At 35.9% G+C, this 57,671-nt stretch carries 44 protein-coding genes (2 of these 44 cut by a window edge); 19 read left to right on the plus strand and 25 right to left on the minus strand.

Translation table 11 applies throughout. The features are described from left to right. From MQX03_RS17240 to MQX03_RS17270, 7 genes are all read right to left on the minus strand, one after another. Positions 1-555: the 5' portion of a DUF2157 domain-containing protein gene (locus tag MQX03_RS17240; RefSeq protein ID WP_242804505.1), read on the minus strand. Its footprint begins 402 nt before the window's first position; the window shows 555 of its 957 coding nt (coding positions 1-555); it begins with the start codon at positions 553-555; its stop codon lies beyond the left edge, outside the window. A 32-nt stretch (positions 556-587) separates the two neighbouring features. After that, positions 588-1,457: a hypothetical protein gene (locus tag MQX03_RS17245; protein WP_242804506.1), complete on the minus strand. Its 870-nt coding sequence runs from the start codon at positions 1,455-1,457 to the stop codon at positions 588-590. A 66-nt stretch (positions 1,458-1,523) separates the two neighbouring features. Next, a complete protein-coding gene (locus MQX03_RS17250; RefSeq protein WP_242804507.1) occupies positions 1,524-1,820 on the minus strand; it encodes a DUF2695 domain-containing protein in 297 nt (98 codons plus the stop codon). Between the two features lie 5 nt (positions 1,821-1,825). Next, positions 1,826-2,548, minus strand: a complete 723-nt coding sequence (locus MQX03_RS17255) for a hypothetical protein (RefSeq protein WP_242804508.1) — start codon at positions 2,546-2,548, stop codon at positions 1,826-1,828. Between the two features lie 324 nt (positions 2,549-2,872). Then, the gene (locus MQX03_RS17260) at positions 2,873-3,277 is read right to left on the minus strand and encodes a hypothetical protein (RefSeq protein ID WP_242804509.1); all 405 of its coding nucleotides are present in this window, start codon (positions 3,275-3,277) and stop codon (positions 2,873-2,875) included. Positions 3,278-3,472: 195 nt separating this feature from the next. Further along, positions 3,473-3,898 (minus strand): hypothetical protein, encoded by a 426-nt coding sequence (locus tag MQX03_RS17265; RefSeq protein WP_242804510.1) that lies wholly within the window; start codon positions 3,896-3,898, stop codon positions 3,473-3,475. 57 nt (positions 3,899-3,955) lie between these two features. After that, the gene (locus MQX03_RS17270) at positions 3,956-9,649 is read right to left on the minus strand and encodes a DUF3320 domain-containing protein (RefSeq protein WP_242804511.1); all 5,694 of its coding nucleotides are present in this window, start codon (positions 9,647-9,649) and stop codon (positions 3,956-3,958) included. A gap of 142 nt (positions 9,650-9,791) precedes the next feature. Between MQX03_RS17270 and MQX03_RS17275 the strand changes: the two genes are divergently transcribed. Further along, on the plus strand, positions 9,792-10,232 hold the full coding sequence (locus MQX03_RS17275; RefSeq protein WP_242804512.1) for a cupin domain-containing protein: 441 nt from the start codon (positions 9,792-9,794) through the stop codon (positions 10,230-10,232). 78 nt (positions 10,233-10,310) lie between these two features. Here MQX03_RS17275 and MQX03_RS17280 read toward each other — a convergent pair whose 3' ends face one another. Beyond that, the gene (locus MQX03_RS17280; RefSeq protein ID WP_242804513.1) at positions 10,311-11,099 is read right to left on the minus strand and encodes a hypothetical protein; all 789 of its coding nucleotides are present in this window, start codon (positions 11,097-11,099) and stop codon (positions 10,311-10,313) included. Between the two features lie 224 nt (positions 11,100-11,323). Here MQX03_RS17280 and MQX03_RS17285 point away from each other — a divergent pair, with 224 nt between their 5' ends. Together MQX03_RS17285 and pelA are read left to right on the plus strand one after the other, a co-directional pair. Continuing rightward, positions 11,324-12,508: a DUF4861 family protein gene (locus MQX03_RS17285; RefSeq protein ID WP_242804515.1), complete on the plus strand. Its 1,185-nt coding sequence runs from the start codon at positions 11,324-11,326 to the stop codon at positions 12,506-12,508. Positions 12,509-12,518: 10 nt separating this feature from the next. Further along, positions 12,519-13,541: a pectate lyase gene (gene pelA, locus MQX03_RS17290; RefSeq protein ID WP_242804517.1), complete on the plus strand. Its 1,023-nt coding sequence runs from the start codon at positions 12,519-12,521 to the stop codon at positions 13,539-13,541. Positions 13,542-13,635: 94 nt separating this feature from the next. On the opposite strand, the gene MQX03_RS17295 is transcribed toward pelA, so the two are convergent. From MQX03_RS17295 to MQX03_RS17365, 15 genes are all read right to left on the minus strand, one after another. Continuing rightward, the gene (locus tag MQX03_RS17295; protein ID WP_242804518.1) at positions 13,636-16,110 is read right to left on the minus strand and encodes a glycoside hydrolase family 95 protein; all 2,475 of its coding nucleotides are present in this window, start codon (positions 16,108-16,110) and stop codon (positions 13,636-13,638) included. A 394-nt stretch (positions 16,111-16,504) separates the two neighbouring features. Beyond that, entirely contained in the window at positions 16,505-17,410 is a 906-nt protein-coding gene (locus tag MQX03_RS17300) for an alpha/beta hydrolase (protein WP_242804519.1), read from the minus strand. 42 nt (positions 17,411-17,452) lie between these two features. Further along, entirely contained in the window at positions 17,453-18,349 is an 897-nt protein-coding gene (locus tag MQX03_RS17305; protein WP_242804520.1) for an alpha/beta hydrolase, read from the minus strand. 59 nt (positions 18,350-18,408) lie between these two features. Further along, positions 18,409-18,750 (minus strand): cupin domain-containing protein, encoded by a 342-nt coding sequence (locus tag MQX03_RS17310; protein ID WP_242804521.1) that lies wholly within the window; start codon positions 18,748-18,750, stop codon positions 18,409-18,411. Between the two features lie 232 nt (positions 18,751-18,982). Further along, a complete protein-coding gene (locus tag MQX03_RS17315; RefSeq protein ID WP_242804522.1) occupies positions 18,983-19,720 on the minus strand; it encodes a rhamnogalacturonan acetylesterase in 738 nt (245 codons plus the stop codon). Positions 19,721-19,825: 105 nt separating this feature from the next. Beyond that, on the minus strand, positions 19,826-20,806 hold the full coding sequence (locus tag MQX03_RS17320; protein ID WP_242804523.1) for a pectinesterase family protein: 981 nt from the start codon (positions 20,804-20,806) through the stop codon (positions 19,826-19,828). A gap of 5 nt (positions 20,807-20,811) precedes the next feature. Continuing rightward, positions 20,812-21,714: an alpha/beta hydrolase gene (locus tag MQX03_RS17325; RefSeq protein ID WP_242804524.1), complete on the minus strand. Its 903-nt coding sequence runs from the start codon at positions 21,712-21,714 to the stop codon at positions 20,812-20,814. Positions 21,715-21,888: 174 nt separating this feature from the next. Further along, on the minus strand, positions 21,889-23,589 hold the full coding sequence (locus MQX03_RS17330) for a glycoside hydrolase family 28 protein (RefSeq protein ID WP_242804525.1): 1,701 nt from the start codon (positions 23,587-23,589) through the stop codon (positions 21,889-21,891). A gap of 91 nt (positions 23,590-23,680) precedes the next feature. Beyond that, entirely contained in the window at positions 23,681-25,321 is a 1,641-nt protein-coding gene (locus MQX03_RS17335) for a glycoside hydrolase family 43 protein (RefSeq protein ID WP_242804526.1), read from the minus strand. Positions 25,322-25,527: 206 nt separating this feature from the next. Beyond that, positions 25,528-26,787, minus strand: a complete 1,260-nt coding sequence (locus MQX03_RS17340) for a glycoside hydrolase family 88/105 protein (protein WP_242804527.1) — start codon at positions 26,785-26,787, stop codon at positions 25,528-25,530. A gap of 12 nt (positions 26,788-26,799) precedes the next feature. Further along, positions 26,800-27,810 (minus strand): DUF4861 family protein, encoded by a 1,011-nt coding sequence (locus MQX03_RS17345; RefSeq protein ID WP_242804528.1) that lies wholly within the window; start codon positions 27,808-27,810, stop codon positions 26,800-26,802. A gap of 42 nt (positions 27,811-27,852) precedes the next feature. Continuing rightward, positions 27,853-29,301, minus strand: coding sequence for a pectate lyase family protein (locus MQX03_RS17350; RefSeq protein ID WP_242804529.1), 1,449 nt, complete (start codon positions 29,299-29,301; stop codon positions 27,853-27,855). A gap of 20 nt (positions 29,302-29,321) precedes the next feature. Further along, on the minus strand, positions 29,322-30,347 hold the full coding sequence (locus tag MQX03_RS17355; protein ID WP_242804531.1) for a pectinesterase family protein: 1,026 nt from the start codon (positions 30,345-30,347) through the stop codon (positions 29,322-29,324). 87 nt (positions 30,348-30,434) lie between these two features. Then, positions 30,435-32,258, minus strand: a complete 1,824-nt coding sequence (locus tag MQX03_RS17360; RefSeq protein WP_242804533.1) for a RagB/SusD family nutrient uptake outer membrane protein — start codon at positions 32,256-32,258, stop codon at positions 30,435-30,437. A gap of 11 nt (positions 32,259-32,269) precedes the next feature. Beyond that, positions 32,270-35,278 (minus strand): SusC/RagA family TonB-linked outer membrane protein, encoded by a 3,009-nt coding sequence (locus MQX03_RS17365; RefSeq protein WP_242804535.1) that lies wholly within the window; start codon positions 35,276-35,278, stop codon positions 32,270-32,272. An 873-nt stretch (positions 35,279-36,151) separates the two neighbouring features. Between MQX03_RS17365 and kduI the strand changes: the two genes are divergently transcribed. From kduI to MQX03_RS17420, 11 genes are all read left to right on the plus strand, one after another. Next, complete coding sequence (gene kduI / locus MQX03_RS17370; protein WP_242804537.1) at positions 36,152-36,988, plus strand: 5-dehydro-4-deoxy-D-glucuronate isomerase; 837 nt, start codon at positions 36,152-36,154, stop codon at positions 36,986-36,988. Between the two features lie 10 nt (positions 36,989-36,998). After that, positions 36,999-37,781: a gluconate 5-dehydrogenase gene (locus MQX03_RS17375; RefSeq protein WP_242804539.1), complete on the plus strand. Its 783-nt coding sequence runs from the start codon at positions 36,999-37,001 to the stop codon at positions 37,779-37,781. An 18-nt stretch (positions 37,782-37,799) separates the two neighbouring features. After that, positions 37,800-39,197, plus strand: coding sequence for a glucuronate isomerase (gene uxaC / locus MQX03_RS17380; protein ID WP_242804541.1), 1,398 nt, complete (start codon positions 37,800-37,802; stop codon positions 39,195-39,197). 314 nt (positions 39,198-39,511) lie between these two features. Further along, positions 39,512-40,519, plus strand: a complete 1,008-nt coding sequence (locus MQX03_RS17385; RefSeq protein ID WP_242804542.1) for a sugar kinase — start codon at positions 39,512-39,514, stop codon at positions 40,517-40,519. Between the two features lie 251 nt (positions 40,520-40,770). Beyond that, positions 40,771-41,430, plus strand: a complete 660-nt coding sequence (locus MQX03_RS17390; protein ID WP_242804543.1) for a beta/alpha barrel domain-containing protein — start codon at positions 40,771-40,773, stop codon at positions 41,428-41,430. Between the two features lie 11 nt (positions 41,431-41,441). After that, positions 41,442-42,971 carry an MFS transporter gene (locus MQX03_RS17395; RefSeq protein WP_242804544.1) on the plus strand — a complete coding sequence of 510 codons (1,530 nt, stop codon included), beginning with the start codon at positions 41,442-41,444 and terminating at the stop codon, positions 42,969-42,971. 161 nt (positions 42,972-43,132) lie between these two features. Then, a complete protein-coding gene (locus MQX03_RS17400) occupies positions 43,133-44,596 on the plus strand; it encodes a tagaturonate reductase (RefSeq protein ID WP_242804545.1) in 1,464 nt (487 codons plus the stop codon). A gap of 6 nt (positions 44,597-44,602) precedes the next feature. Further along, a complete protein-coding gene (locus tag MQX03_RS17405; RefSeq protein WP_242804546.1) occupies positions 44,603-46,216 on the plus strand; it encodes a UxaA family hydrolase in 1,614 nt (537 codons plus the stop codon). Positions 46,217-47,025: 809 nt separating this feature from the next. Further along, complete coding sequence (locus tag MQX03_RS17410) at positions 47,026-48,783, plus strand: hypothetical protein (RefSeq protein ID WP_242804547.1); 1,758 nt, start codon at positions 47,026-47,028, stop codon at positions 48,781-48,783. Positions 48,784-48,850: 67 nt separating this feature from the next. After that, a complete protein-coding gene (locus tag MQX03_RS17415) occupies positions 48,851-49,444 on the plus strand; it encodes a hypothetical protein (protein ID WP_242804548.1) in 594 nt (197 codons plus the stop codon). A gap of 411 nt (positions 49,445-49,855) precedes the next feature. Next, positions 49,856-51,373 (plus strand): tetratricopeptide repeat protein, encoded by a 1,518-nt coding sequence (locus tag MQX03_RS17420; RefSeq protein ID WP_242804550.1) that lies wholly within the window; start codon positions 49,856-49,858, stop codon positions 51,371-51,373. Positions 51,374-51,400: 27 nt separating this feature from the next. Here the strand turns inward: MQX03_RS17420 and MQX03_RS17425 are convergent, their stop codons facing one another. Continuing rightward, positions 51,401-52,429: a LacI family DNA-binding transcriptional regulator gene (locus tag MQX03_RS17425; protein ID WP_129534769.1), complete on the minus strand. Its 1,029-nt coding sequence runs from the start codon at positions 52,427-52,429 to the stop codon at positions 51,401-51,403. 165 nt (positions 52,430-52,594) lie between these two features. Continuing rightward, positions 52,595-53,431 (minus strand): retropepsin-like aspartic protease, encoded by an 837-nt coding sequence (locus MQX03_RS17430; protein WP_242804552.1) that lies wholly within the window; start codon positions 53,429-53,431, stop codon positions 52,595-52,597. A 333-nt stretch (positions 53,432-53,764) separates the two neighbouring features. On the opposite strand from MQX03_RS17430, the gene tssD reads away from it, so the two are divergent. The 5 genes from tssD to MQX03_RS17455 form a co-directional block, all read left to right on the plus strand. Beyond that, positions 53,765-54,169 (plus strand): type VI secretion system tube protein TssD, encoded by a 405-nt coding sequence (tssD, locus tag MQX03_RS17435; RefSeq protein ID WP_185145185.1) that lies wholly within the window; start codon positions 53,765-53,767, stop codon positions 54,167-54,169. A gap of 204 nt (positions 54,170-54,373) precedes the next feature. After that, the gene (locus tag MQX03_RS17440; protein ID WP_242804554.1) at positions 54,374-56,305 is read left to right on the plus strand and encodes a type VI secretion system Vgr family protein; all 1,932 of its coding nucleotides are present in this window, start codon (positions 54,374-54,376) and stop codon (positions 56,303-56,305) included. Positions 56,306-56,307: 2 nt separating this feature from the next. Continuing rightward, complete coding sequence (locus MQX03_RS17445; protein WP_242804556.1) at positions 56,308-56,478, plus strand: hypothetical protein; 171 nt, start codon at positions 56,308-56,310, stop codon at positions 56,476-56,478. Positions 56,479-56,542: 64 nt separating this feature from the next. Beyond that, a complete protein-coding gene (locus MQX03_RS17450) occupies positions 56,543-57,517 on the plus strand; it encodes a DUF2931 family protein (RefSeq protein ID WP_242804558.1) in 975 nt (324 codons plus the stop codon). A 41-nt stretch (positions 57,518-57,558) separates the two neighbouring features. Continuing rightward, positions 57,559-57,671: the 5' end (the start) of a T6SS phospholipase effector Tle1-like catalytic domain-containing protein gene (locus tag MQX03_RS17455; protein ID WP_242804559.1), read on the plus strand. Its footprint extends 1,300 nt past the window's final position; 113 of the gene's 1,413 nt are visible here — the first part of the coding sequence; it begins with the start codon at positions 57,559-57,561; the stop codon falls past the right edge of the window.

The raw sequence follows: 57,671 nt of genomic DNA on the forward strand, positions 1-57,671 counted from the left end.
GAAAGCCAAAAGCAAAGTGGCAATTAGAATTTCATCCCAATCTTTAGCGACCTGTTGTGTGTAGAGAATAAAAGTTGTGTTAACCAAAACAAGAAAAAGCATCCACAATGGCGCAAAATTACTGATGAAAACCCATAAAGCGACGAAAAGAGTCCATGCTAAAAAGAAATCGTAGGCGTTGGCTCCGGTTTGGTAAATCTGTCCGAAGACCGCAAACAAAACTCCTACCAGAACCGAAGCCCCTGTGAGAATAATATTCCGGATATTTTCATTGATTTTCGGAATTAATGCAACAATGGTAGTTGTGACCAAAAGTACTTCCACAATGCCGAGTTTGAAAAATTTGTTCAGGTCTGCCCAGTTATAGGCAAAAAAGAATATAATTCCGGCGGTGGCAAAACCAATTCCGAGGGTAATAAAGAAAAGCCGCAGAAATTTTTTCCACATTTCCTTATCATTATATTCATGATTTTTCAGAAGCCGATTGAGTTCCTGCTCCGTCATGTCGCTGTGACGGCTGAGGATGTGGATGTCTTCTCTTGTTATGTTTTTCATTCGATTGTTTTTAGATCTTTCCCTTTCCCAAACTATTTTTTAACCTCGTAATGACCTTTTGCTGAATTCCATGAAAGTTTGTTTTGATTCTCTTTCCAAAACTTCATCCACCATTCCGCATTTTTTGATTCATCAAAATTTTTATCACCAAAAAGCATTGCCAGATAAGAAAATGTATAAGTGTCTGGATTGCAGTATATAGCAGGATTTCCTTTTTCTTTTGGCATTTCATCTAATTTATAGATTCTTTTCAGGCAGCTTCTTGTAATCTGATCTTTTTGAGCATTAGGTTGTAGTGAAATGATTAATGCCTTCACAGCCGGTAAACTGCTTATTTCAGGAATTTTAGAATTCTCAAGCTTTATCGGTTTAAATTCTTCAACTGGTTTGTTATTTAAATAATCCTGCCATTTACTTTTGAGTTCCTCAAGTTCTTTTTTGCTGGAATCAATGGTGACGAATCCAAAGTTCTTTTTAGTAAGACTCTGCAAAATCTGATTTGCTCTTCCAGCGACGGTAAACAGGTCGTTTTGAAATTCCAATCCTTTTCCTTCAAAAATAATGTCGCCGTTTGAAATTCTATCCCAGATAATTAACCGGCTTGTTCCTTTAAGTTTTGTTTCTGAATTATTGGTGAGTTGAAGAGCTATAGATTTTTGATATTCTGTGTTACTGAGGTGGTGATTCACAGATGCATTTAAAGTCAAAAAAACTTCGCTCCAATATTCATCATGCAAATTTTTTTCAAGAAGCTGAGATGATGAAAGTTTTTGTGCTTCATCGTACATTTCTTTAGTGTAATTCTCAATATTTTGCTGACTCCAAGAAGTTAATAATCTTTGCGAAAAAGATAGATTGAAAGACAGCAAAAGAAGGATATACAGAGTTTTTCTTTTCATCATGGTTAGATTTATTTTATAGTTTATTAAATATACAAATTGTCAGGTTTAGTCAGACTTTAATTTCTACTATTCAAACTTTTCTTCCACATTATAAAGAACTTCACAATCGCAAAAACCACCGTTTTGTTTTAGCCAGTTTTCAACTTCTTCGATATTCGTAATATGATTCGTTTCTAAAAACTGCTTTGACATTTTTAAACTGTCATCACAATCATTCTCTTCAAGTTTTTCATCCAGAAAATCAAATAGACTTTGAAAGATTTTATGCGAAATGGGAAGGCTTTTTTCAAATTCAATTTGCGCTTTTTCTTGTAATTCTTTTTGGATTTGTTTACGTCTTTCTTTTTCGTTTTTGTCAGGCATTTTAATTAAAGATCTTTAAAAGTTGTTTTTAATCTGTAGTTGGTTTGTTCATACAAATAAATACCTTTTATTGGGATAGCAAAGTTATTTTCAACTTTATAAAACTGTGATGGATAATGTATTTTTACACCATCTTTACTTAAATGTGAAATGTCAAATCTCTCGTTTATGAAGTTTATGTTAAAGCCTTTAATATTTTGAATTCCAAATTGAGAATCATCATTTCCATTGAATTTAGGATAGCTAAAATAATTTCCTTTTTTGTCTTTGTAAACATTATCATACTGATATTTTTGATGAAAATAGTGACCTCCATCTTTACTTTTAGATAAATATAGAATAACAGTATCTCTTTCTGCAAATCCCGGAGTTCCATAATGATCATAGGCAACAAATTCTACCGTATCGGTTTCAAGATAATTGAACATTTTTTTTACCACTTTGTATTTGCATTTAAAAGCTCTGTCCATTACATAACTTCTCTTTAATACTTTAAGAGTGTCTCCTGTTTCTTCATCAATTTCATATTCTCCCGTAGGAAAATCTTCTTGATTTTCATTAGGATCAAATTCTGTAACAGATATTTTCTTCCCTACAAAAGCATAGAGATTAATGTTTTTATTTGCTCCGCCGTGTCTGATGCTTTTTGAAGTAACAAGGTAGGCAGATTCACAAGCTGTTAAGATAAATGAAAGTGAAATTAAAAATAGAAATGATTTTATTTTCATAAACTTAAAATGAATTTCATCCTCTTATCTGACTTAAAAGATACAAACTTATCCAAACAACAAAATAGTATAAAATGAGATTGGTGATCAGATAAATTTTCTCAACATCGATTGTCTTTTTTCGGTTGATGGTTTTTATGCTCCCAAAAATCAAAAAAATTAAAGAAAAAAGAACCGTGAAAATCGAAAGAAGAAAAACCGAATTCAATATTTTTTCATAATACAGCCATTCAAAATTTTAATTTTGAAAATAATAATGCTGAATTCCAAAAATAATAATGGAGATGAGTAGAATCAGCTGATATTGATAAACCTTTTCTAATTTCATCTCATTTTAGTTTTATAGATTATAGAATCGTAATTGACAACAACCTTTAAAGAATCAAAATACTTTTTATGCTCAAAACTTGAGTTGAAATCTTTCACGTAGTTTTCAATGTTTTTCAAATCTGGAAAAGAGTCATTTTCTGTATTTAGCATTAACTCAAAATTTTCAAGTTTCGTGATTTTTTTATGCTTTAAATCCCTGAAATACCAAAGTGTATCAGTTACATCACCAATTTCTATTTGATATTTGTATTTTTTATTTAAATCATAAAGCAAACTGTTGGTTTTTCGGGAAGCTTCATAATGAGGAACTCTTCGCATTCCCCAGGTGAAAGGATTTAAATAAAATAGCATGGGTAGAAGAACCAGAATAATGATAACTGTAGTTGTTGCTTTTTTCATGAGATCATTAGTGTTGAATAAATTTTTTCATTTATGTCGTGTATTTCATATTATATCATTGAAAGATAGCACTATTCAAATTTACTTTCAATTTGAATTATTTCAGGATGTTTGATGGAATAAATAATTTTGTATTGATCTCCCTTTTTGAAATAATTTTTATAATTGAAAATCCCTTTTTCGTAAGTTTTATTTTCAGATGTTTTTATATTTAAAAATGGCCCAAATTTTCCAGCCGCCTCTTGTATGTCTGCTTTCAAGATTTATTACTTCTGCAATGGTTTTATCAGTTGGCTCATTATGTAAAATGTTTTGAATTCGGTTATCAGCTAATTTTCCTGAAATGATTACTGATGCGAATAAGCCGATCACTGCAAAACTTATTATTGCAATGTTTTTAAAAGTTTTTCTAATCCATATTAGTTTGTGTGAAGTAAATTTTGGTTTTTGATCAGTATAATATTTTCCAAAAATTGTGAATGTAATAATCATCCAACCGGAAAAAAAGGTTAAGTAACTTATTATTTCCAAAAAATTATTATCCTTAAAACCGAAAAAGAAAATTATTAAAAATCCTACTATAATCAAAAGTATTCCCCAAATAAGAGCTTTATTTTTCAAATCAAATATTTTATTGTTTAACTCTAAAAGTTTTTAAATCAAAAATTAGCAAATCTTTCACCCCAAAATAATCCTCTCATCAACCTCCTCCAGCAATCCTTTCCCAATCAAATCCTCCACACAAAACTTCACCACCGCATCGATTTGAGAACCTACTTTCGCAAATCCAAAAATCTTACAAACCGCACGGATTAATTCCTCTTTATTCAGACTCAAACTCGAATGCATTAATTCCATCATCGCCACCGAAATTTCTTCAGGTGCAATCTCATCAATCAGCCTTTTTTCTGCGGAATTATCTCTATAAAAATCAAGATTTTGAAGATTTGAATTTTCGCTCCAGTAAAATTTCTGATAACTTTCTGTTGTTTGAATATTCGGAATTGAATTCAAAGTTTCCAACAGATAGGTGTTTAGTTTTCCACCGGCTCGCGACGTGTTCCAAAGCTTGAGAATCTTCCTGAACAAAGCATTCTGGCTGATCGGCGATTCTGTATCAATGATGGTTTTGATCTGACTTAAAAGAACCTGTCTGTTTTCAAAATGATAAATCGATTCTGAGTTAGCATTGATTTCCGGACTTAAATTTGCTGCAACATGCGGAATCATCTTCGAAGGTTTTTCCACTTCCGAAACTTCGCTCAGATAGACTTTTTCAGAAGTTTTCAGTTCGATGATTTCTTCCTTTTTTTCTTTGACCTGAGTTTTGATTTTTTCCAGTTCATCCTGAATTTTCTCAACGATTTTTTCTTTATTTTTAATCCAGTCCAGCGTCCAGATTCTGAAAACATTCCATCCCAGACCCTTCAGAACATTAGGAACAAGCAGTTCGCGGTCATTGGTCGTGTGAATGTTAAAATAATTCTCACTGTCCATCAAAATCGCAAGAAGATACTCGCTTTCGTTTTCAGGATCGATGATTCCGATGTCGATTTTATATTCTGAAGTTCCGATGTTGGTTTTAATTTTCAAACCGTTTTCTTCAAGCGTTTTCGCAATTGAATTCACCATCAGTTTCTGCTGATTGACTGTTGGGTTTGAATTTTGATACACCAAACCTTTTTCAGAAAAATTCAGGAAGTTTTTCAATCCCAAAACGCCTTCCGAACTCGTTCTGTTCATGTCGATCTGGTCGCCTTTTAACGAAGAAAATACTTTCATTTCGTAGCGTGCTCTCGTCACGGCAACATTTAATCGTCGCCAGCCTCCATCACGGTTGAGCGGACCGAAATTCATCGATACTTTTCCGTCTTCATCAGGTCCGTAGCCAATTGAAAAAAGAATAATATCTCTTTCGTCACCCTGAACATTTTCAAGATTTTTAATGAAAATTGGTTCTTCAGAGTTGATGACAAACTCTTCCAGATGCGGATTTTCCTGAAATAAATTTTGCAGTAAATCTTCAATCAGGCTTTGCTGGGTTTGGCTGAAAGTCACCACACCAATCGATTTTTTATTCTGATTTTCGAGATGAATTCTGATGTATTCAATAATCGCTTCTGCCTCATTTTTATTGGTTCTCGTTTTTCCTTTGTCGTAAAATCCGTCAATAAATTCAAACGTCACTTTTCTGTTTAAATCGTCCGGAGAAGGGAAGGTAAGAAGTTTATTATCATAAAAATGAGCGTTGGAGAACGAAATCAAGCTTTCATGCTTGCTTCGGTAATGTCTTAAGAGATAATTAGAAGGAATAGAAAGCGCCAGACAGTCATCCAGAATACTTTCCAGATCTTCAAGCTCAAAATTTTCTTCATCCACTTTTTGGGAAGCAAAGAAACTTGTCGGCGGCATCTGTTTCGGGTCGCCTACAATAATCGCCTGTTTTGCCCTCGCCAAAGCACTTACCGCTTCAGAAGTAGGCAACTGTGAAGCCTCATCAAAAATCACTAAATCAAAATGCTCTTCATTCACATCAAAATATTGTGCCACCGAAATCGGACTCATCAGCATACACGGTTTCAGCCTCGGAATTAAAGTTGGAATCTGGTCAAACAGTTTTCTGATGGATAAACCCCGACCTTTATTTCGGATTGCTTTCTGTAAAATCCCTATTTCTGAGCTCTGAACGGCTTCCTGAGAAAAATTCGGAATACGATCGCTGAGCTTCATCGTCAGCTGGTTTTTCGTCAGTTCGGTAAATTCTTTGTGCAGATTTTTATACCGCTGAATCTGCGATTCGTAAATATTGGCATCAAAACCGTTCAAAGTTCCCGAACTGTAAATGGTTTTAATGAATAAATTCAAGTGAATGATTTTTTCAAATTCTAGCTCCAAAGATTCCGTATCGAGCCAGCCTTTTTCAAGAAAATTAATGAACCAGTTTAAATTTAAATCCTGTGCTTTTTCTTTTAGAGCATTAAAATTAATCCAGTCTTCTAACTGATGAATATTCTGTACAACCGTCTTCAAATTGGCATCGCTAGGAATTTCATCCACATATTCCAGAAGATTTTCTTCGGCAGCGTGAAGGTCTTTCAGTTTTTCAACTTGTTCAAAAAGGTTCTGACTGTTGTTTTGTTTTAATGAAAAATCTTTAAGCCATTCCGGAAAATTTCTGATTGATATTTTTTGGGCTAAATCTTTCGCATTTTCAATGGTTTTTGAATCTTTCTCAATCGCAGAAACATCAAAAGAGTTTCCGTTAAAATAAAGATTCGTCACAGATAAAAGTGAGTTATAATGAAGATTTGAAAGTTGATTTTTAAGCTGCTGATAACTTTCAAGCTTTTCAAAAAGTCCGTCAATCTGGACGTCAGATTCAATTCCCGATTTTGCATAACCGTTCAGTTGTTGCTTCACTTTTCTCTGTTTAAACCATTTTGGAATAAACCACGTTTGTTTTGCCTGATTCCACAACAATTTTAATGAAGCAAAATCAATATTTAAGATGGAAGAATTAAAATTGGAAATAATTTGATTTTCAGTTTGTTGAAACTGTGTCTGCTGAGCCATCCAGTTTTTAAATAAATTCAATTGGCTTTCATTAAAAACCAAATCAACCAAACCAGATTTTACTGGATTATCTTTTAAAAATTCAAGAATTTCGACACTGTCAGCATTGGAAACTTCCTCCAGCTGAAACTGTTTTTTAATCTGTTCAGCCGAATTTTTCTTTTCATTAAACTGAGAAATCGCTGACAGAATCAGATTTTTATTTTCAAACTGATGGCTCGACGTTTTGATTGGTCGCAGAGCATGAAGCGAAGGCTGCCCAACCTTTTGTACAATCGATGCAAATGGAATCAACCAGTCTTTCCACTGATTCCAGTTAAACACATCGGCACTTTCGAGAGGAAAATTGATGTGGAAACGTTCGTCAGCTTGTACGTGATTGCTTTCCAGAAAGGCAATCGTATCAAATAAACTCCAGCCAATTGGGAATTTCTGATGCAGATCATTCACATATTTTCCGAGTTCTTTTCGGCGCTCGTCGAGGCGTTTTGCCTCTTCATGATAATCGGCATTAATTTTATATTTCGGAACTTCCAATGTTCTTTCAAACTGTTTCAGAACATCCGACTTCTTCGATTTGTTGGAATGCAGTTCGAGACAGAATGCACCCAAACCGATATTTTCCAGACGGTTGTGAACGACATCTAAAGCGGCTTTTTTTGCAGCCACGAAAAGTACTTTTTTATCATTTGACAAAGCATCGGCGATGATGTTGGTAATCGTCTGCGATTTTCCGGTTCCGGGAGGACCGTGAAGGATAAAACTTTTGTTGAGGTTGGCATTTTTCACCGCATTCAACTGAGAATTGTCGGTCGAAATCGGTAGAACCAATTCAGAAGCTGAAATATTTTCCAAGCTTTCAACATCATTTTCCACGCTTTCCAAAGTTCCGGTCAGTCGTCCGTCAATCAGACTTTTTACAATCGAGCTTTTCTGAATTTCTTCGGAATATTTTGAAATATCCTGCCAAAGAATCAGCTTGTTGAAGGAGAAAATTCCCAAAACCAATTGTTCCAGAACATCCCAACCTTCAAGATTGAGAACGGCATTTCTGATGATCGCCAAAACTTTCGGAACATCAACTCCCGATTCGTCCATCGGAAGATTTTCGAGGCTGTTGATGTTGAGTTTGAATTCCTGTTTTAAATATTCCAGCAACGTAATGTTGATCATGGTTTCCTCCTCACGGCTTCGAAGCGTAAATTTAGAATTTACCGATTTCCTCGACAGCTCCACAGGAATCAATAAGATCGGAGCCAATCGTGGAACGTCTTTATTTTTTGGTTCAAACCATTTCAACAATCCAATTCCCAAATACAGCGTACTTTTTCCGTTTTCTTCTTCGGCGAGTTTTGCGCTTCGGTAAAGGTTCGTGAGAATGTTGTCGAGGTCATCCTGATGATAATACGTTAAAAGTCGGTTGTATTTAAATTCATCTTCCGCCAGTTTAAAAAGAGGTTGTGACTGATGCAAAGGTTCGCCATACAAATTGTATTTTCTAAGAACTGCCTGATTGTTATCGGGAAGAATTGTGAATGATTTTCCATCGGCTAAATTGTCTTCAAGAACATTTGTTTTAATATCAACCAGCTGCAACATACTTTTGGTAAACCGCAGATTGAGAAGATTGTTTCTGAGAGAAAGGTCAAGTAATTTTCTTTCCCAGATTTTTTGTTTGGTTAAATTTGAAAAATCGGTCAGTTCGAGATCGTCGTATTGGGTTCCCAAATCAAAATCCTGATCAAGTTCCGTTGAATGTTGAATTGAATTAAATTCGTGACTCTGAACCGTTTCATTTTTAAGAAGTGGAAGAGGGGAAATTCCAGCCGACCTTGCATTTTTAACGTCTAACGACAACAGAAACTTCGACGAATCCATCAGTTGAGTTTCCGCAGAATTCATGGCGTCTTTGAATGAAATTTGGGTTCCTCTGCACAGACTGGTCGATTCAATCAAAGCAATTTCCTTAATTCCCGATGCAATTCTTTTGGAAATTGCTGCCTGATCAAAATTAACAATTCCGTCGAATCGCTGATCATCGAGCCAGACTCCGATAAAGGCGTGGCCTTCCGTCACAACGATGATCGGATTGAGATCAATTGCTTCCAAACACGCCGCAAAAAGAAGAGAAATATCAATACAATTTCCGAATTTCGTTTCTAAAACGGTGTCCACAAGCCTGATTCTTTGTCCGTTCTTTTCAAAACTTGGCTGCATCGAGCTGTAAATTAAATCCAGATTCTGAATGGCTTTATAAATAGCCGAAACCATCTGCAAAACCCTTTCTTTGCTCTTCTGCTGATAACCTTCAAATGACGGCGTCAGTTTATTTCTCGCCAAAATATCAATGGCATCGCCTTTCAATTTATACAACGAAGTGTTATTTGAAAGAACATACGAAGCCAGAAGTTGCGGATAGGAATGTAATCCGCCGAAATAATCCATCGGCAAAACTTCGATATTGAAACTTTTCTCAAAAATCGATTCTCCGTCCTTAAAAACCTGAATTTTAATCTGATCCAGATCTTTTTCCGTCAGTCTTTTCAACAAAGTGTTATTAAAAACAAAGTTGAAAAGCGAGATTTTGTACAGTGCGTTTGCCTTAATTTTATCGATGTAAATATCATATTTTTCAAACAAACCCAATGAAGAACTGATTTGAATATTCAGATTTTCAAGATCTTCACTCACTTCTCTGAAAGCAATGCTTTGCAGAAAAGGATATTGGTTTAAACAAAAAGTATAGTTGAAATAAGGGCTGTGCTGTATCTGTAAGTCAAACGGAATAATCTGATTCATAAATGTTTTTTGTGATGATCACACTCTTTTTCGAGAGATAATGCAATTTAGAAATAAAACAGATATTGACAAAATAGATTGAGGGAATGGATGTGTTTTTAAGATTTTTAAATTCGATTTTTTTTCATATAATTACTAAAGAATGAAAAGATTAAACAAATTTACAGCAGTCATAGTCATCAGTGTTATGTGTCAACAAATGGGATATGCTCAAAAAGTACATGAAACAAAGCAAGTTTCTAATTACACGATAGAAAACTGCGTGAACGAATTTGATTCATCTAAAGCAAAAAAAACAAATTCAGGTTATCAGTATTGGTTTGCCGACAAGAAGTTCACTGAAGAAAACACGTTGAAGATGAGCATCGTGGAGCCCGGAAAATCTACACACGCTCCACATCGCCATCCCGAAGAAGAATTTTTTTATATTTTGGAAGGGAAAGCTTCTTTTTATCTGAATGGAAAAACTGTGGAAGTTGGACCAAATACGAGTTTATATTGTCCGCCAAATTCAGAGCACGGAATTAGCAATGCGGGAGATAAGGATTTGAAATATCTGGTAATAAAGAAGGATTTGCGTTAGGTTTTATTATAGTAAAATAATTCTTGGAAGATTTTGGAATTCAAAAATAGAAGAGTTTGATTATTATTATTATTATTATTAATTTGCAATATAATAGTAAAATTCATCATTTATATTTACAAAATCCATTATTTCAAAAAGATGATTGTCTTGTTCCATTTTTTTACTTGCTGAAAAATAGTAACCATAAGAATTATCAGTGAAACCATCTTTTAAGAAGAAAATTCCGTAATTGGTTTTTACAATAGAATAAATTTTAACTTCTTCCATAAGCTTCAGAATTTTTTCCTGCTCTTTGCTAAATTTAATTTTTTCCTCAATTTTCGTTTGAGTAGAAATAGGGAATGGAGAATTTTCAGGAATTATATAATTCCAATATTTATTATTTTCTTTATATAAATCATCGACTCGTTGTAACGAATTTTGATTTAAAAAGATGAGATTATCATTTTTGTGAATGGCTAATGCAAGTGCCTTAAACTTGTTAAGATTTTCATTTAAAAATTTTGCATTCGAACTACTTTGTATTTGAGCAGTTGTTAAAAATTGATTAGGCTTAGCTCCACCTTCTTGTTCACTAAATTTGTAGTGCTGAGAAAACCCGCCCCAGAAAAAATTTGGTATTTCACTTGATGTTCTTATCGAATCTAAACTCCATATTTTTTCGTGTTTTACAGGTCTTATATCCCATTTTGAAAATGGTTTTGAAGCTTTAAAAAAATCCTCTAATGAAACATTATTTACTGTTGTTAAACTATCTAAATGCCGAAAAATAATTAGATCAAAGTTTTCTTTTTTATTTAAATATTCCTGACTGAATATTAAAGATGATAGAAATACAAAAAATAGTGTAAAAAATCTTTGCATACAATGTGTTGATAAGTTGATAATCAAATATAGAAACTTTTAAACAAATTCACCATTGAGAAATCTTTGATTTTCTTTGAATGTAGAGATCTTTTGAATAGAGTATTTTATATAAATGAAGTAATTTTGATGCATTGTTTCATTATATTTCTTTTTAAGAAAGATTTAAGGTTTAAAATCCATAAAATATTCAGAATATTTCTACTTTTGAGAAAACAACATTTATGTTCGAACAAAATAAATTAAAACTGAGTTTGAGTTGTGCAATCGTTTGCATTGCTGCAGATTTTATGAATGCGCAGACTTCAATTCAGGTGAAAAATACTCAGGATTTTGCAAGAATTGAAGTCGTTTCTGTTTCAACAAATCAGTTGAAAGCATTTTTAGGGAAAAATAAAGCGGAATATTTAAGAATAAAAGATTCCCAAAACCAATATATTGCCATTCAGTGGATTGATAATGATGGCGACGGGAAAAATGATGAGCTACTTTTTCAGGCGAAATTAGATGCGAAGAAAACGAATTCATACATGATTGTTGCCGATGCAAATGTACCAATTCCAGAAAGTGAGGTAACAACATATTCAAGATTGGTTCCCGAAAGAGTAGATGATTATACTTGGGAAAATGATAAGGTAGCGTTCAGAGTATACGGTCCGAAAGGTCAGGCTGAAGCTTTGGCAAAAGTAAAAGGAAGTACGCTTTCCAGCGGTGTTGATATCTGGTTTAAAAGAACCGAAAAATCTGTCATCAACGAATGGTACAAAGGTTATTTGACCGATCCTATGTTTTATCACAAAGACACAAGAGGCGAAGGCTACGATCCTTATCACGTAGGAGACAGTCGAGGAACCGGAGGAATCGGAATTTGGAAGGACGAAAAACTGCAGGTTTCCCAGAACTTTATAACATCAAAAACAATTGCTGAAGGTCCGTTGAGAACGGTTTTTGAATTGACCTATGCGCCGTGGAGCGAGTTTGGAGTGAAAGAAACCAAAAGAATTTCTCTTGATTTAGGCTCGAATTTTTCTAAGTTCGAATCGACTTTTGAATCTGAAAAACTTGTTCCGAATTACACCATCGGAATTTCTTTGCATAAAAACGAAGGTGAATCTAAGCTGAATGACAAAAACGGATATTACCTGCATTGGGAAAAAATCGATGATGCTTTTGTGGGCGAGGGAATTGTTGTGGATCCGAAAATCGTTCAAAAATCGGTAGCTTTCAAATCTGAAACACCGGATCAGAGTAATCTTTTGGTTATAACGAAACCTCAGAAAAAACTGATGTATTACGCAGGTTTTGCATGGCAGAAAAGCGGACAAATCCAGACGCAGAAAGATTGGGAAAACATTTTACAGAAACAATCTGAAATTATTGCCAATCCTTTAATAATTACTATTAAATAACTAATTCAAAATGATTAATTTAAAACTGACTATAGCTTCATTTTGCTTGGTAACATCGGCATTTTCAGCACAGGTAAAAGATACTTTAGCAGAAAAAATGATGATGTATCAACTTCCGAACGGAGGTTGGGGAAAACATAACAGCGACAAAAAAAATGTCGATTATACTGTAAAAATAGATTCGAAACTTTTAAAAATAATCAAAGCCAACGACAACGATCTTGCAACCATCGACAACAATGCAACGTCAAAAGAAATCAACGGTTTGATAAAGGCTTACAGCACGACAAAAAATCCGGCTTATCTGAAATCAGCAGAAAAAGGAATTGAGTATTTGCTTTCGATGCAGTATGAAAATGGAGGATTTCCACAATATTTCCCCAACAAGTCGATATACAGAAAGCAAGTGACGTACAATGACAATGCAATGATCAACGTTATGACGATTCTGTACAATATTTCTGAAGGGAAAGAAGGTTTTGACGTGGTAAATTCTCAATTGAAAGACAAGTCAAAAGTTGCTTTACAGAAAGGAATTGCTTGTATTTTGAAAACTCAGGTTCTACAAAACGGGAAGTTGTCCATCTGGGCAGACCAGTACAATGAAATTACCTTAGTTCCGGAAAAAGCCAGAGCTTTTGAACCGATGTCATTGGCAACAGGAGAATCGGTGAATATTGTGAAATTTCTCATGATGCAACCTGTCACTCCCGAGATTGAAAAGTCGATCAGATCGGCCATTCAATGGTTTAAAGAAAGTAAAATTGATGGTTATACCTACAATGTTTCGAGAGAAAGTGAGAAGGCCATCCGTACGTTGAGTAAGAAAGAAGGTTCGGCAGTTTGGGCGAGATTTTATGATATTCCGACCAATAAACCGGTTTTCGGGGATCGGGACGGAAGTGTAAAATTCAATTATGAAGACGTTTCTGAAGAGCGCAGAATGGGCTACAGCTGGTACAATGAAGCAGGAACGAAACTGATTGAGAATGAGTTTCCGAAATGGCTAAAACGAAATAAATTGACGCAATAGATTATTAATAACCTAACAAGTTTTCAAATCTCATAGATTACGCAGATTTACACAGATTTCTGTGCTCAATCATCCGTGTAAATCTGTGGGAGGCCTATTTCGCTTCAAAAGTATAAACTCTACCTTTTTCAGTTTTAAAATCAAACATTTCCGTTTCCGGAACGGCAAAACCTTTCAGTTCTGCTTTCGTAGATTTCAAAGGAGTTTTGACAGCATCAATTTGATAATATTCGTTCAGATTTTCTCCTTTTGCCGAGATGAAATTTGTTTTAGACTTTAAATTTAAATTTTTCGCCACTCTGATTCTCGCGTTTCCTCCTAAAGCAGATTTTACAACTAATTTTGTCAGTTTAGAATTTTTCCAATCCATATCAATTTCAAAACCGCCTCTGGCTTTTAATCCTTTTACAGAACCGTTTGACAAAGCATCGGGAAGTGCAGGTAAAATATAAAGATAGCCATCATAACTCTGCAAAAGCATTTCAGCAATTCCTGAAGTACAGCCAAAATTTCCATCGATCTGGAAAGGCGGATGTGCATCCAGAAGATTAGGATACGTTCCGCCAGATTCACCTTTATTATCGGTAGGTGCAGGTGATAATTGATCTGAAATTAATTTAAAAGCACGGTTTCCGTCCAATAATCTTGCCCACCAATTCACTTTCCAGCCCATCGACCAGCCAGTGGATTTGTCGCCACGGTAAATCATTGAATTTTTTGCAGCTTCAGCCAATTCGGCATTTCTTAGCGGTGAAATTTGTCCGGAAGGAAACAATCCGTACAAATGAGAGATATGTCTGTGTTTATCGTCGGTTTTATCCATATCGGTGAGCCATTCCTGCAGCTGTGCATGTTGCCCGATTTGCATTGGCGGAAGTTTAGATAAAGCTGTTTTTATTTCATCCGAAAGATTTTTGTCCTGATTTAAAATTTTTGAAGCATTGATGAAATTATTAAACACATCAAACACCAATTGATTATCCATCGTGGTTCCCGCGGTGATGCTTACGTTTTTAAAGTATTTATTTTCAGGCGACATTGATGGCGAAACTACCAGATATTTCTTTGAAGGATCCTGTTGAAGAACGTCTAAGTAGAACAAGGCGCAACCTTTCAAAGCCTCATAATTTTTCTTTAAAAATTCTTTATCTCCGGTGTACAGATAATGATTCCAGATGTGCTGGGTCAACCACGCTCCGCCCATCGGCCACATCCCGTAGAAACCGCCATCCACAATTCCGGTGATTCTCCACAAATCTGTATTGTGATGCATATTCCATCCTCTGGCTTTGTACATTTCTTTTGCAGATTCCTGTCCGGTTACCGACAAATCCTGAATCATATCAAACAAAGGCTCGTGCATTTCGCTGAGGTTGGTATTTTCAGCAGGCCAGTAATTCATTTCTGTATTGATGTTGACAGTGTATTTGCTGTCCCAAGCGGGATTTAGCTGATAATTCCAGATCCCCTGCAGGTTGGCGGGCTGAGTGCCTTGTTGCGATGAGGAAATTAAAAGATAACGCCCAAACTGGAAATACAAAGCCACCAGATTCGGATCCTGTGAATTTCCAAATTCCTTAATTCTAATATCGGTTGTTTTCTTAGCTTGTTCGCTTGTTCCTAAATCTAAATTTACACGCTTGAAATATTTTTGGTAGTTTTCGATATGAGCTTTTAATTCAGCATTATATTTTTTGTTTAAAGCTTTATTTAAATATTCTGTAACTCTTGCGTCAGGATTTCCTGAAAGGTCATTGTACTTTTTAAAATTGGTCGCAATAGAAACGTAAATTACAACTTCATCTGCATTGGTAATTTCAAGCTTGTCTTTTGTTGATGTTAATTTTCCACCTTTTAAAACGGGAACGGCAATAGTTTTAAAATTAATTTTCCCTATTTTATTATCCACAGAACCACTCGTTCCATTAATTACGAGCTGATTTTTTTCTGTGAAAATTGAATTGATTTTGTGTGGAGTAGAGGCATTGACAGAGAAATTTAAACTTCCTTTTTTGCTCGAAGATAATTTAATTATGACCACATTATCGGCAAATGATGAGAAAATTTCACGTTTAAAAGTTACACCATTCACTTCGTAAGAAACAGTGCTGACTGCTTTTTCAATATCTAAAGTCCGGTTGTAATTCTTAAAATTTTCATGACCTTTAAAATCTAAAAAAAGATCGCCCATTGTCTGATACGGCATTCCATAATTCAGATCTTTGGGAGCTTGTCGCGGATAGGTTTTATTGGTTAAATCCTGTGCTTTTTCGAACTGACCGTCATTGATCAGTTTTCTCACTTTCTGAATGCTGTCGAACGTATTTTTCGGGACATTATTTCCTGGTTCGCCCGCCCAGATTGTTTCCTCATTGAGCTGAAGATGCTCCTGAGCTGCGCCACCAAACACCATTGCTCCCAATCTTCCGTTTCCGATGGGAAGTGCTTCGTTCCAGTTTTCTGCGGGCTTGTTGTAAGTTAATTTTAAATTTTGCTGAGCAAATGCAGAAACAGAAATCAACGTTCCGTAAGCCAGTAAAATGATTTTATGTTGAATGATTTTTAGCATATTCTATTTTTGTTGATGTGATTTTATTTAATTTTTTAAGAATGTCCCTAATTAGTAATAACTTAGTTTTTACCTGTTTGCTTATCATTCCGTAGGAATATCAACACACTGAAAATAAAATAGTTTAGATTCCTACGGAATGACAAAATGACTGTTGATTTTATCTTTATCATTAGAAACGAACATTCATTAAACTTTTTAACGCAAAGATTTTCTTTTGATATGTATTATTTAAGAAGCAAAGAGTAATCAATGAATTGATTTTAAGCTGGCATATATTTCAATTTTTATGTTTTCAAGCTTCATCAGCGAAGTGTCGCAACCTTTGCTCCTTAAAATAGTAAGTTTTTTTTAAAAAAACTTTGCGTTATATTTCATTATTACTCATTGCCAATTATTTATTACCCATATTCTTCAGCCAGTCTGCACAGATTTTTTTCCAGTTATCTGTCAATTCAGTTTTATTTGAAATTCCGATATTGTGTTCACCTTCCGGGAAAATGAACATTGCTCCTTTCACTTTATTTTTAATCATCGCTTCGTAATATAAAATGCTATTGATCACAGGAACTGCAGGATCATTTTGAGCATGAAATAAAATGGTTGGCGGTGTTTTCTCTGTCACGCGATTCTGCATAGAATATTCTTTGATTTTTTCTGGGGAAGCATTTTCTCCTAATAGATTTACTCGGCTTCCTTTATGAGCAAATTCTCCCAGATCAATCACGGGAGAAACCAAAATGGCAAAATTCGGAACTGTTGAAACATCTGCCCAATCGCCTTTCAATTCAGTATAATCGGTTGAAATATTACTTGTCATCGCCGCCAAATGTCCACCCGCTGAAGTTCCTGAAACTCCAATCTGATCAGGAGAGATTCCATATTGAGCCGCATTTTTTCTGATCAATTTTATTGCAGCCTGAATATCCTGCAACGAACCGATTTCTTTTTGTTTTAAATCAGGAGAAGTCGGAAGTCTGTAATTTAAAACAAAAGCTGAGATGCCTAAAGTATTAAGCCATTTTGCATAAGAATATCCGCCTAAATCATAGGTCAAATGTCTGTAACCACCGCCTGGAATGACGATGATAGCCATCTTTTTTCTCTCTTCTTTTGCAGGCAGAAAAGCGAACAGTTCAGCTTCCCGAATCTGCGTAATCCGTCCTTCTTTTTCTTCAACAGTGTTTAATTTTAAACCTTTGGAATTGGGCATTTCGCCTTTTGCCCAAACGGTTATTTTCTGTTGCGACGAAATTTGAATTCCAATAAATATGCTGAAAATTAAAATGAACTTTTTCATAGTTAAAAAATTAAGAGGCAGAATTTTATTACTCATTACCAATCATTTACTAATAGTTAAAAGCCAGTCTGCACATAGTTTTTTCCAGTTTTCGTTCAGAGGATCTTTATCGGTGACAAAAAACCGATGCCCGCCTTTAGGAAAAATAAACATCGCACCTTTCACCTTATTTTTCGTCATAGCCTTGAAATACAAAATGCTGTTCATTGGCGTAACGGCTGTATCGTCCTGATTGTGAAATAAAATCGTTGGTGGCGTTTTTTCGGTCACGAGATTTTGCATGGAATATTCCTTGATTTTTTCGGGAGAAGCGTTTTCTCCTAACAAACTGTCGCGACTCCCTTTGTGAGCATATTCGCCCAGATCAATGACCGGACAAAAGAGAATTGCAAAATCCGGAATCGTGGAAATGTTTTCCCAATCGCCTTTTAATTCTGTGTAATCTTTAGAAATATTGCTGGCCATTGTTGCCAAATGTCCGCCTGCTGACGTTCCGACAACGCCCACCTGATCGGGAGAAATCCCCCATTGAGCCGAGTTTTTTCTGATGTATTTGATAGCAGCCTGAATATCCTGCAAAGGCGCAATTTCTTTTTGAATTAAGTCTGGCGAAGTTGGCAATCTGTAATTTAAAACAAAAGCCGAAATTCCCAAAGTGTTCATCCATTTTGCGATTTGGAAAGCACCTTCATCGTACGTCAGTTTTGAATAACCACCGCCGGGAATGATGATGAACGATTTTTGATTTCTCTCTTTCACGGGAGGTAGAAATGCGAAAAGTTCAGGCTCTTTTAGTTCTGCCAGTTCTTTTTTCTTTTTGGTCTTTGAAGCCAAAATTTTCGAGTTGGGCATTTCTCCTTTTGGCCAAAGAATGATTTTTTCCTGAGCTGAAAATTGAATGAAAAAGAAAATTGTAAAAATAAAAATTACTTTTTTCATAAGCTTAAATTATGAACCCCAAAAGATTTTAAAACCATAAAGGTTTGATTTTGTAAAGTTTAATCTTTCAGAAAATCTTCTCTAAACGGTGTGAATGCATCGATCAGTTTTCCTTCCTCCAGACATTTTACGCCATGGAAAATATTTGGTTGGGCAAAAAATCCGTCACCTTTCTGCAGAATTTTGGTTTCTCCGTCAACGGTTACTTCAAATTTTCCTTCGGCAACATAAGTGATTTGAGAATGAAAATGCTGGTGTAAAGCTCCAATCGCATCTTTTTTAAATTTGACGATGACCATCATGACCTGAGAGTTGTATCCTACAAACTGTCTGGAAACACCATCTCCTAAATCTTCCCATTCGGAATTGCCATCGAAAAAAGGTTCTTTTTTGAAATTCATATTTTTTATTTTTACTGTATTCTTTTGTCTTGAAACAAAAGAATCAAAAATTCAAGACTTGGAAAATTCCACTAAAAATTTAAATTAAATCCTAAAATTCCCAAACTCGTGCGGATTGAAAATGGTTTGTCTTAAGATAATCTTTGCCGCACTCAAACAGTGGGAATTTTTTAACGGATTAAATTTAAATTTTCTTAACGCTCCATTTTCCTATGTCATTTAAATTATTGAGTTATTTAATATATTTTTCCAGACCGGTTTTTAAATCTTTCAAAGATCTTACGGCAAGTTTGGCTACGGTTTCTGCGCCCAACCTTGACAAATGCGTATCATCCGCTTTGTCTTTTTCATAATACGGATTTTCTCCTGCCTTGAAATGTAAGTGCAGCAATTTTGATTTTTCCGGACCTGCTGAAATTTCCATTTGTTCGGTTAGCAATTGCATGTCTACAAATGCAACTTTCATGTCATCTGCAACCATTCTCACCACCAACGGATAATCGGTGTGAGTATCAATTAAAACTCCATTTTCGTTGAAGTTTCTTCTTGTAATAGAAGTCATTAAAATCGGTGTTGCACCTTTAGCTCGTGTCTCATTCACATATCTTTCCAAATTGGCTCTATATTGTGTATGTGGATTCGTAAATTTTGTTGAATCTTTCAATTTCTGATCATTATGACCGAATTGAATGATTACGAAATCACCTTTTTTTAATTGTTTTTCAACCTTATCCCAACGGCCTTCTGTTCTGAAACTTTTTGAGCTTCGTCCGTTCGTGGCGTGGTTTTGAATTTCAATTCCGTTGGTCATGAATTGTCCTAAGACTTGTCCCCAACCATGTTCCGGGTTTTTATCGGGATTGTCTTTATTGGACATTGTGGAGTCACCGATCAGAAATAAGGTCGGTTTTTTCTGCGCCAAAATTAAAGTGGAAACAGCAAGGCTAAATATTAAAAGTATTTTTTTCATTTTTTAAATTGATTTGTTTGGAGATGCTTCGACAAGCTCAGCATGACATTTCTAATACTAGCTTTTTTGAAACAACATTTTGTTTAATTTATTTTGTAGTGAATATTAATAATTATTACCTGTATTCGGATTCCAATCTCCGAAAATATTTTTTAGGGTGTATTTTTTCGCTTCTTTTTTTCTTAACTGATGCGACCATAGTACACGGTTTTCGATTTTTCCGCCTTCTCCTTTGCTGTTGTATTCTGCATAGTAAGCAGTTTTATCTTTATCGGGAAACATTTTGTCACCTTTCCACGGATTCCAGCCTTCAGGAAGAATGTGACTTCCCATTTCGGTATTGATGAAAACTGTTCTTGCATATGGTCTCCAAGGTCTTCCCAGAAAAACTTTTGTGATGCCTTCTTTTGCAATCAGTTTACAGTCGAAAAATACATAACCAAAACTTTTTGACTGATCGGTAGATGCCGCAGTGATATAAGAATTGGCTAAACTTTTAATAGTACAGTTTTTAAAAACTACCGTAGCCGAACCAAATAGAAAATCGGTTGTTCCTTCAACGTAACAGTTTTCATAGTATTGTCTGCTGTGATTTCCTCCGGTGTAAACGGTATCTTGGCAACCTAAAATTTTAGAATTTTTAATTGTAAATCGATCACCTTCCACGTGAAGGGCAACTGCCTGACCTTCATTACAAGAACTATTTTGAATCGTCAAATCAGAAATTTTAATATCATCCGCCATTATCAAAAGCGTGTAAGAATTGAAAGTCGTCATTTTCTCATTCAACGCATCCATTTTTCCGGAAAAATCATTGTTGGTGATGATTGTATTTTCTTTGCTTTCGCCCTGTAAAGTGATGTGATGCTTCGACGAAGGAATGACGATTTTTTCATGATAGGTTCCAGCTTTAATTTTAACTAAAGCTTCGCCCGGACCCAAGTCTCTGATCGAAGTAATTGCTTTCTGAATCGAGGTAAATTGTCCGCTTCCGTCCTGTGCAACAGTGATGGTTAAATATGGATTTTTTTGCGCTAATAATAATTGAACACATAAAACCAATAAGGTGAAAAGAAACTTCTTCATAAAATTTATTTTAAAGTTTTATCTAAAAAGTTAACCGTCAAATCTAAAGTTTCGCTAAACCAGGGTTCTGCAGACCAAAATGAATGCGGAGTATCTTTAATTTCATGATATTCAGTAAAGATATTATGACTTTTTAAAATCTTCATCATATCATCTCTTCCTGCATGAAAACGTGGTTGTGAAGAGTTGATGAATAGAGTAGGCGGTGTGTTTTTGCAAACATATTCCAAAGGTGAAGCTTCTGTCCAGTTTTTAAGATTTATATTTCTGTCTCCACCCAACCAGAAAGCTGCGTAAGTACTTTCTTCAGCTTCGGGATGAATGAACGAAACAATACCATCGATGTTGACAATTGCCTTAATTTTATTCTTGTTTTGAACTCCTACCAAAGTTGCGATTTGTGCTCCTGCAGATTCTCCTAAAACTGCTATTTTCTTAGAGTGTAAAGAATATTTTTTCTTGTTCTTCTTTAAAAATTTGATGGCACTTTCTACGTCATCAATTGCTGCGGGATATTTTGCAACTTCACTCAATCTATAACCGACAGCAATGGCAACATAACCTTTTGCTGCCAATTCCTGAGCCATGTATTTTTCGTTTTCTTTACTTCCCGAAATCCAGCCGCCACCATGTACCAAAGCAACTCCCGGATATTTTTTTGATTGATCGAGAGGGTAGTAGATGTCAGCTTTAAGAGAAAGTCCGTTGATGTTGGCGTATTCTACATCTTTATCGATTGCGATATTTGAAGGAAGAGGTCTGTTCAGCGGAGTGATAAACGGATGTTTCTTTTTCAGTTTTTCATATGTTGCTTCGTTGGTGTAAGGAGTAGCATTCGGCTTTGTCTGACCGAATGCTTTTGCTCCTACAAAAAAAACAAAAAGAAAATATGGTTTGTGAAAACTCATTTTTTAATTTTTAGTAAACGCTTTGTTTAATAATTTTAAACGCAAAGTGCGCAAAGTTTTTTTGACAATCATTATGCTTTTAAGTTCGCAAAGGCGTTTGACTTCGTCGAATCTTCGATTTCACTTAGCGAAGCCCACAAGTTAAAATTCATTATAAAAAATGAATCTCAAAACTTACTTCACTGCATTCTTTGCAATCTCTTTTGAGATGCTTAATTGCTCACCTTTTACGTCTTTCGGAAGTTTTACAGACGCGGTTTTTGCTCCTAAAACTTTAATGGTTGGTTTTTGAGTAGATTCAAGCTGTAAACCTGCTAAATCAATGTTTTTACTGTTGTAAATCGTAGCTCCCGTTCCTTCAGAATATTTCAGTTTTACATTCTTTAACTGAATTCCGTCTGCGTCTACGATGCTTAGACCTTTTTTAGTTTCGAACTGAGAATCTTCAATCACGATATTTTTAAGATTCATTTCTGCCAAACCGAATAAAGTAATCGCTTCGTCAGAATTGGTTGCAGTGATATTTTTAAAGTAAATATTTCTGAAAACAGGAGTTTCTTCAGTCACAGGATACGTTTTTTCCGGAGCTTTGTTTCCTTCCGCTTTTTGTCCGTCTTCCAAGACTGGCGAAGCACCTTCGTAGAACATATTGAAACCAATGGTCTGCGTCGGAATGTTGATCATATCGATATTTTTGATATAAATATTTTCAACGACACCACCTCTTCCACGGGTTGTTTTGAAACGAAGACCAATGTCTGTTCCGATGAATGTACAGTCTGAAACATGCATATTTCTTGCACCTCCTGACATTTCACTTCCAATCACAAAACCTCCGTGACCGTGATAAACCATGTTGTTTTTGATGATCACATTTTCAGTCGGCATACCTCTTTTTCTACCGTCTTCATTTTTCCCTGATTTAATGCAGATAGCATCGTCACCCACGTCGAAAGTGTTGTCGTATATCAAAACATTTTTACAAGATTCCAAGTCTACACCGTCACCGTTTTGAGAATACCAAGGGTTTCTAACTGTAAGATTTCTTAAAATTAAATTGGAAGTCATTAATGGATGAAGATTCCAAGCAGGAGAATTCTGGAAAGTCGGGCCATCCAAAAGAACCTGGTCGCAACCAACGATGCTTACCATTACCGGACGAAGGAAATCTTTTACAGATTCCAGTTCAGATTTGTTGATTTTATCAGGAACGTTAAAGCTTGAACTGCTTTCAAATCCTTTTTTGTAGCTTTCTGATGGGTACCATGTTTTTCCGTCTTTAGAAACAATTCCACCTGATGCAACGAATTTTTTCCATTCAGTTTCAGATAATTTTCCTTTTTTCACGGCTCTCCATGCATCACCGCTTCCGTCGATTACTCCTTTTCCTGTGATGGCGATGTTTTTAGCATTTCTTGCAGAGATCGGAGACTGACAGCGGATTGTATTTAAACCTTCAAAACTCACGTCTACCAAAGGATAATCGCTTTTGTCTGTACTGAAAATAATCATCGCACCGTCTTCCACATGAAGATTGATGTTGCTTTGCAAAACGATAGGGCCTGTCAACCAAAGACCTCTTGGAACGACTAGTTTACCACCACCTTTTTTTACCAAAGCGTCGATTGCTTTTTTGAAAGCTTCCGTATTTTTTACACTTCCACCTGCAACACCTCCAAAATCCTTGATCGATACGGTATTTGCTGCGAAAGAAGTTTCTACCACTTTAGGCATTTTAAACTCAATTCCTTTGTAAATATCTGTATTTTGAGCGTAGAATTGTCCCGAAAACATCATTGCCGCGACAAGACCTATTATTTTGAATGACTTCTTCATATCGTTATATCTTTTTATTTTTCTGTTGATTTTTTTCATTCTCCCAAAGATTTTCGCAGATGAATGCACATAATTTGAAAATTAACCTTCAATAAAATCTGTGAAAATCCGTGAAGTCTGTGGGAAATATCTAATTTTTTGTTATTCTGAAATATTCAAAATCTGCATAGCCACCGCGGTTTGCTTTCTGAGTGCTCACAGAATATAATCCTACTTTAGCACCAATCCATTTTCCAGGTTTTGCCTGAAATGGCTCGCCTGCTTTGATGAAATTTTTACCGTTCTCGCTGTAGCTGAACGTGCAAATTCCGTTGGGCTCGTTAACGTCTACCTTAAAATAAGCTTCATTACCTTTTAATTTAGCTTCAAATAACATTTTTTCAACGCCGCCTTTATCTGCTTTTTCGGCCTTTCTTAACTGAACGTAATATCCATCTGGTTTGTTGGTGATAACGATCGAAGCGTGATCTAATCCCATTACCAAAAGTCCTGCGGTTTTACCTTCTTTAGCGTCTTCGGGAGTCAATTTAACTTTCGTTGAAGCCACAAAATTCGGAGCCGGAAATTTTTGAGTTAGAAGATTCGGAACATTCCAAAGGTTCAGTTCACCTTCAGGATTTTTCATTGAGAATAATCTTAAAAATTTCTGTCCCGGAAGTTTGGATGACCAAACAATATTTTCATTGGCACTCCATTGCCATTGTAACCCTAATTTTTCACCATCAAACTCATCAGTCTCCGCTGGAGTTACAATCGGATAAGTTTTCCCAACGTTTGGTTTTTTATAAGTTAAGACCGGTTCGCCGATTCCGTTTTTATCGTTGTCGATTCCCATGAGAGGCCAGTCTTTTTCCCACTTCATTGGTTGAAGATGTACGATTCTTCCGCCAGCATCCACATCCTGAAAATGATAGAACCAATCTTCCCCAGAAGAGGTATCAACCCAAGCTCCTTGATGAGGACCGTTGATCTTTGTTTTTCCCTGCTCGAGAACAATTTTCTCTTCGTAAGGACCGTAAATATTTTTTGATCTTAAAACCAATTGCCAACCTGTAGCTACACCTCCAGCCGGAGCGAAAATATAGTAGTAGCCATTTCTTTTGTACATCTTTGGACCTTCAACCGTAGGATGCGCATCGTGACCGTCAAAAATATGAACGCCTTTATCTAAAACTTTCGTTCCTTCAGGATTCATTTTATTTAAAGACAAAATACTTTTCACTCCTGCACGACTTCCTGCCCAACCGTGAACTAAATAGGCCTGTCCGTCTTCATCCCAAAAAGGACAAGAATCAATTAACCCTTTTCCTTCCATCACCAAAATAGGTTCATCCCATTTTCCAAGTGGATCTTTGGTTTTCACCATGTAAATTCCGTAATCGGGGTCGCCCCAATAAATGTAAAATTCACCTTTGTGAAAACGGATACTCGGCGCCCAAACAGCATCACCTCTTCTCGGAACCGAGAAATGTTCTTTAGGCAAAACATCCTGAATAGCATAGTTGACTAATTTCCAGTTGACCATATCTTTTGAATGTAAGATTGGCAATCCTGGAGCTTCATTGAAACTTGAAGCGGTCATATAATAATCATCACTAACTCTGGTAACGTCTGGATCTGAATAATCTGCGTACAAGATCGGGTTTTTGTAGTTTTTTCCCTGATCGGCAGTCCAGACTTCTGAAACGTATGGTTTTTCCTGTGCGTTCAAATAATTTGCTGCAATGGAAAATGCGGTGATTGAAAGTATATTTAAAAATTTGTTTTTCATAAAATCAGATTTTTGATCTGGTTTGTGTAATGTTAGAATGAAATTTTTTTTTCACCATTAAGGATTTAAGAAATATTAATTGCTTAAATTAAGAATCAATAAATTGATTTTCATTAAGTATTATGCTTAAAGCAACTCGCTTAATAAAATCTAGATTTTAACCTTAATGAATCTTAATTTCTTAACCCTCCTTAATGGTTTAAGCATTATTTTTCAAATTCCAAACTTGCCAAAATAAATGGTCCTGTTCCTTTTCCGTCATTTGAACGGATTTCTTCATTTACATAATATTCGTAAGAACCATCTCTGTAAGGTTTTCCTCCTAATCCGGCAACGGCACAACATTTATTTAAATTTACAACTCCGTTTTCATCCACTGTAATTAAATTTTTGATGATTCCGTCGTACCCTTTTTTAGCGGCAGCTTTGTATGATTTTGGTAGGTAACCTTTGTTCACAGATTTGATCATCGTGTAAACAAACATGGCTGAAGCAGTTGCTTCTTCGTAATTACCATTCGCTAAAGGTTTATCTAAAACCTGATACCAAAGACCAGATTTTTTGTCCTGATATTTGATGACAGCGTCAGAATACGATTTGATATAAGAAATAATTCTGGCTCTTCCCGGATGATTTTCAGGTAAATAATCTAAAACGTCAACCATTGCCATTCCGTACCAACCCATCGCTCTTCCCCAGAAATTTGGAGAAAGTCCGGTTTGTTTGTCTGCCCAGGCCTGTTCTTTGTTCTCATCCCAAGCGTGATAAAGCAATCCTGTCTTTTTGTCTAAAAGATTTTTCTGAACTGAGTCAAATTGCATCACAATATCATCATACGCTTTCGTTGCATCTGCACCTTTAGTGAAGTCTTTCGTATAATGCGTGTAGAAAGGCATTCCCATGTATAAACCATCTAACCAAACCTGATTTGGATATATTTTTTTATGCCAGAAAGAACCCTCATTGGTTCTTGGCTGTCCGTCGATTTGCAAACGTAGTGTCTGAAGTGCCTTTAGATATTTGTCTTTTTTCTCTTTTTCATAAAGATAAAGCAATACGTTTCCGCTGTTCAGCATGTCGATATTGTACTTATCAAGGTCGTAGGTAAGAATAGTTCCGTCTTCTTTGATCAGTTTTTCTCCGAAACCGCTGATGTAATCATAATATTCTTTTTTACCTGTTTTAAGATAAAGTTGCTCAGCACCATCCAGAACAATTGCCGATGGATAAGTCCATTTCGGGCTTTTGCTGAAATCAAGCATCCAGGCTTCTGGGAATCTCTGCATTTCGGAAAGCATCATTCTTTCTGACCATTTCAGATTGGTAGGAACTACTTTTCCGGATTTTGCAGTTTGTGTTGTAGCTTTTGCAGCCGTTGCAGTTTTTGTCTGCGCACAAGCCAGAAACATTCCCGAGCCTAAAACAGCAATAGCGTATATTTTTAATTTTTGATTAATAAAACTCATTGTCATTCAATTTTAAAGTTGATTGTTATTATCTAAAATTTCTAATTTTTTATCTAAATCTTTGTAAAATTCTGTTTCGGTTTTAATTCCGTTGGGTTCCTGAGACCATGCTCCCATAAAGTAATACGAAACATTTTTTGTCTTTTTGAAAACCACCACGTGAGTCGATTTGGTTTTTACAATTTTACCTAAATTGCCGATAGGGTAGAAGATGACCATTCCCAAATTATCTTCTTTTTTAGCCAAAGTCTGCGTTCCGTATGTTGCAATGTAGCCCCATTTTTTGTTTTTACTGACCGCCTCTTTCATGGGAATATCTTTGAATGCAACAATTCCGGTACATAATCCTGAAAGTGTTTCATTTAAATTTAAATCAACCTTCACAAAACGGTCTCTGTTGAAAATCGTCAGTTTAGACTGAAGGTCAACTGCTTTTCCCCAGGTTTTCCAGCCTTTGTAATCGATGGTTGCGAAAGATTTATCGCTTTCGTTAAAAACTTTTGCAGTGGTGCTTTTTACAGTTTTAAAGGTTTCGACAAAATCATTCTGATCATCATATCTTCCGTAAGAACCGACACCTATGGTACGGCCTGATTTCAAAATATCCTGTCCCCAAGGTGAATCATGATGATAAGTTTCAAATCCGTCCTGACCTACTTCCGGCAATACTAAAGTATTCACTTTTTTACCGAAAATGTCTGTTGCATTTCTCCGGTCTAAATATAATCTGTAACCGATTTGATTGTTTTCCAAACCGATTCCTTCGTATCGGATATAGTAAGAATGGTCGGTGTGTTCCGGTGGAAGTTGTAATTCATTGATGTTTTTGAAAGTTCCGCCGATGTATTCGTTGCCCTGCCATTTTCCGCCGTCTTTTATGGATAATTCAGCGTAGGAAAATGGAGCTTTCGGGTTTTTACGGATTTTCTCGATCACATTTTTTTGTGCGAAAGATGAACCGCCAACGAAAACTGCTGTCGCTAGAAGTATCTTGAATATGTTTGATTTTATCTGTTCTGACATTATTTTTAATTTAGATAACCGATGAGCCTGAAAGTTCAGGGACTATCGTTGATTTTCGGTTATTTCTTTAACAAGGCTATTCATGTAGACCTCAATATTATCATAGTTTTTATCTAAATCTTTTCCGTTGGCATTGGCTGCTTTCGGGTCAAGATTATTTTTGATTTCCCAGTCATCGGACATTCCATCGTTGTCTGAGTCTAGCAATGATGTGCTTGGTTTCAAATTTGGAAATCCTCCTACGTCTTCCTGAGAATCGATGATTCCATTGTCACTTCCGAGCGAGCCTTTATGAGAAAACGTTCCGTTTGTTACATGTTCCAAAATGCGTAAATCTACAGCATCTCTCACTAAACTGGCCCCTCCGATTTTTAATATTTTTTCATACGCCTCTTTTGGTGAATCAGTTTTTACATTATTCTGAATATCGTGTGGCTGATTCATTTTAATTGAGTTTTTATCAGCATCTGTTAACTTGTAAGTAGGTTTCATTTGATTGAAAACACCCAAATTCCAGTTGTCTGCGGTAACTTCCGGGCTTCCTTCCACCACATTTCCGTTGATGTAGTATTTGCCCCAAATGTTGTAAACCTCAGTTCCCTCTTTTTCATTTTTATCAATTGCTACAATTCTTTTATTCGTCATTGTCGCAGGACCCGGTTTGTAGTAATTGTTGACCATATTCACATTCATTCCTTCACCTCCGTAGACATTATTGTGACCCCAATTGTAGATTACATTGTTTCTGAAGTCAGTCAGATCGGTCAAAGCAAATTTGCTTCCTGCATACTCTCCCAATCTCGGATTTCTGCTGTCGTGATTAGCATATATATTATGATGAAAGGATGCGGATTTTCCTCCAGCAATTCCGCCATAACCATGAGCACCTTTTTGATGAGCAGAGTTTCTCAAACTTTCTGTAATCACGCACCATTGAAGCGTCGTATTTTCATTTACATAAATAGAAACCGTCTCATCGGTTGACCAGCTCATCGAACAATGATCGACAATCAGATTTTTGATAAATCTTGCGCCTAAAGCATCACCCTCATACTTTTTTTTATCACCCATTCTGAAACGCATATAACGAATGATGACATTGTCAGCCGCAACAAAAGTTTCGTAGTTGGCAACGGTAATTCCGTCTCCGGGAGCAGTTTGTCCGGCAATGGTGACATCGCCTTCTTTTATTCTTAATGGAGATTCAAGAAAAATAGTTCCGGCTGTTTTAAAAACAATATATCTCGGACCTTTTTGTTCTAAAGCGTATCTTAAAGTTCCTTCTGAACCGTCATCTGTCAATTTAGTTACGAATAAAACTTTTCCGCCACGTCCGCCAGTGGTGAATCTTCCAAAACCTTCAGCACCGGGAAAACTGATCAGCTTTCCTGAAATCATTGTTTCAGAATCGGCTGAGGTTTTTATCTGGCTTTTGCAGCTTTGTAAAGATAAAAGTCCCAAAAGGAAGAGTGAAGAAAAATGAATTTTCATATTGATGAATTTGGAATGATTTATTGATTGGCTTTTTTGAAATTCCAGTCGTCTTTTCCTGAAAGAATATTTTTTGCAGTATATTTTTTACTTTGCACTTTCGTCAATTGATGCGACCATGGAACTCTTTTTTCAACAGCTGCTCCAATACCTTTAGAATTGTATTCTCCGTAAAAAGTTGTCTTCTCAGCATCGACTTTCCCCCAATTGTGCCAACCTTCAGCTATAATTATGGAATCGATTGCACAGTTGATGTAAACAGTCTTTGCAAAAGGTCTCCAAGGTCTTCCCAAATATACAGAATTTGCATCGGCATCTCCTGTTAAATTACAGTTAATAAATACATATCCGAACTCATTTCCTTCAATTGTAGAAGCAGCGGTAACGTAAGATGCATTTTTTTTGGAGTAAATCGTACAGTTTTCAAAGACCGCAGTTCCGGCTCCGAAAATATAGTCGGTAGTTCCTTCGATGTAACAGTTTTTAAAATAATTTCTGGAAACTTTAGATTTATCCGGATTATCCTGTGCTCCTTTGGTATAAAGTGTATCCTGAAATCCTAAGAATTTACAGTTTTCAAAAATAATTCTGTCTCCTGTTGTTAAAACGGCAACGGCTTGCCCGACTGGTCCTGCATCGTTTTGAAAAGTAATATTTTTAGCTGAAAAATCATCAGAGAAAATAAAAATACTTGATGAACCTGTCGTTCCAATGTTTTTACCTTCCGCATTCTGCTTTGAAGCGTGATCGCCGTACACCAAAATGGTGTTTTCTGCATTTTCTCCGATTAAACTAATTGGACTTTTTGCAGCATCTACTATGATTTTTTCTCTGTAAGTCCCAGGTTTTACAATGATTTTTGTTCTTTCCTTTTTTCCTTCTTCAACAGAATTGATGGCCTCTTGAATCGTAGTGAAATTTCCTTTTCCGTCTTTCGAAACAATGATGGTTTTACCCTCATTCATCTTGAAAGAAAGAAGACTGATAACAACTACTGAAAGTATGGATAAGAATTTTAGTTTTTTGTAAAAATTTGAAATCTTCATAGATTTTAATTTTCATTGGAAAAATACAGACTTTCCTCCGGTGAAGGAGTAAGTCTGTATTGAAATTAATATGAATGTATCTTGATTCTAGTAACCGTAATCTTGGGTAAGATTGTAGTTATTTTGAATATATTCGAAATAAATAGGCAATAATTCTCTCTTATTGGCTTCAAAATATTGTGCGTATCCTGCAGATGGATCATTTACATACGTTGCAGAAATTCCTGATCTCCAGGCAATTGATTTGTAACCTGAAGGAGTCGTTGCAGACTGATTAGGAAGATAAAATACCTGGCTTTTGTCTGTTCCTGTAGTGTAAACGTCGATTGCAGCGATGTTTTGTTGAGCTGTTTTAGTTGGATCGTAAACAGAAGATTTATAGTAAATATTTAAAGGGACATTGGCATAAGCTCCTGTTCCGTTGATAAAATCTGTCAGTTTTTGTTTAGTTTCAATAATTTTTGAAGCTAATAAATTCCAACGAATCAAATCATATTTTCTAATTCCTTCAGAACCTAATTCCAACAATCTTTCTTTTACAATGGCGTTGAAGAAACCAACTTTATCAGAAGGAATAGTTCCTACTTGTCCAAGATTTCCTGTATAAGCTCTGTTTCTTACCGCTAATAAAGCATTTTTTGCTTCTTGTGATGGTGCTCCGTGAATTTCATTATCCGCTTCTGCAAACATCAACATTACATCTGAAAGACGAAGTAGAGGCCAGTCAACCGCAAGTGTTTGAGAGGGTCCTGTGATACTTGTCCAAGATTTTCTGTATTTAGAATCTGTCCATGCGTTTGAAGCAGCTAAATCAGCCTGATTCGTTGCATTAATGGTGAAAATTCCTACATTCATATCTCTTCTCAAGTCATATTTTGTAAACTCATAGAAGTAAGTTGGTAATGCATTGATACCGCCGCCTCCTTTCCATACAGAGTTGTCATGGTGCTTCAGACCGTTGTAATATCCGATTTTAGAGTCTGTTCTGGTACCACCACCAAAAGCTCCTACTGCGAAAATAACTTCATTGGTTGCATCCTGAGCATTGGTATGTAAAGCTCTGAATACATTTTCATAGCTTGGGTTCAAGCTGTGCTCACCAGAATGGTTCATAATGTCTTTACATTCGTCTAAAGCTATTTGGTAATATTTCTGAGGATTTGATCCCTGAGCCATGATTTGAGGATTTCTTCTTAAAGAATATCCTGCTCTTGCCAATGCAATTCTTGCTCTAAGACCTTTCACAAAACCTTTAGAAATTCTGTTGCTGGTAGTACTGCCTTCAGATCTCCAAGGAACTAAAGTTGCAGCTTTCTCCAAATCAATGATCATTTGATCATAAATAATATCTCTGTCTGTTTTTGGCTGGTTTTGCTCTGCCACATCAGAAGCTGGTACTAAATAAAAAGGTACATCTCCCCAGTTTCTGATAAGCTCATAGTAATATTGAGCTCTTAGGGTTAATGCTTCTCCTAAATATCTATCCATTAGTTTTTTATCTTCTGCAGATCCGCTTTGCATTACAGGAGATAAAGGAATGTTTTTAATGACAAGATTTGCACGCTCAATTCCTGTATATAATTTTGAAAAAGGACCGTTAAGTTCTGTGTTGGTAGTACAAGCACCAAAAGTTGCTACCCCTCTTCTGTCATTACAATTGTAGCTTCCTGATGTTCTGAAGTCGTCTCCGGATTGTGGTATAATCAAAGATAATCTCTGACCGTAACCGTCATCTCCTCCCAATTGCGCATAGACTCCCACTAAGGCTGAAAATGTATCTGCAGTACTGTCAAACTGCTGTGCTTCAGAAATACTTGAAAGGTTTTCCGGCTCAAGAAAATCGCTGCACGAATTAAGGAAAAGTGCACCTGCCAGAAAAGATAAAATAAATATTGATTTGCTTTTTTTCATGATAATAAATTTTAGAAAGTGATATCTACACCTGTTACAAAAAATCTGCTTCTAGGATAGGCTGAATAATCTACTCCCGGAGTTAACGGATTTCTTCTTGTACTCGCTTCAGGATCATAACCTGAGTATTTTGTAATGACAAATACGTTGTTAACTGTTGCGTACAATCTGAAATTTTTAACACCTACAGCTTCCAAAGAACCTTTTGGTAAAGTGAATCCTAAAGTAACGTTGTTGAGTCTTAAGAAAGAACCGTCTTCAATTCCGTAAGAATGTAAAATGTATTGTCCTGTTGGTGGCGTCCACATTGTAGTATTTGCGTTCAATGCTGCCAAAGCAGTAGGATCGTTCACTTTTACCCCGTTGTTATCAAACCATCTCCATCTGTCTGCCACTTCTGCAGCCATGTTGTTGTCTCTGTATAAATACTGAGTGGTATTCTCTATTTTATTAGCATTATAAACTTTGTTTCCAACTGAGAAATTGAAGAATAAACTCATATCAAAGTTTTTGTAACGGAAAGTTTGGTTAAAACCTCCATAAAATTTAGGCTGAGCACTTCCTAATTCTTCTCTGTCTGCGTCAGTAATCTGTCCGTCACCATTTAAATCTTTTAATTTAAGATCTCCGGGTTGTACGGCTTTTGCACCTAATGCTATTGCGCTGCTGCTAGGAACTCCTGCTTTTAAAGTGTAGACCTGTGTTGCAGCATTGTAATCAAAATCACTGATTTCGTATCTTCCTTCAGTTAGATATCCGTAATAGGTTCCTACAGAACTTCCAACTTTAGCGATAAAGTCGAATCCGCCGATACCTCCCGATTGAACCAAATATGAATCTTGTCCCTGACGAACACTGCTTCCTAAACTTAAAATTTTGTTTCTGTTGGCTGAAAGGTTAATATCTGTTTTCCATGTGAAGTCTTCTTTGTTGACGATCACTCCTCCAAGAGTAAATTCTAAACCTCTGTTTTGAGTTTTACCTGAATTCTGAAATTGGTTTGAATATCCAGGGAAAGGAACTTTTGCTAAAACCAATAGATCTTTTGTGTCAGTAATATATCCGTCTACACTACCATATAGTCTTCCGTTGAACAATTCAAAATCAATACCTGCATTTTTAGATACGGTAGCCTCCCATTTTACATTAGGGTTAGCCTGTGTAGTAGAAATTGCAGCTCCCGGTGTAACTGAAGTTCCAAATACATACCCGTTGTTTGCATTGATATTATAGAAGTTGGCCCAAAGATAAGACGTGATTCTGTTGTTTCCGGAAAGACCGTAACCCACACGAAGTTTTAATTCATCTAACCAATTAACATCCTTTAGGAATTTTTCTTCTTTAATTTTCCAGGCTAATGAAGCAGCCGGGAAATATCCCCACTGGTTTCCTTTCATGAAAACATTCGATCCGTCAGCTCTTACTGATGCGGTTAAGATATATTTATTATCAAAAATATAATTTACACGTCCGAAAAATGAAGCTAAACGGTCTGGTGCCAAAACTCCTGTTCTTGCTGCATCTTGTATCAAACCAGCTGGCGGAGTAGCTGAAGCAATGTTCGCAAATGCCTCTTCAGGAAGGATAGATTTTGGAAACCATTTTACATACGTGTTACTTGTTTCACCATCTGTCTGAATGATCTCCTGACCTAATAAGACATCTAATTTATGCTTACCAAATTTTTTGGTATAGTTTAATGTATTGGTATTGGTAATTCTTCTAGATTGAGATCTGTCTAATTGCACGATTGGCATATCAGCATTGGCTCTTGCCTGTGAAGTTACTGTACCCCAAAATTGATTGGTGATGATATCTCTCTGAACGTAACCGATTACACTTCTGAAAGTAATATCTTTTGAAATATTCCAGTTGATGTATCCATTTAATAGTAAATCGTTTGATCTGTTGTCTCTTACTTCGTTATCATTTAAGATCAAAGGATTAACCAAATTGGTATTCGTAGCGTAGTTAGGATCAAAATCATCAACAGGAATATTAGATCCACCCTCGAAAGGCTGATATCTTACTGCATTTCTTAGTCTATTGTTACTTTGAGAACCTGAGCTGGATGTACCCACACCATTAATTAATGATCTGCTGTATCTTGCATTAAATCCGATTTTCAGTTTTTTGCTGATGTCGTAATCATATTTAAAGTTAACCATGCTTCTCTTAAAGCCGGATTTTAACATGATACCGTCTTCGTCCACATGATTCAATGTTAACGCAAAAGCAGATTTTTCAGAACCTCCGTTTATCGTAAGATTATGCGTGAAGTTGAAAGCTTCCTTACCGAATAATTCGTCTTGCCAATCTCTTCTTTTAACATTGCTGTACTTAGTTCCAAGCTCGTTATAAGTTCCATAACGGGTTGCGAAAGCTTGTACGTCAGCTTCTACACCATTTTTGTTATACAATTCGTACTGATACATTACAAATTCGTAAGGATCAAGAACATCCAATGTGTTCATAATTTTTCTTACTCCTGTAAACCCGTTGTAATTAATTGAAGTAGTGGCTCTTTTTTTACCACTTTTTGTTGTGATCAAAACTACACCGTTTGCTCCTCTGGAACCGTAGATGGATGTAGATGAAGCATCTTTCAAAACTTCAATAGACTCAATTTCTTTAGGCGTCAGGAGAGACATTGCGTTATCCATCTGCACACCGTCTACAATGTAAAGCGGTGCATTGCTTCCTGTGATAGAAGTACCCCCTCTTACTTTGATATCCACCTCTGCACCTGGCGAACCTTCACTCGTCTGTACCTGTACCCCGGCCAATCTACCCTGAATTGCTTCAGCAGCACTGTTTACCGGCATATCTTTTAAAGCTTCAGCTTTTACAGAAGATACGGCATTCGTAACGTCTTTTTTAGAAACCTTGGTATAACCTACCAAAACCACTTCGTCAATGTTGGTTTCTTTTTCTTTACCTTTCTCCTGCGCAAAGCCAAGTACGGGAAGCAGGAAAACAGTTAAATATAACCACTTTATCGATTGTACTTTTTTATTCATTATTATATCCTTATATAGTTTAATGTACGGTCGAGAGGCTATTACAGCTCCTCATTTAGTTTTTTCTGTGGATTTTAAGTACTCTGTTTGATTTTATGTCAAATTACGCTCTTCTTGTGCAATCGATTGCGTAATTTTTCACGATACGTATTTATCGTGGCTTCTAAACTAATATTATTTTCCATTACACAAAGAAAAAAATATTATTTTTTCGTGAACATATCTGTTTAATTTGTTTAAAATGACAAAATATTGGAGTTTATAGTATGTTTAAAATACTGATATTCAATTATATAATTTGTTATTTCCGTATTTTTAAATAGTCTGAAAAAAATATTTGAATATTTGCTGTTTAGGGTTTAAAATGATGAAAAATGAGTCGAAATTCAATGATTTTTACCTTTTAAAAATTCCCAAAATTGATACTCAAGCCTTCAATTTTTAAAATTGACGTGATTTTTATCAGTTTTTTGGCATCAGAAAAAATGTGTATTTTCTAATTAGTGCTAAATTGTCATATTTTAACATCTTGCTCTGATTAATTTTAAATTATCTTTATATATATGATATGACTGTTATCATGAGAGCATTTTGTGGCATGATTTTTATTTTGATAAGTGCTTGCACCTAATTTGGTCAAAAAAAGCACTCACTATATTCTTAAAATTTCTTAATTTTTTTTAAAATACTAATTTTATTTAATTGTTATTCAGCTAATTAAAAATTTAAATGAATTTTTTGTTAACGGAATACATATTATCTATATATTTATCGACAAGTATTTCTGTACAATTTAAGTGTAATTTAATGCAATCGATTACGCAATAGTTAACAGGTTTTTAAAAACCGTAATTTAAGTTTAAAATCTAGAGTATGACAAAATCAGAATTTCGTTACGCCCATCATCCTGAAGATGTAAAAAAATATACAACTGAAGATCTGAGAAGGGAGTTTCTAATCAATGATTTATTTAATGAAGATCAAATCAATGTAGTGTATTCTATGTACGACAGAATGATCGTAGGTGGTGCAATGCCAGTAAAAAATGCGTTGAAACTTGAGCCTACTAATGATCTGAAGGCAGAAAACTTCTTAGACAGAAGAGAATTGGGAATTATCAACGTAGGCGCTGCCGGTAAGGTAACCGTAGACGGAGAGGTTTTCGAGCTTGGAAACAAAGAAGCTTTATACATCGGAAAAGGGGCAAAAGATGTTGTTTTTGAAAACGGAAATGAAGGTCAGACTTTATTCTATTTCAATTCTGCACCTGCGCACCACACTTTCCCTACAAAGAAAATCACTAAAAATGAAGCCGAAATTGTAGAATTAGGTGAAGCAAAATACGCCAACAGACGTACCATCAACAAATTGATCGTCAACAGCGTATTGGAAACTTGCCAGCTACAAATGGGAATGACCGAGCTGCACGAAGGAAGTGTTTGGAACACCATGCCTTCTCACACGCATACCCGAAGAATGGAAGCTTATTTTTATTTTGATCTTGAAGAAGGACAGGCGGTAAGTCATTTTCTTGGCCAGCCGAACGAGACCCGTCATATCTTTATGAAAAACAATGAAGCAGTCTTGTCTCCGGAATGGTCTATTCACTCAGGAGTTGGTACTTCCAACTACACTTTTATCTGGGGAATGGCAGGAGAGAATATGGATTATGGCGATATGGACGCTGTTAAAACTAACGAACTAAAGTAATTTTTTCTACATGAATTTATTCGATTTATCCGGAAAAGTAGCCGTTGTAACAGGTGGAACTCACGGATTAGGAATGGCAATGGCTGAAGGCCTTGCCTCTGCAGGTGCTGAACTGGCAATCACAAGTACAACTCCCTCAAAATTAGATGAAGCCTTAGACTATTATCACAGCAAAGGATATAGCGCTACAGGTTATCTTTTTGATGTGACAGACGAATTGGAAGCCGCTCAGAAAGTATCATTAATGCTTGCTACACATGGGAAAATTGACATCTTGGTCAATAATGCAGGAATCATCAAACGTGTTCCGGCTTTAGAGATGGATGTTGCAGACTTTAGAAAAGTAATCGATGTAGATCTTACCGGTCCTTTCATCATGTCTCAATTGGTTGGGAAGCATATGATCAAAAGAAAATCCGGTAAAATCATCAATATTTGCTCTATGATGAGTGAGCTTGGCCGTGACAATGTAGTAGCATATGCTTCTGCAAAGGGCGGACTGAAAATGCTGACCAAGAATTTAGCAACAGAATGGGCAAAACACAATATTCAGGTGAACGGTATAGGTCCCGGATATTTTGCGACGACCCAAACAGAACCAATCAGAGTAGACGGGCATCCGTTTAACGATTTTATCATCAGCAGAACTCCGGAAGGCAGATGGGGGAACCCGGAAGATCTTGCAGGTACAGCTATTTTCTTAGCTTCAGACGCAAGTAAATTTATCAACGGACACATTATTTATGTGGATGGAGGTATTTTGGCGACTATCGGCAAACCTGCTAATGAATAACACAAGAATTTTACAGAAATGAAATCTTTTATTACAGATAACTTTTTATTACAAAATAAATACGCGGAAGAATTATACTTCAATTTCGCAGAAAAACAGCCGATCATCGATTATCACAATCATTTGATTCCAAAAGATATCGCTGAAGATACAGTTTTCAATAATATTTCTAAAGTTTGGATTGCGGGCGATCATTACAAATGGCGTGCAATGCGTACAATGGGAGTGAACGAAAGGTTTATAACTGGCGATGCTTCAGATAAAGAAAAATTCGAGGCTTGGGCAAAAACGGTTCCTTATACGTTAAGAAATCCTTTGTACCACTGGACGCATTTGGAATTAAAGCGTTATTTCGGAATTGATGAATTGTTAAACGAAAAAAACGCATCAGATATTTACGATAACATTACGGCACAGCTTCAGACTCCTGAAAAGTCTACAAGAGGTTTACTGAAAATGATGAACGTAGAATCTTTATGCACCACAGAAGATCCGATTGATGTTTTAAATTATCATCAGGATTTGGCGAAAAGTGATTTCAGCATTAAAGTAAGTACAGCTTTCCGTCCTGATAAAGCGATTTTGATTGAAAACCACAACTTCGCAGATTATATTTCTAAATTAGGCGAGTCAGCGGGAATTGAGATCAATTCTTACCAGAATTTGTGCGATGCCTTATTAAAAAGAGTAGAATATTTCCACGAAAACGAATGCAGATTGTGCGACCACGGATTGAACAATATTTCTTTCGAAGAAGCTTCAGAAGCTGAAGTAAGCGCAATTTTCAATGATAAAATTTCAGGAAAAGTAATCGCTGAAAAGCAGGTGAATCAGTTCAAAACTGCCATTTTATTATTCTTAGGCGAAACGTATCATAAATTCGGATGGGTTCAGCAGTTCCACCTGGGAGCTTTGAGAAATAACAACGAAAGAATGCACAGAATTCTCGGTCCTGATACAGGATGGGATTCTATCGGTGACTTCGTACAAGCTGAAACTTTGTCTAAATTGTTAAACGCTTTAGATGGAAAAGACAAACTGACCAAAACAATTCTATATAACTTAAATCCTGCCGACAACGAAATTTTCGCTACAATGATCGGGAATTTTAATGACGGAAGTATTAAAGGAAAAGTACAATTCGGTTCGGGCTGGTGGTTTTTGGACCAAAAAGACGGAATGATCAAGCAGATGAATGCTCTTTCAAACATGGGATTAATCAGCTGTTTCGTAGGAATGTTGACAGATTCAAGAAGTTTCTTATCTTACCCGAGACACGAATATTTCAGAAGAGTATTGTGTAATCTTTTCGGAGAAGAAATGAAAAACGGCGAATTGCCGGATGATATGGAACTGATCGGGAAAACCATTTCCGATATCTGTTATCATAATGCTAAAAATTATTTCGATTTTTAAATTTCGAATTAAATAAAATTTGAACCATTAAGAGGATTAAAAGGTTAAGATTTTTTAAGATGAAAATCTAAGATTTTATTAAGAAGACTACTTAAAGCGAAGCTCCACTTAAAAAATCTTTAAAACTTATAAATCTTAATGGTTAAAAAAATAATTTACATATCTGCAATTTTTCTAAACCTGAAAAGTTTTTGTGAGCTTGGCTGAGTAGAACGCCTTTGCGAACTTAAAAATATACATCGAGTTTAAAAGAAAAGCTTAGCGCACTTTGCGTTAAAATAACAGCAGATATTAAACAGAGTATTTATTAAAATATGGCTAGCAAAATACTTACTTTCGGTGAAGTAATCATGAGGCTTTCACCTCCCGGAAACAAAACAATGAAACAGAGCCACGAGATGGAATTCTTTTTCGGCGGAACTGAGCTCAACGTAGCTTCTTCATTGGCGACAATGGGTTGCGACGTGACGCATATCAGCAATGTTTCTGACGATTTTGTGGGGGAATCAGCATTGTCTTTCATCAAAAGTTTCGGGATCAATACGACTTTCATCAATAAAAATGAACATCCTTTAGGTTTGTATTTCCTTGAAGTTGGTGCATCCGTTCGTGCAAGCAGAATTGCGTACAACAGACTGAACGGTTCTTTTGCCAACATCAAACCCGAACAGGTAGACTGGAAAAAAGCTCTCGAAGGTTGCGACTATTTCCACTGGACAGGCATCAGCCCGGGAATTTCAGAAGGCGCTTACGAAACTTTGAAAGAAGGTTTGTTGACTGCCTGTGAAATGGGAATCGAAGTGACCACTGATCCGGCTTACCGTTCCAACCTTTGGAAATATGGTAAAAATGGGAATGAGGTTTTAAAGGAATTGGTTTCTTATTCAACGATTTTCATCGGTGGTGTAAATGAGATCAATGAAATTTTGGGAACTCAGTTTTCATCAGATCAGCAGGGTTTCATGGAAGCTTGTGAAGAATTAAAAAAGCAGTGTCCTTCTATTCATAAAATTTTCGATAAAATAAGAATCGGGGTTACGGCAAGTTCTCAGCAAACGCAGGGAAGAGCTTTGATTGACGGAAATTATTTTGAAACTAAATTTTTAGAAATAGACAACGTAGTCGACAGAATCGGAACAGGAGATGCTTTTGCCGCAGGTTTAATTTATGGTTTATTAAATTTTGATGACAAAAAAGCATTGAATTTTGCCAACGCAGCCTGTGCCATCAAACACACCATTTTGGGAGACATCAATTACTGCAGCGCAGAAGATATTCTTGAAGTAATGGCCGGAAATTCCGGAGGTAGAATCAAAAGATAGTTTTCGCTTTTGGCTTCTAGATTATGGTAATTGACTCCGAAAGTTTTCTAAATAAAAGTCATCATATTTAAACATTCGGTGTCTTTTATAAGCGAAGCGGCTTTGTGAAACTAAAAAACAGTTAGCCGTAAAAAATCTTTGTGACCTCTGTGTTCAAAAAATTCAAGCTAACAAAGTCCTAAAAGGGAACAGCATACCAAAGGATGGATAAAACGCCATCAAAGATTATTTTAACAAAATAATTAAACAAAATGACAAAAATTCAATTGGTTACAAACACCATCATCAATCAGGGAGCTTTGCCTCTGTATTACAATGCTGATGAAACGGTAACTTTAGAAATATTGAGATCGCTTTACAAGGCAGGAATCCGTGCGGTAGAATATACCAGCCGTGGAGATGCCGCTTTGAGCAATTTCACAAAAATGGTAGAAGTTCGTAATGCAGAAATGCCTGAAATGCTTCTTGGAATCGGAACCATTAAAAATGTACAGCAAGCTGAAGAATATTACAAAGCAGGGGCGGATTTCTTTATCAGTCCGGGTTTTGTGGCGGAAGTTGCGACATTCTTAATTCCGAAAGATTTGTTATACAGTCCGGGTTGCATGACTCCGACTGAAATTATCACTGCTGAAACTGCAGGCGTAACTTTCATTAAATTATTTCCAGGGAACGCTTTAGGACCAGGATTTATGAGTGCGATTAAAGATGTTTTCCAGAATCTGAAATTTATGCCGACCGGAGGTGTTGATACAACAAAAGAGAGCATCGAAAGCTGGTTCAAAGCCGGAGTTTCTGCAGTAGGAATGGGAAGCAAGCTGGTAAGCAAAGAATTGATGCTTGCGAAAGACTATGCGACGATAGAAAATGAAACCAAAAAAGTGCTGGATATCATTCAGACTTTAAAATAAATAAATTGACTATGAGTTCAGTTAAATCTCTTAAGCCGACGCAATACAGATGGACGATCTGTCTGCTGTTATTTCTCGCCACCACGATCAATTATCTGGATCGTCAGGTTTTATCTTTGACGTGGAAAGATTTTATCGCACCGGAATTTCACTGGAATAACAACGATTACGGAAATATCACGGCATTATTCTCCATATTTTATGCAGTGGGAATGCTTTTCGCAGGAAAATTTGTTGACTTCATGGATACCAAAAAAGGTTTCCTTTGGGCAATCGGAGTTTGGTCTGTTGGTGCAGTTCTACACGCATTCTGTGGAATCGCCACTTCAGGAATCCTTACCGGGACTTGGACAGCTGGTTTTCATGAATCCAAAGAATTGATTGGAACAGTTTCCAACACCTCTGCTATCATCAGTACAAGTGTTACCTTATTTGTTTTTGCACGTTTTGTATTGGCGATTGGTGAGGCTGGAAATTTCCCGGCGGCAATCAAAACTACGGCAGAATATTTTCCTAAAAAAGACAGAGCATTTTCTACAAGTATCTGGAATGCAGGAGCGACAGTGGGAGCTTTGGCAGCACCACTTACGATCCCGTTTATTGCAAAATCAATGGGTTGGGAATGGGCATTTATCATCATCGGTGCGCTTGGGTTTGTATGGATGGGACTTTGGGTATTCGTTTACAAAAAACCACATTTACATAAAAGAGTTAACGAACATGAATTAACGTATATCAATCAGGATCAGGACGATCTTCCCAATGAAGACACTTCAGTTCCGGAAAAAGTATTTACGTTTAAAGAATGTTTCAGCTATAGACAAACCTGGGCTTTTGCCTTCGGAAAGTTCATGACAGACGGCGTTTGGTGGTTCTTCTTATTCTGGACTCCGGCTTATTTAAGTTCGGTTTACGGAATGGATTCCACACAAAGTGCACTGCCGTTATTTGTATTGTACATGATCACTTTGCTTTCGATTATTGGAGGCTGGCTTCCAAAATATTTTGTTGAAAAATTAGGAATGAACGCCTACACAGGAAGAATGAAAGCGATGTTGATTTTCGCATTTTTCCCTTTATTGGCACTTTTAGCACAACCTTTAGGAACAATTACTTATTGGATTCCGGTTTTAATTATCGGAGTTGCAGGAGCAGCACACCAGGCGTGGTCAGCCAATATCTTCTCAACAGTGGGCGATATGTTCCCGAAAAAAGCCATCGCAACCATCACAGGAATTGGCGGAATGGCAGGAGGAATCGGATCGTTTATCATTAATAAATCTTCAGGAGTTTTATTTGATCACTCACACAAAGCATGGTCAACCGTTGACGGAGTTCCTCTGTTGGAAAAATATCCGCAGTTTGTCAACGACCGTTTACCGGATGATTTTTTCAAACAGTTAGAAAAATCAGGTGCAGTAGTTTCAGACGGAATTGACAAAGGATACATGATTATTTTCTCAATCTGTGCAGTAGCTTATTTGATTGCATGGGTCGTGATGAAATCATTGGTGCCTAAATATAAGGTGATCAGTAAATAATCACAAGTTTGAAAAATAACTTTGGGTTCTTTTTTAAGTGAAACGCCTTTGCGAACTTAAAAATATACATCAAGCATTAAAAAAATCTTTGCGGACTTTGCGTTAAAAAAAGCAGTAAGATTAAACAGAATTAAAAGCACAATTTAATTCAAATTAGAAAAATGGAAAATCAGACAAAACAACAGTTAAACCGTCAAAACAGCGGTAGAGATACAAAATTACCAATCAAAATAGTACAGTTCGGTGGAGGAAACTTTATGCGTGGATTTACAGATTATGTAATTGATAAATTAAATAAAGAAGCAGGTTTCAATGCAGGAATTGTCAACATACAGCCGACACCCAATGGTTCGGTTCACAAGCTTGAAGAACAGGGAAATCTCTACACTCTATTTTCAAGAGGAATTAAAAAAGGAGAAATCATCGATGAGAAATGCGTGATTTCGGCGATTCAGAAATCGATCAATCCTTATGCAGATTACAACAGTTTTCTGGAATTAGCAAAAGAAGAAGAACTTGAATTTGTTTTTTCAAATACAACAGAAACCGGAATTGCTTACGACGAAACTGAAAATTCGTATGAAGGTCCACACAAAAATTTCCCTGCGAAAGTTGCGGTTTTACTTCATGAAAGATACAAGCATTTCAACGGAGCAGCAGATAAAGGGTTAAGAATTATTCCTTGTGAACTGATTGAAGAAAATGCGATTGTTTTAAAAGCAATTATTTTAAAATATGCTCAACTTTGGAATTTAGACGAAGGTTTTGCAGAATGGGTTGAAAACAGCAACCACTTCCACAATACTTTGGTCGACAGAATAGTTCCGGGTTACCCGAAAGATGATGCGGCGACATATGAAGACCAGTTGGATTATGAAGACCCGATGATGGTGGTTTCTGAAACATTCCTTTTGTGGGTGATTCAGGGAGGTAAAGATTTAAAACAGAGAATTCCTTTCGATCAGATCAACGAACAGATTTTGGTGGTGGATGATATTCAGCCATACCGTTTGAGAAAAGTGAGAATTCTGAATGGTGGACATACATTAATGTTGGCTCCGGCAATTTTAGCAGGAAAAGAAATCGTAAAAGAAGCGATCGATGATCAATTTATCGGAACTTTTTTAAGCGAATCCATATTTAATGAAGTCAATCAGACGTTAGGTTTAGATGAAACTGAACTGAAGAATTTTGCGGAAGAAGTTTTCGACAGATTCAGAAATCCTTTCATCAAGCACCATTTGGCGAGCATTGCTTTATATTTTGTTTCTAAATTTAAAGTAAGAGTCGTTCCGAGTTTGCTGACTTATGTTGAAAGAAATAATAAACTTCCGCTGAACTTAACGTTCTCTCTGGCAAGTTTAATCAGATTCTATCAGGGAAGTTTTGGTGAAAAATCTCTTCCTCTGAATGACGAAGAAGCCATCGTAAACAGATTCAGAGAAATCTGGAAAAACGAAGATTACGAAGTCGTTTCAGAACAGTCGTTAAGCGAAAAACTGTTCTGGGATACCGACCTTACACAGGTAGAAGGCCTGAAAGCCGCAGTAGCAAAAGCATTGTACGAGATCGACCACAATGACATGGAAACTGCTTACAAAAATTTTATTCAATTTTATTCTTAAACAATCATGCAAAAGAAAGTACTGAAAGTAAATCCCAAAGACAACGTAATTGTAGCGTTGATGGATTTGCCTGCCGGAGAATCGGTGCACTTAGACGGTACAGATTATACGATTCTTAAAGATATTAAAGCAAAACATAAATTCGCTGCCGTAGATTTTGAGGATGGCGACTATATCTTAATGTATGGAGTAATCGTTGGAAAAGCCAACCAATCCATTAGACAGGGCGAAGTGATTACCACCGAAAACGTAAAGCACCAAAGTGCAAAAGTGGTCGGGAAAACCGCTACTTTAGGCTGGACTCCACCCAATGTTGACAAGTGGAAAGACCGTACTTTCATGGGTTACCACCGTGAAGACGGGCAGGTAGGAACAGAAAACGTCTGGCTGTTTTTCCCGTTGGTATTCTGCGAAAACAAGAATATCGAAACACTAAAGGATATTTTTGAAAAAGAATTGCTTCACGATAAAGCCAGCAAACATCAGTTGTTGCTGCGTTCTTTATTGAACGGCGGTGCAGCTGTTGAAGTTGAAGAAGAACAAGCGGACACAAGAATATTTAAAAACATCGATGCAAGATTCATCACGCATCAAGGCGGTTGTGGCGGAATCCGTCAGGACGCTGAAGCGTTGGGAAGACTGTTCGCAGGATATGTCAACAACCCGAATGTTGCTGGAGCTACGGTTCTCAGCTTAGGATGTCAGAATCTTCAGGTGCAGATTTTCATGGATTCACTGCATGCATTGGCTCCAAATAATAAAAAGCCAATCGTCGTCTACGAACAGCAAAAATCAGGTACCATCGATGAAATGCTGACCGGCGTTATTAAAGATTCATACGAAGGTATTAAAAAAGCCAACGAAATAGAGAGAAAACCTGCATCAATCACCAAACTGAACATTGGTTTGGAATGTGGCGGCTCAGATGGTTTCTCAGGAATTTCTGCAAACCCTGTTTTGGGAGAAGTTTCAGATATTATTGCGGCAGTTGGCGGAACAACCATGTTGGCCGAGTTCCCTGAATTGTGTGGAGTAGAGCAGGAGCTGGTGAACCGTTGCATTAACGATGAAGACGGTGTGAAATTCCTGAAACTGATGAAAGATTTTGAAGCCTCTGTGGTTGCGGCAGGATCAGGATTTGATATGAATCCGTCTCCCGGAAACATCAAAGACGGTTTAATTACTGATGCAATGAAATCTGCAGGAGCATCCAAAAAAGGCGGGGCTGCCCCAATTGTGGAAGTTCTTGATTTTACAGAATATGCCACAAAACCAGGTCTGAATCTTTTGTGTACTCCCGGAAATGATGCCGAGTGTACAACGGCTTTAGTCGGTTCAGGTGCGACAGTCGTGCTTTTCACTACCGGTCTTGGAACACCGATGGGAAATCCTATTTCGCCTGTTGTGAAGATTTCTTCCAATACTATTTTGGCAGAAAAAATGTCAGACATTATTGATTTCAATGCAGGTACCGTAATCAGCGGAGAAAAAACAATTCCTGAAGCGGCAGACGAACTTCTGGAACTCATCATCAACGTAGCCAGCGGCGAAGTAAAAACCAAAGCGGACGTTTTGAATCAGAATGATTTCATTCCATGGAGACGAGGAGTCTCTCTGTAATGGGTTAATTATATTAAATATTAGGGTTGAAAATGCTTCTTGCTTCGGTAGGGAGCATTTTTTTTTCTAGGATTCTCAACATAAATGTTTTCAAATAAACAGAATGCTGGTATCAATTGGACTAGGGGTTCTTATACGTTGAAATAAAAAGAAATTTGTACCACAATTAAATAATATAGATTGATGGGTTAATAATTATTTATTTAAACCCCATTCCCATCAAGATGTCGAGAAAAATCATAAAAAAGTTCGTTTCGCAATACGTGAAAACTGACTTTTCAGTTTCAATTACTACTCTATCATTTAATCATATATTTTCAAAATTTAAAAGACTAATTTTAAAACTCACACCTAAAATCTAATTCCCTTTTACCTGCTTACTTTTGCATTATTTTAATTCAATCTCTTTTATGAACGTTGGTTTATTTTCAAAATACACCATGTTCTAGTACTTTATTTTCGCAAGTGAACGCTTAGTGATTTGAAAGGTGTTTTATTACATTTTCTATGTTTGTTGTTTTTATTGAATTGAAAATCAATAGTTTAATATAGTTTAGTATCTATTTAGTACTTGTTTTTTTTTGTTTAAATCCAAAATGTTGTTTTTTTGCGTGGCATAATTAATCAAGCTCTTAATTATTTATAAATAAAAATACAAAAGATGAAAAAATATTACAATTCATCTCATTTTTTTTAATACTCAAGTAGAGGTGATGAATATTTTGATATTCATATACATAGTCTTAAGAGGTCTTTGTTCTTAAATGCCTATTCTTAATATAAAAATGCAACAATAAAAACATAAATGAATGAAAAAAAAAACATGTAATCTCAATAGAAGAATTGTAGAAGAAAATTTTAAAAAAATATTCTTTTCTATTTTAATGCTCTTTTCCATAGGTTATGGGCAAAACATCAAGGCACAAGGAGTAGCGGCTACTTGCAACGGAACAGCCAATATATCACCCAACAGCACAACAATCATTAATGGTGTTACAATTACATCAGCTTCATCAGGCTCAGTTGCCCAATACGTTCCTGCATTTTATGGCAATTGTGCAAGCTTATCTCCTAATTCTTTACTTGTTGGGAGACACGTAACGGCTCATGATGACACTCCTGCTCCTTGGTCTATTACGCTCACTTTTGACAAGCCAGTAAATGATTTGGTTTTACTTTTAGGTGGTGGAGGTAACCTTACAGGTGATTCTTATAATGAAAATTTTCTTTTCAATGGTGATAATGGATCAATTTCTACAAGTGCAAGTCAATATTGTAATGCCAATACTGCTGGTAATCAAATTCAATTATGGTCAAACGGGACGATTAATACCGATGGAGGCGGGCGGTTTAAGATACATTCTACAAGACCGTTTACCCAATTGACTATTAGCGGAGATGGTGGAGCAGATGGTGCATATCTTGGGATATGTAGTGAATCTATAAAACCTATACCTCCTAAATGTTTTATTTCTAATGCCAACAGCACAACAGGTTGGAAAGCAAAAGTATATGATGGGGTTGACGGTATGGATGGTTGGGCACAAATATCAGCATCTAATAGCTTTCCTACAGCAAGTTACACACAGGTGGCAACATTTGATTATAATGAAAACATAAACTCTGGTTATGCTTTCGATGTCCTTTTTGGCACTATCACTTATGGTTTGCGACCTGCTAATCCTAAAATACAAAATTATGTAGGTGCGCAGATATATAATCCACCAGGTGGCTCGAACAATAATAATGATTACGCTGTACTATTTACTAAAACTATTGCTAGTGGTGAAGAGGGAATTTATCAGTTTGATTTGGGCTATGGTGATGACCATATCTTTATTTATAAGAATGGGGTAAAGCTTAATCAACAACAGGATGCATACAATGTAACTCCTCTTGATAATTTCACAACAATGAATTTAGTTGCAGGAGATACAGTATCTATTTTGATGGTTGAAGAATATGAATATAATACAGAAGTTCAAATGATAGCGACTAAATTAATCGCTCCTCCAGTTAAAAACTTAACAAATATATGCCCATCTAATACTGTCAATTTAAATGATGCTCATATAGGAACGATTCCTTCTGGTGATTTGCTTCTTTGGTTTAATAACAATACTCATACTGGAACACCGCTTACCTTAGTACAAATTGCAACAGCCGGAGCAGGTACTTACTATGCTTTTTATTATAAAAGTTCTGGGAATTGCTACAGCCTTGCTTCAGCTATGGTAACGGTAACAATATCAACTTGCCCGACCTACTGCTACAAACCTGCAGCAACTGGAACAACTGTGCAGTCTAAACACGGCATTACTTCTCTCGGAAGAGCCGGAGAGGATAACGGAAACTGGCCAATGATAAGAAATAACGCTTGGACTGTTTTAGAATCTAAAACCAAAGGGTTTGTAGTAAACAGAATTTCTACCACTGCAGCAGTAGTTGCTTTACCTAATCCTGTAGAAGGAATGATGGTTTATGACGAAGAAACAGATTGCCTTAAAATAAATACCGATGGCACTTCTGGTGGTTGGAAATGTTTCAACACCCAAACCTGCCCATAAATATTTTACCGTTGTTAAGATTTTAAACCTTAACAACGTTTTTTAAATAATTAAAAAAAATAACGAAATGCAAAAATTAATTATATCAAGTTTTATCCTTTTTTCAACACTCATATATTCACAAGTAGCAATCGGGAAAACAAGCGTTACGAACGCAACAGTCTCTTTAGAATTTGGAATAAGCAATTCAACCGATGGCTACAAAGGAATCTTAATTCCTTGGGTTTCTACTGTTTCAGGAACTCCGAATGCAAGTTATACCGGTGTATTAAATCCGGTAGATGGAACCATCATTTTCGATGTATCCGATAAAAAAGTAAAATACAGAAAAGCAGGAGCTTGGTTCGAATTAAGTAAAAATGAAATAACGACCGTAGATGGCGTTATCAATTATGACACTACCGGAGTTGCAAATACCACTTTGCAAGATAATTTAATAGAAAATTTCACAGCAAAAGTGATGATAGGAGGGAATTCGTCTACAGATACTGCTACAGGGATTTTAGTATTAGCAGATACCAATAAAGCGATGATTCTACCGAAAATGGATTCACCACATCTTAATATTATCAATCCGCTTGCAGGAATGATGGCTTACGATACCACTGCAAAACAATTAGCCATATTCAACGGAAAAGTTTGGAGTTTTTGGAAGCCTTAAATTTATAGATTAATCACGATTCTTGAATAATTGAAAATATCAACTCAATCACGAAACAATGAATATTTAGAGAAAATTGGGTGTGTTTGAAAGTATAAACATTGGAGCTTTGATTCGCCATCGCATTATAGAAAGTGGGATGAGAATAAAGCGTATTTTGTAATTTTTTCAAAAGTACAGAGAACGAGATCGGAAATATATATAACTCAGAATGCTTGGATTCTACTCTTTGTTGAAATGGAGCAAGCTGCTGGAATATGATTTCTTCAAAATTTACACACTGCATTTGATTCATAATATAGCACAATAATGTGAATATTGATTAGGTTTAACAAATCATAAAAAACTATGACTAGATTTATTAATTGTAATATTTCTGTTTCGAAATTTTGTAAAAAACTAACTAACTAGATGGATGTAAAACTTATCAACCGAGTAATTCTCTCATTTTCTTTTTACTTTAGCTGTTTTGCAACGGCGCAAAATCTTAGCCCTAAACAAATAGATTTGCTTTCTGTACAAGCAATAATTTTAAGAAAAACAGGGTGTTATCAAAAATATTACAAAAAACAATTGTATATTTTGAAGGAATCTCAAAAAATAAAATATTCTAAAGGTATTGCGTTATCACATCTCGAAGCGGGTGCTGTTCAGCAAGTATTAGGGAATTTTAATGAATCGGTAAAGCATTTTTCTCTCGCGGAAAAAGAAATTTATGTTGAAAGTGATTTTGGGTTAAAATCAGAACTCAATAGATATTTGGGGGAAAGTTATCATCGCTTGGGACTTTATGATAGTTCTATAAAAAAGCACAAACAAGCAATATTGATAGCCGAAAAAGTGAATAATGGCGAAAAAAACATTCTTAAAGCCATCAATTACAATGATATAGGAGCTAGTTTGGAACGAATAAAAAATTCAGATTCTGTTTACTATTATTACGGTAAAGCTTTTTATTTTATCACTAAACCCTATGAGTATTCTAAGGAATTTTCTAAACGAAAACAAAGCTCTATAGCCGCAGTAATTGCTGGGAATGTAGGCGAATTATTTGATAAAAAAGGAAGACCAGATTCTGCCAATTATTACTTTCTAAAATCATTAGAATTAAACAAAGCTTCTGATAATAAACATGCAAAAACACTGGTTTACAATCAGATAGGAGGATCTTATCTCAAAAATAAAAAATATGCTAATGCTATAGAATATTTTGAAAAAGCATTGAAATTTTCAGAAGAGTTTAATTATTTGTACTCACAAAAACAAAGCTACAAAGGATTGTCGCAAGTTTATGAAAAATTGGGAGATAGCAAAAAACAAATTTATTACACGCAACTCTATGTAAAAACAAATGACAGTATTGTTGCTTCGGAAAAGAAGGGAATCAATACTTCTCTTAACAAAATCATTAAAGATGAAAGAACAATCAATGAAGAATCGAAGTCAAAATTATATTGGATTATTGGCGGAATTCTTCTTTTAGCGACTTTGGTTTTTCTATTCTATTTTTTATTTTATCAAAAAATGAAAAGAAAAAAAGATGATGCTATTTCAGATTCTGAAATAAAATTGGCGGAAAAAAGAGAAATCATTGAACAAAAAGAACAAGAAACACAACAATTAAAATTAAAACTGAATGAATCCTTTGATGAAGTAGTGCAACTTGCCAAAGAAAACAACCCGGAATTTCTCACCCGCTTTCAAGAAGTTTACTCGGAATATTACCAAAAATTAACCATGATAGAACCTAAATTATTAACCACAGAAGTAAAACTTTGTGCGATGATTTACTTAGGTTTTTCTACTAAAGATATTGCAGAATATACTTTTGTTACTATAAAAGCTGCGCAACATAGGAAATTCAGGCTCAGAAAAAAGCTCAATATTCCTTCAGATGTAGATATTAATGTTTGGTTGAATGAAAATTAGCTATGTTTTCTAACATCGCCAAAAAAACTACTTCCTCTTTGAAGACTTCCTCACACAAATCTGCGGTGCCAGAACGACTTTCTTTTCAATAGAAACTCCCGAAGAGTTATCTTTGATGCGATCTATAAAAACCTGTCCGGCCATATTTCCCATCAACAGAGGAGTCTGATCCATCGAGCTCATTGGAAGCTCCATAAATTGAGTAAAAGGTTCATTGGAGAAACCAATCACAGCAACTTCCTGAGGGATTTTAATTTTACGTTTTTTTAATTCCTGACAAGCACCAAGTGCTGCAAAATCACTAGAAGAAAATATAGCATCGGGAATTGAAGGTCTGCTCCATAAAGTTTTGATGGCTTCAATTCCTGCCTCAATAGAACTTCCGGTAGAAATAATGTTTTCCTCTTTTACCTGAAAGTTGTGGTCGATTAAGGCTTGCTTATAACCATTCAGACGGTTTTGATAAATTTCAAGATTCAAATCTCCGGCAAAGTGACAGATGTTTTTGTAACCTTCACTAATCAGATGTTCGGTTGCCATATAACCGCCACGGTAATCATCAATCGTAACCGTACTGATTCCAGGAATGTCTTTCTTTCTATCGAAAAATATAATAGGTGTATTTGTTGTATTTAAAATATGCTGAATGTGTTCCGTGTCAACCGTTGTTCTGGAAACAGACATGAAAATTCCGTCTACCTGAGCATTTAGTAAAGTATTTAGGTGTTTCTTTTCGGTTAAAACGTCTTCATGGCTTTGGCAGATGATCACGTGATAACCGTGCAGAGAAAGTTCCTCCTCAATTCCACGGATAACGGACGAAAAAAAGTTGGTATTGATGTAGGGAACGATAATTCCTACGTTTTTGGTTTCCCCACTTTTGAGGGCTTTGGCAAGATTATTCTGCTTATAGTTCATCTCTTTAGCAGTTTTCATCACCAGATCTTTCGTTGCCTGACTGATTCTCGGATTGTCATTCAATGCTCTGGAAACCGTTGCCACACTTACGTTTAGCTTTCTGGAAATATCATAAATGGTGGCATTCTTCTTTGTCATAGGTATTCTGGGCTAACGTTAAATTTCCTTCAATATTCCATTACGGAATGGAGGTAAATTTAATCAAATTAAGCATATCTGCGGTTAAAAAACCACATTTTTATTGTTTTTTAACTAGATGCAACAGACTTATAAGATAAAGATATTTTGAAGTTTAGATGGTGCTTAATCAAGGATGTACATTTTTTTATTTTTCAGGCTGATTCCTATTTTCTTTCCGAGCCAATTGATGCTTGTTTTTCCTTCGTAGATAAGGCCTTCTACAAACATCACTTTTGGATCTTTCAGTGTGACAAATTCATTGGAAATTGATCCCACTGATCCTTTGTAGAATTTGATTACAACGTTTTCATTAAACTCACTTTTCTTTTCCATCATCTCAAGTTTTGCTGCATCCATACCCAAAGTTTTAATCAATTTGTCACTGAGCCAGAAAGAATTATTTCCCGCTCCGGAATCTAGTAAAACCTGAATTTTATATTGATTGTTAAGCATAATATAAGTAGAGATGTCAATGGTTTTATCCGCATGAGTGGTTAATTGAATATCAAAACTTTTTGACTTTTTATCTTTTGAAAAATCGGTTAAAGTGATTTCCTGCTTATCAAAATCAATGATAAAATCTGTTTCTTTAAACATCGGAAGTGATATCAATCCATCGATTCCGTCAAGTTTCATATCAAAGGTTGAATAGGGAATATCATTAAATTTTTTACCGGCAAATGTAATTTCTTTATTTTGGTACAAAGGAATATCTATTCTTTCGCCTGTCGCTCGGTAGGCTGTAAAGAAATTGTAAGTAGATTTTGGCTTGATGTCTTTCGCAAAACTGTCAAAGAAAAGATTGATTCCACCACCTGTATCGAAAATAAAATTTCCTTCTTTCCCTTCGATCGTGGCTTTTGCAATAATATGACCAGAAGGAAGAATTTTAATAGGAGTTTTTTGAGCAGATAAGAAGGTTGATAAGACGATGGAAAACAGGTATAGTATTTTTTTCATTTTCTTTTTTTGTTGGAATTTATTGATTTAAATGGAAGTCAAAAGTAAGTAGTTTCAATTAATTGTGAAATAAAAATATTATTGAACAAAATTTGACAGGTTCTTAAAATTGAAATTTAGATTAAACTAATTGTATTAAATGAATATTCGATTCTTTTGATCGTTATAAATCAAGCAAATTTTCTGGCATCGTAGTTTTACTACATGAAATCGTAGAACTACTACAATTTTCGAAATAATGATTTAAAAGTTTAAAAAATAGTTTTTGTGTAATTATCTTTGGGTATACAAAAAATCATTACACGAAATATTAACGATTAAAATTTACAAATCATGGCAGCAAATTCAAGAGGAATCTTAAAATTCAACGGAAGCGAAGGTCAGAAATTATTAAAACTGAACTACAGCGTTTCAAGATCAACAGACGTTTCAGGTAGAGTAGCATCAGATCCTTCGAATGCATTGATCAAATTAACAATCGAGGCGACAGAAAAATCTGACATCCTAGAGTCATTGTTAAATGGAAAATACAAGCCGACTTCAGGTGAAATCACTTTCAACAAATCTCACGAAGAAGGTACTTTAATTACTTTAAACTGGGAAAACGGATACGTTATTCAGCACGAAGTAGATTTCGATGCGGTAGACGAAAATTCAATGCTGATCAGCTTTATTGTAAGTGCTGAAAAAATCAACTACGGTACATCTGCTTACGAAGGAGTTTGGCCAACAAGCTAAATCAAAAACTTACCTTTTAAGTATTATTGTATACAAAGCAAAGACTGTCTTTAGAGGCAGTCTTTTTCGACAGAATATAAATTTCTGACAATATATTTATGAAAAGTACTTATGGTATTAGCTTTAGTATAATAATTAAAGTTTTTATATCATACGGTTTTGAATAAATTTTGTATATTTATCCTACCACACAATCACAAAATTATGTCAAGTACACCAGAACAGTCTAGTGGGAACCAATTCCGTCCGTCACAAAATGCGGCAGGAGTCTCAGAAAATCACCATACCGGCATCAACCGCCTGGTCAAATTATCTTTGGTTATTGAAGGTAAAGTGATCAAATATTACAAACACTTCAAGCTTACCCAAAGTGCACAGAAGCACCACGAGTTTACATTGACTTTAGCTCACGACACTTTAGGTGACCGCCAAACTCATACTTTAGAAGAAGCCAATAAATTTTTAGGCAAACGCCTGACTGCAGTTATTTCCTACAAAGACATCGACAAAAGTCCTGAACGTACATTTGTCGGCGTTATTACGGGAGTAGGTTTCAGCCAGGAGAGAATGAGCTTAGGAAACATTGTTTTATCCGGTTACAGCCCGACTATTTTGCTTGATGGTGCTCCTCATATCCAAAGTTTTGGTGGAAGCCAGGCCGTGAATATGGGAATCATTGCTGAAGAAGTCATTAAGCAAGGTTTAGACAAAAGCCGTTTTGATATCAGAATTGATACAAACGATTATTCTCAAATCATTTACAGCAGTCAGTACGATGAAACGCATTACAATTATTTAGCGAGAATGGCAGAAGCGTATGGCGAACAGTTTTACTACGACGGTGAAGTGCTGCACTTCGGAAAACTTCCGCCACAAAACCAACCCATCAAATTGACGTACGGAAGTAGTGCCAACGATATCAAAGTTGAACTGAAAGCGGTTCACACAAAGCCTCAGTTCTACGGCTACAACAGTAATAAAAATGAAGTTTTAAAATCAGGAGCAACCCCGATTCAGCATGTTGGAGATTTGGCAAAAACTGCTTATCAACATAACGACAATATTTATAAAACTCCATCTTTAAGAGTTGCTCCAATCAAAGCAACGACCCATTTGGATGTAGAATATTCACAGAAAAGCACTTCAGGAAGTGAGGCGGTGAATGTTTTCAATATTTCAGGTTCAACGACGGTTCCTTTTCTACATCCCGGTTGCGCCGTAGATGTTGAAATGAGAAAACCTGATACGAATGAAACTTCGTATTTCACAAGAATCATGGTGACAGAAACGACGCATGAAATTGACACGATTGGTCATTACACCGGAAGTTTTAACGGCATCGCATCAGACACAGGATTTTTGCCAAAACCTGAGTTTACGACACCAAAAGCTGAACCACAGATTGCGACAGTAATTTCCAACACCGATCCGGAAGGCCAGGGAAGAGTTCAGGTAAGATTTGACTGGCAGACGAATGACACGACTCATTTTATCAGAATGATGAGTCCTGATGCGGGAGGAACGGATCAGATTACTCAAAACCGAGGTTATGTAGCGATTCCAGAAGTTGGAGATCAGGTAATGGTGAATTTTGTACACAATCATCCTGACCGACCTTTCGTAATGGGTGGGATGTTTCATGGGGGAATTGGTTTAGGTGGCGGAATCAACAATCATTTAAAATCAATACAGACGAGAAGCGGAATCAGAATTTTGATGAATGATGAAGAGGGAAGTGTAAATATCATCGATCCTAGCGGAAATACCTATTTCATGGATGGAAAGGGAAATATTTCGATGAATGCTCCGAAAAACTTCACATTAAACGCAGGGGAAAATATCAATATTACAGCCGGTAAAGAAATATCAGTAAATGCAGGAGCTAGTATTACAAGTTCGGCAAACGACAATATTATTTCTACGGCAGGAACAGATATTGTACAAACTGCAGCAGGAGATATCAGAGAATCTTCAGATACGAGAACTGAAATGGTGGAAAAAGAATTTTTCCGTCAGTCTGAAACTTCCAACGAAATTGCCGGTGAAATGTCGATATTCAGCGAATTGGAAAACATGACGATGCAAAGCGGAAAAATTGTTGAATTCAACAGCGCAGAAAAATCAAAATTATTCTAATCATGGCCATTCGAAAAACTGCAAAAAATATGATCATCAAAGTGAACGATACTTATAATCTAAGTGTCGGGAAAAAGGCTGAAAAAATTGCACAAAAAATCAATGCAGAGGCTAAAAAAGGTAATCTTGTTTTGGCAAGCAATAAAAAAATAATGTCGCATGGGAATAAGTAAGTTGAAAATATTACTTCTTTTTATTCTCTGTAGTTTCTCTGTGGCAAGTTGTCAAAATAAAAAAATGGACGAAAAATATAATTGGTTAGGAACCATCTCTGCGCCTGAAGAATATCCTATGGAAATTTACAAAGGAGCAATTATAGCAGATAATTTCACTTATGGTTTTGATGCTATTTGGGGAACTCAAAATACGGGTTGGGGAAATGAAGGCGGAACGATGAGCGTAGAAACTCAAAAAATGGACATTCCAAGTAAGCTGGAATTTACATGGTATTCTTTAGTTGAAAATAAATTTTATACAGGAAAATGGGATTTAGACAAAGAAAAAATAAAAACTCTCTTTGAAAAAGGATTTACTGATCAGGATAATGGCCAAAAAACAACATATACCAATTTTATTGTAGGTCTTGCTCCGAAAGGACGGGTTGTTTTATGGATTAACGGTGCAGGAAATCAAAGAGAAGTGGGTGTTTTTCAGGCTCATGATACATTAATTACTCAGGAAAAAGCCTACGACAATGCAAAATACATGTTGAAAGAAGGTTTTGCCGAAAGAATGTTAAAAGATCCGTCTTATAAAACATTTAAACCCGAAATAAGAGAAAAAATAGAAAAACAAGGGTATCCTTCACCTGAAATTTATGATGCTTACAGAGAAAGATACAGTTGGAAACCATCTGTGATTTTACCAAACGGAGCTGAATGGATTGACTTTGGAATGACCAATTATAATGGCGAGCAGGAAAACCTTTTTAATGAAAGCCTCATAAAAGATACTTACAAGAAAAGAGCGATCCCGAAATTTTGTGGTTTCTACTGGAGAGATCAAAATAAAAACAGATACGCTGTCTGGATAGATTCTTTTGATGAAAAAGAAATTTTTGAATTGTTCCAAAAATTGGGAAAAGAAAAAAACATAGATTTTACGATAAAAGTTAATGACGATAATACGGCCGCAATCTTCTCATTAAAAACGGATAACGAAGAACTGCCGATTACGAAAGCAAAAACGAGATTCTCCCGTAAGATAGAGTAATCCATTCCTTACAATGTTTATTAATTAAGACAAAAAGAACAATGCATAATAACAAATTTGGAGACTACACCCCGGAAATATCCAAAGAGGAAGTTTTAGACATTACTCTTGGGATATTTTTTGACGGAACTTTAAATAATAAAACCAATACCAT

This window comes from Chryseobacterium aahli (genome assembly GCF_022699665.1).
In the GTDB taxonomy this organism is placed as follows: Bacteria; Bacteroidota; Bacteroidia; order Flavobacteriales; family Weeksellaceae; genus Chryseobacterium; species Chryseobacterium aahli.

Bases quoted from the DNA above. Each gene is read 5' to 3' on its own strand.
- MQX03_RS17305 (WP_242804520.1), bottom strand. From the start codon at position 18,349: ATGAAAAAAGTAATTTTTATTTTTACAATTTTCTTTTTCATTCAATTT.
- MQX03_RS17285 (WP_242804515.1), top strand. From the start codon at position 11,324: ATGTTCGAACAAAATAAATTAAAACTGAGTTTGAGTTGTGCAATCGTT.
- MQX03_RS17250 (WP_242804507.1), bottom strand. From the start codon at position 1,820: ATGCCTGACAAAAACGAAAAAGAAAGACGTAAACAAATCCAAAAAGAA.
- MQX03_RS17335 (WP_242804526.1), bottom strand. From the start codon at position 25,321: ATGAAAAACAAATTTTTAAATATACTTTCAATCACCGCATTTTCCATT.
- MQX03_RS17245 (WP_242804506.1), bottom strand. From the start codon at position 1,457: ATGATGAAAAGAAAAACTCTGTATATCCTTCTTTTGCTGTCTTTCAAT.
- MQX03_RS17375 (WP_242804539.1), top strand. From the start codon at position 36,999: ATGAATTTATTCGATTTATCCGGAAAAGTAGCCGTTGTAACAGGTGGA.
- MQX03_RS17440 (WP_242804554.1), top strand. From the start codon at position 54,374: ATGTCAAGTACACCAGAACAGTCTAGTGGGAACCAATTCCGTCCGTCA.
- uxaC (WP_242804541.1), top strand. From the start codon at position 37,800: ATGAAATCTTTTATTACAGATAACTTTTTATTACAAAATAAATACGCG.
- MQX03_RS17400 (WP_242804545.1), top strand. From the start codon at position 43,133: ATGGAAAATCAGACAAAACAACAGTTAAACCGTCAAAACAGCGGTAGA.
- MQX03_RS17385 (WP_242804542.1), top strand. From the start codon at position 39,512: ATGGCTAGCAAAATACTTACTTTCGGTGAAGTAATCATGAGGCTTTCA.
- MQX03_RS17410 (WP_242804547.1), top strand. From the start codon at position 47,026: ATGAAAAAAAAAACATGTAATCTCAATAGAAGAATTGTAGAAGAAAAT.
- MQX03_RS17300 (WP_242804519.1), bottom strand. From the start codon at position 17,410: ATGAAAAAGTTCATTTTAATTTTCAGCATATTTATTGGAATTCAAATT.
- kduI (WP_242804537.1), top strand. From the start codon at position 36,152: ATGACAAAATCAGAATTTCGTTACGCCCATCATCCTGAAGATGTAAAA.
- MQX03_RS17395 (WP_242804544.1), top strand. From the start codon at position 41,442: ATGAGTTCAGTTAAATCTCTTAAGCCGACGCAATACAGATGGACGATC.
- MQX03_RS17355 (WP_242804531.1), bottom strand. From the start codon at position 30,347: ATGAAGATTTCAAATTTTTACAAAAAACTAAAATTCTTATCCATACTT.
- MQX03_RS17390 (WP_242804543.1), top strand. From the start codon at position 40,771: ATGACAAAAATTCAATTGGTTACAAACACCATCATCAATCAGGGAGCT.
- MQX03_RS17345 (WP_242804528.1), bottom strand. From the start codon at position 27,810: ATGTCAGAACAGATAAAATCAAACATATTCAAGATACTTCTAGCGACA.
- MQX03_RS17325 (WP_242804524.1), bottom strand. From the start codon at position 21,714: ATGAGTTTTCACAAACCATATTTTCTTTTTGTTTTTTTTGTAGGAGCA.
- MQX03_RS17320 (WP_242804523.1), bottom strand. From the start codon at position 20,806: ATGAAGAAGTTTCTTTTCACCTTATTGGTTTTATGTGTTCAATTATTA.
- MQX03_RS17260 (WP_242804509.1), bottom strand. From the start codon at position 3,277: ATGAAAAAAGCAACAACTACAGTTATCATTATTCTGGTTCTTCTACCC.
- MQX03_RS17295 (WP_242804518.1), bottom strand. From the start codon at position 16,110: ATGCTAAAAATCATTCAACATAAAATCATTTTACTGGCTTACGGAACG.
- MQX03_RS17445 (WP_242804556.1), top strand. From the start codon at position 56,308: ATGGCCATTCGAAAAACTGCAAAAAATATGATCATCAAAGTGAACGAT.
- MQX03_RS17310 (WP_242804521.1), bottom strand. From the start codon at position 18,750: ATGAATTTCAAAAAAGAACCTTTTTTCGATGGCAATTCCGAATGGGAA.
- MQX03_RS17430 (WP_242804552.1), bottom strand. From the start codon at position 53,431: ATGAAAAAAATACTATACCTGTTTTCCATCGTCTTATCAACCTTCTTA.
- pelA (WP_242804517.1), top strand. From the start codon at position 12,519: ATGATTAATTTAAAACTGACTATAGCTTCATTTTGCTTGGTAACATCG.
- MQX03_RS17405 (WP_242804546.1), top strand. From the start codon at position 44,603: ATGCAAAAGAAAGTACTGAAAGTAAATCCCAAAGACAACGTAATTGTA.
- MQX03_RS17280 (WP_242804513.1), bottom strand. From the start codon at position 11,099: ATGCAAAGATTTTTTACACTATTTTTTGTATTTCTATCATCTTTAATA.
- MQX03_RS17255 (WP_242804508.1), bottom strand. From the start codon at position 2,548: ATGAAAATAAAATCATTTCTATTTTTAATTTCACTTTCATTTATCTTA.
- MQX03_RS17340 (WP_242804527.1), bottom strand. From the start codon at position 26,787: ATGAGTTTTATTAATCAAAAATTAAAAATATACGCTATTGCTGTTTTA.
- tssD (WP_185145185.1), top strand. From the start codon at position 53,765: ATGGCAGCAAATTCAAGAGGAATCTTAAAATTCAACGGAAGCGAAGGT.
- MQX03_RS17275 (WP_242804512.1), top strand. From the start codon at position 9,792: ATGAAAAGATTAAACAAATTTACAGCAGTCATAGTCATCAGTGTTATG.
- MQX03_RS17365 (WP_242804535.1), bottom strand. From the start codon at position 35,278: ATGAATAAAAAAGTACAATCGATAAAGTGGTTATATTTAACTGTTTTC.
- MQX03_RS17315 (WP_242804522.1), bottom strand. From the start codon at position 19,720: ATGAAAAAAATACTTTTAATATTTAGCCTTGCTGTTTCCACTTTAATT.
- MQX03_RS17270 (WP_242804511.1), bottom strand. From the start codon at position 9,649: ATGAATCAGATTATTCCGTTTGACTTACAGATACAGCACAGCCCTTAT.
- MQX03_RS17330 (WP_242804525.1), bottom strand. From the start codon at position 23,589: ATGAAAAAAATCAACAGAAAAATAAAAAGATATAACGATATGAAGAAG.
- MQX03_RS17425 (WP_129534769.1), bottom strand. From the start codon at position 52,429: ATGACAAAGAAGAATGCCACCATTTATGATATTTCCAGAAAGCTAAAC.
- MQX03_RS17350 (WP_242804529.1), bottom strand. From the start codon at position 29,301: ATGAAAATTCATTTTTCTTCACTCTTCCTTTTGGGACTTTTATCTTTA.
- MQX03_RS17450 (WP_242804558.1), top strand. From the start codon at position 56,543: ATGGACGAAAAATATAATTGGTTAGGAACCATCTCTGCGCCTGAAGAA.
- MQX03_RS17360 (WP_242804533.1), bottom strand. From the start codon at position 32,258: ATGAAAAAAAGCAAATCAATATTTATTTTATCTTTTCTGGCAGGTGCA.
- MQX03_RS17420 (WP_242804550.1), top strand. From the start codon at position 49,856: ATGGATGTAAAACTTATCAACCGAGTAATTCTCTCATTTTCTTTTTAC.
- MQX03_RS17415 (WP_242804548.1), top strand. From the start codon at position 48,851: ATGCAAAAATTAATTATATCAAGTTTTATCCTTTTTTCAACACTCATA.